The organism is Pseudomonas sp. 3A(2025), assembly GCF_054589175.1.
Genome location: NZ_BAAILM010000001.1, coordinates 1 through 57,280 on the forward strand (window position 1 = coordinate 1; position 57,280 = coordinate 57,280).

General features: G+C 59.4%; 43 protein-coding genes and 4 pseudogenes. 23 read left to right on the plus strand and 24 right to left on the minus strand.

The window, feature by feature from the left end:
- Positions 1-119: 119 nt before the first annotated feature.
- The 3 genes and pseudogenes from ACYP2A_RS00005 to ACYP2A_RS00015 form a co-directional block, all read left to right on the plus strand.
- A pseudogene (locus ACYP2A_RS00005) lies at positions 120-716 on the plus strand (nitrilase-related carbon-nitrogen hydrolase); the annotation flags it as partial.
- A 1-nt stretch (position 717) separates the two neighbouring features.
- A complete protein-coding gene (locus tag ACYP2A_RS00010; protein WP_459741605.1) occupies positions 718-1,752 on the plus strand; it encodes a phenylacetaldoxime dehydratase family protein in 1,035 nt (344 codons plus the stop codon).
- 18 nt (positions 1,753-1,770) lie between these two features.
- Positions 1,771-2,649 carry a transporter gene (locus tag ACYP2A_RS00015; RefSeq protein ID WP_459741607.1) on the plus strand — a complete coding sequence of 293 codons (879 nt, stop codon included), beginning with the start codon at positions 1,771-1,773 and terminating at the stop codon, positions 2,647-2,649.
- 25 nt (positions 2,650-2,674) lie between these two features.
- Here the strand turns inward: ACYP2A_RS00015 and ACYP2A_RS00020 are convergent, their stop codons facing one another.
- The gene (locus ACYP2A_RS00020) at positions 2,675-4,159 is read right to left on the minus strand and encodes an RNA-binding domain-containing protein (RefSeq protein WP_459741608.1); all 1,485 of its coding nucleotides are present in this window, start codon (positions 4,157-4,159) and stop codon (positions 2,675-2,677) included.
- 258 nt (positions 4,160-4,417) lie between these two features.
- Here ACYP2A_RS00020 and hhe point away from each other — a divergent pair, with 258 nt between their 5' ends.
- Complete coding sequence (gene hhe, locus ACYP2A_RS00025) at positions 4,418-10,153, plus strand: DUF4011 domain-containing anti-phage protein Hhe (RefSeq protein WP_459741609.1); 5,736 nt, start codon at positions 4,418-4,420, stop codon at positions 10,151-10,153.
- Between the two features lie 7 nt (positions 10,154-10,160).
- Here the strand turns inward: hhe and ACYP2A_RS00030 are convergent, their stop codons facing one another.
- The 6 genes from ACYP2A_RS00030 to rutR all read right to left on the minus strand — a co-directional run bounded on the left by ACYP2A_RS00030 (position 10,161) and on the right by rutR (position 16,670).
- Positions 10,161-10,934 carry an outer membrane protein OmpK gene (locus ACYP2A_RS00030; protein WP_459741611.1) on the minus strand — a complete coding sequence of 258 codons (774 nt, stop codon included), beginning with the start codon at positions 10,932-10,934 and terminating at the stop codon, positions 10,161-10,163.
- A 134-nt stretch (positions 10,935-11,068) separates the two neighbouring features.
- Complete coding sequence (locus ACYP2A_RS00035) at positions 11,069-11,995, minus strand: ABC transporter permease (protein ID WP_459741613.1); 927 nt, start codon at positions 11,993-11,995, stop codon at positions 11,069-11,071.
- Positions 11,995-13,110, minus strand: a complete 1,116-nt coding sequence (locus ACYP2A_RS00040; protein WP_459741615.1) for an ABC transporter permease — start codon at positions 13,108-13,110, stop codon at positions 11,995-11,997. Before ACYP2A_RS00040 ends, ACYP2A_RS00035 begins: the two co-directional genes overlap by 1 nt.
- Positions 13,103-14,608: an ABC transporter ATP-binding protein gene (locus ACYP2A_RS00045; protein WP_459741617.1), complete on the minus strand. Its 1,506-nt coding sequence runs from the start codon at positions 14,606-14,608 to the stop codon at positions 13,103-13,105. Before ACYP2A_RS00045 ends, ACYP2A_RS00040 begins: the two co-directional genes overlap by 8 nt.
- Positions 14,605-15,699: a BMP family ABC transporter substrate-binding protein gene (locus ACYP2A_RS00050; RefSeq protein WP_459741619.1), complete on the minus strand. Its 1,095-nt coding sequence runs from the start codon at positions 15,697-15,699 to the stop codon at positions 14,605-14,607. The genes ACYP2A_RS00045 and ACYP2A_RS00050 overlap by 4 nt, the downstream gene beginning before the upstream one ends.
- Before the next feature lie 338 nt (positions 15,700-16,037).
- The gene (gene rutR / locus ACYP2A_RS00055) at positions 16,038-16,670 is read right to left on the minus strand and encodes an HTH-type transcriptional regulator RutR (protein WP_459741621.1); all 633 of its coding nucleotides are present in this window, start codon (positions 16,668-16,670) and stop codon (positions 16,038-16,040) included.
- On the opposite strand from rutR, the gene ACYP2A_RS00060 reads away from it, so the two are divergent.
- From ACYP2A_RS00060 to ACYP2A_RS00090, 7 genes are all read left to right on the plus strand, one after another.
- The gene (locus tag ACYP2A_RS00060) at positions 16,669-16,800 is read left to right on the plus strand and encodes a hypothetical protein (protein WP_459741622.1); all 132 of its coding nucleotides are present in this window, start codon (positions 16,669-16,671) and stop codon (positions 16,798-16,800) included. The genes rutR and ACYP2A_RS00060 overlap by 2 nt on opposite strands.
- A gap of 265 nt (positions 16,801-17,065) precedes the next feature.
- The gene (rutA, locus tag ACYP2A_RS00065; protein ID WP_459741624.1) at positions 17,066-18,187 is read left to right on the plus strand and encodes a pyrimidine utilization protein A; all 1,122 of its coding nucleotides are present in this window, start codon (positions 17,066-17,068) and stop codon (positions 18,185-18,187) included.
- A complete protein-coding gene (rutB, locus tag ACYP2A_RS00070; protein WP_459741626.1) occupies positions 18,187-18,936 on the plus strand; it encodes a pyrimidine utilization protein B in 750 nt (249 codons plus the stop codon). Before rutA ends, rutB begins: the two co-directional genes overlap by 1 nt.
- Before the next feature lie 31 nt (positions 18,937-18,967).
- The gene (gene rutC / locus ACYP2A_RS00075; protein ID WP_459741628.1) at positions 18,968-19,360 is read left to right on the plus strand and encodes a pyrimidine utilization protein C; all 393 of its coding nucleotides are present in this window, start codon (positions 18,968-18,970) and stop codon (positions 19,358-19,360) included.
- An 8-nt stretch (positions 19,361-19,368) separates the two neighbouring features.
- Entirely contained in the window at positions 19,369-20,163 is a 795-nt protein-coding gene (gene rutD, locus ACYP2A_RS00080) for a pyrimidine utilization protein D (protein WP_459741673.1), read from the plus strand.
- Positions 20,160-20,657: an NADH-dependent FMN reductase RutF gene (gene rutF, locus ACYP2A_RS00085; RefSeq protein ID WP_459741630.1), complete on the plus strand. Its 498-nt coding sequence runs from the start codon at positions 20,160-20,162 to the stop codon at positions 20,655-20,657. Before rutD ends, rutF begins: the two co-directional genes overlap by 4 nt.
- Positions 20,658-20,675: 18 nt before the next feature.
- A complete protein-coding gene (locus tag ACYP2A_RS00090; protein ID WP_459741631.1) occupies positions 20,676-21,437 on the plus strand; it encodes an SDR family NAD(P)-dependent oxidoreductase in 762 nt (253 codons plus the stop codon).
- Between the two features lie 6 nt (positions 21,438-21,443).
- Here ACYP2A_RS00090 and ACYP2A_RS00095 read toward each other — a convergent pair.
- A pseudogene (locus ACYP2A_RS00095) lies at positions 21,444-22,051 on the minus strand (PDDEXK nuclease domain-containing protein).
- 27 nt (positions 22,052-22,078) lie between these two features.
- A complete protein-coding gene (locus ACYP2A_RS00100) occupies positions 22,079-22,735 on the minus strand; it encodes a hypothetical protein (protein ID WP_459741633.1) in 657 nt (218 codons plus the stop codon).
- A gap of 178 nt (positions 22,736-22,913) precedes the next feature.
- Between ACYP2A_RS00100 and ACYP2A_RS00105 the strand changes: the two genes are divergently transcribed.
- The 3 genes from ACYP2A_RS00105 to ACYP2A_RS00115 all read left to right on the plus strand — a co-directional run bounded on the left by ACYP2A_RS00105 (position 22,914) and on the right by ACYP2A_RS00115 (position 26,919).
- Entirely contained in the window at positions 22,914-23,438 is a 525-nt protein-coding gene (locus tag ACYP2A_RS00105; RefSeq protein WP_459741635.1) for a sigma-70 family RNA polymerase sigma factor, read from the plus strand.
- Positions 23,435-24,376, plus strand: a complete 942-nt coding sequence (locus ACYP2A_RS00110) for a FecR domain-containing protein (protein WP_459741637.1) — start codon at positions 23,435-23,437, stop codon at positions 24,374-24,376. Before ACYP2A_RS00105 ends, ACYP2A_RS00110 begins: the two co-directional genes overlap by 4 nt.
- Before the next feature lie 110 nt (positions 24,377-24,486).
- On the plus strand, positions 24,487-26,919 hold the full coding sequence (locus ACYP2A_RS00115; protein ID WP_459741638.1) for a TonB-dependent siderophore receptor: 2,433 nt from the start codon (positions 24,487-24,489) through the stop codon (positions 26,917-26,919).
- Between the two features lie 15 nt (positions 26,920-26,934).
- Here ACYP2A_RS00115 and ACYP2A_RS00120 read toward each other — a convergent pair whose 3' ends face one another.
- The 10 genes from ACYP2A_RS00120 to ACYP2A_RS00165 form a co-directional block, all read right to left on the minus strand.
- Positions 26,935-27,954 carry an SMP-30/gluconolactonase/LRE family protein gene (locus ACYP2A_RS00120; RefSeq protein ID WP_459741640.1) on the minus strand — a complete coding sequence of 340 codons (1,020 nt, stop codon included), beginning with the start codon at positions 27,952-27,954 and terminating at the stop codon, positions 26,935-26,937.
- Between the two features lie 110 nt (positions 27,955-28,064).
- Positions 28,065-29,153, minus strand: coding sequence for an XAC2610-related protein (locus ACYP2A_RS00125; protein WP_459741642.1), 1,089 nt, complete (start codon positions 29,151-29,153; stop codon positions 28,065-28,067).
- 97 nt (positions 29,154-29,250) lie between these two features.
- Positions 29,251-30,495: a saccharopine dehydrogenase family protein gene (locus ACYP2A_RS00130; RefSeq protein WP_459741643.1), complete on the minus strand. Its 1,245-nt coding sequence runs from the start codon at positions 30,493-30,495 to the stop codon at positions 29,251-29,253.
- A 29-nt stretch (positions 30,496-30,524) separates the two neighbouring features.
- Entirely contained in the window at positions 30,525-31,622 is a 1,098-nt protein-coding gene (locus ACYP2A_RS00135) for a carboxynorspermidine decarboxylase (protein ID WP_459741647.1), read from the minus strand.
- A gap of 261 nt (positions 31,623-31,883) precedes the next feature.
- Positions 31,884-33,131 (minus strand): OprD family porin, encoded by a 1,248-nt coding sequence (locus tag ACYP2A_RS00140; protein ID WP_459741648.1) that lies wholly within the window; start codon positions 33,129-33,131, stop codon positions 31,884-31,886.
- A 72-nt stretch (positions 33,132-33,203) separates the two neighbouring features.
- Complete coding sequence (locus ACYP2A_RS00145; RefSeq protein ID WP_459741650.1) at positions 33,204-34,133, minus strand: dihydrodipicolinate synthase family protein; 930 nt, start codon at positions 34,131-34,133, stop codon at positions 33,204-33,206.
- 138 nt (positions 34,134-34,271) lie between these two features.
- Positions 34,272-35,663: an MFS transporter gene (locus ACYP2A_RS00150; RefSeq protein WP_459741652.1), complete on the minus strand. Its 1,392-nt coding sequence runs from the start codon at positions 35,661-35,663 to the stop codon at positions 34,272-34,274.
- A gap of 130 nt (positions 35,664-35,793) precedes the next feature.
- Positions 35,794-36,639 carry an IclR family transcriptional regulator gene (locus ACYP2A_RS00155; protein WP_459741654.1) on the minus strand — a complete coding sequence of 282 codons (846 nt, stop codon included), beginning with the start codon at positions 36,637-36,639 and terminating at the stop codon, positions 35,794-35,796.
- Between the two features lie 316 nt (positions 36,640-36,955).
- Positions 36,956-39,235, minus strand: coding sequence for a bifunctional acylase PvdQ (pvdQ, locus tag ACYP2A_RS00160; RefSeq protein WP_459741674.1), 2,280 nt, complete (start codon positions 39,233-39,235; stop codon positions 36,956-36,958).
- A gap of 86 nt (positions 39,236-39,321) precedes the next feature.
- Complete coding sequence (locus ACYP2A_RS00165) at positions 39,322-39,804, minus strand: sigma-70 family RNA polymerase sigma factor (protein ID WP_459741656.1); 483 nt, start codon at positions 39,802-39,804, stop codon at positions 39,322-39,324.
- 147 nt (positions 39,805-39,951) lie between these two features.
- Here ACYP2A_RS00165 and ACYP2A_RS00170 point away from each other — a divergent pair, with 147 nt between their 5' ends.
- Entirely contained in the window at positions 39,952-40,956 is a 1,005-nt protein-coding gene (locus tag ACYP2A_RS00170; RefSeq protein ID WP_459741658.1) for a FecR family protein, read from the plus strand.
- Between the two features lie 2 nt (positions 40,957-40,958).
- On the opposite strand, the gene pvdP is transcribed toward ACYP2A_RS00170, so the two are convergent.
- The gene (pvdP, locus tag ACYP2A_RS00175; protein WP_459741659.1) at positions 40,959-42,572 is read right to left on the minus strand and encodes a pyoverdine maturation tyrosinase PvdP; all 1,614 of its coding nucleotides are present in this window, start codon (positions 42,570-42,572) and stop codon (positions 40,959-40,961) included.
- A 161-nt stretch (positions 42,573-42,733) separates the two neighbouring features.
- Between pvdP and azu the strand changes: the two genes are divergently transcribed.
- Positions 42,734-43,183, plus strand: coding sequence for an azurin (gene azu / locus ACYP2A_RS00180; protein ID WP_459741661.1), 450 nt, complete (start codon positions 42,734-42,736; stop codon positions 43,181-43,183).
- Positions 43,184-43,226: 43 nt separating this feature from the next.
- Here azu and ACYP2A_RS00185 read toward each other — a convergent pair whose 3' ends face one another.
- Positions 43,227-44,351, minus strand: coding sequence for a cupin-like domain-containing protein (locus ACYP2A_RS00185; RefSeq protein ID WP_459741663.1), 1,125 nt, complete (start codon positions 44,349-44,351; stop codon positions 43,227-43,229).
- 160 nt (positions 44,352-44,511) lie between these two features.
- On the opposite strand from ACYP2A_RS00185, the gene ACYP2A_RS00190 reads away from it, so the two are divergent.
- The 7 genes from ACYP2A_RS00190 (at position 44,512) to ACYP2A_RS00220 (ending at position 54,791) form a co-directional block, all read left to right on the plus strand.
- On the plus strand, positions 44,512-45,879 hold the full coding sequence (locus tag ACYP2A_RS00190) for a dipeptidase (RefSeq protein ID WP_459741665.1): 1,368 nt from the start codon (positions 44,512-44,514) through the stop codon (positions 45,877-45,879).
- On the plus strand, positions 45,876-47,162 hold the full coding sequence (pvdN, locus tag ACYP2A_RS00195) for a pyoverdine-tailoring periplasmic protein PvdN (protein ID WP_459741666.1): 1,287 nt from the start codon (positions 45,876-45,878) through the stop codon (positions 47,160-47,162). Before ACYP2A_RS00190 ends, pvdN begins: the two co-directional genes overlap by 4 nt.
- 50 nt (positions 47,163-47,212) lie before the next feature.
- On the plus strand, positions 47,213-48,085 hold the full coding sequence (gene pvdO, locus ACYP2A_RS00200) for a dihydropyoverdine dehydrogenase (protein ID WP_459741667.1): 873 nt from the start codon (positions 47,213-47,215) through the stop codon (positions 48,083-48,085).
- 153 nt (positions 48,086-48,238) lie between these two features.
- Positions 48,239-49,309, plus strand: coding sequence for a GNAT family N-acetyltransferase (locus tag ACYP2A_RS00205; RefSeq protein WP_459741668.1), 1,071 nt, complete (start codon positions 48,239-48,241; stop codon positions 49,307-49,309).
- A complete protein-coding gene (locus ACYP2A_RS00210) occupies positions 49,306-50,631 on the plus strand; it encodes a lysine N(6)-hydroxylase/L-ornithine N(5)-oxygenase family protein (protein ID WP_459741669.1) in 1,326 nt (441 codons plus the stop codon). Before ACYP2A_RS00205 ends, ACYP2A_RS00210 begins: the two co-directional genes overlap by 4 nt.
- 18 nt (positions 50,632-50,649) lie before the next feature.
- Complete coding sequence (locus ACYP2A_RS00215) at positions 50,650-52,299, plus strand: cyclic peptide export ABC transporter (protein ID WP_459741670.1); 1,650 nt, start codon at positions 50,650-50,652, stop codon at positions 52,297-52,299.
- A gap of 92 nt (positions 52,300-52,391) precedes the next feature.
- Positions 52,392-54,791: a TonB-dependent siderophore receptor gene (locus ACYP2A_RS00220; protein ID WP_459741671.1), complete on the plus strand. Its 2,400-nt coding sequence runs from the start codon at positions 52,392-52,394 to the stop codon at positions 54,789-54,791.
- 221 nt (positions 54,792-55,012) lie between these two features.
- Here the strand turns inward: ACYP2A_RS00220 and ACYP2A_RS00225 are convergent.
- The 3 genes and pseudogenes from ACYP2A_RS00225 to ACYP2A_RS00235 all read right to left on the minus strand — a co-directional run.
- Positions 55,013-55,176: pseudogene (locus ACYP2A_RS00225) on the minus strand (transposase); the annotation flags it as partial.
- Between the two features lie 45 nt (positions 55,177-55,221).
- Positions 55,222-55,635, minus strand: a pseudogene (locus ACYP2A_RS00230) (transposase domain-containing protein); the annotation flags it as partial.
- A 131-nt stretch (positions 55,636-55,766) separates the two neighbouring features.
- Positions 55,767-57,280, minus strand: a 1,514-nt coding sequence (locus ACYP2A_RS00235) for a thioesterase domain-containing protein (protein WP_459741672.1), incomplete at its 5' end; no start/stop codon positions are given.

Below are 57,280 nucleotides of genomic sequence, written 5' to 3' on the forward strand. Positions count from 1 at the left end.
GAACAAGCTGTGCAGCTTCAAGTCTGAACTCGGGAGAAAAATGACGCTTGGACATCGGACACCTCATCGTTGAGCGGTAGGGTACCGCTCCTTTGGGGATGTCCGGAATCATTAGGCCACATCACACCCCGATCGGCGTACTCGGCGCCCTGTGCTGCTGGGAGCATCTGCAACCGCTGTCCAAGTACGCGCTGTATGCACAGAACGAGCAGATCCACATCGCCGCCTGGCCCAGCTTCAGCCTGTACCAAGGCGCCACCAGCGCCCTGGGCCCTGAGGTGAACGTTGCCGCTTCGCGGGTCTACGCCGCCGAGGGCCAATGTTTTGTAATCGCGCCGTGTGCGGTGGTTTCGCCAGAAATGATCGAGCTGCTCTGCGACACCGACGCCAAGCGCAGACTGTTACAGGCCGGTGGCGGTCATGCGCGAATCTTTGGCCCGGACGGCAGCGAACTGGCGGCGCCACTGGGCGAGCATGAAGAAGGCCTGCTGTACGCCACCCTGGATCCTGCCGCGCTGACCTTCGCCAAAGTGGCCGCAGACCCGGCCGGGCATTACTCGCGTCCCGACGTCACCCGCCTGATGCTCAACACCAACGCCAACCCGTGTGTGGTGCAACTGCCTGGCTTGCCCGCCGCCAGCACCGAGCCTTTCGCGCCGGCCAGTGAGCCCCAGGAACAACCTCAGCAACAACCCGCTGCCTTTGTCGAGGTGTGATATGGATTCTGCAATTGCTGAACATCTGCGCCAGCCCCGGCGTCAGGACAGCAGCACCCCGCCCGGTTATCAGCCACCCTACCCGGCCTGGTCGGCGCGCTTCGACCCGCTGATCGGCCAGGTGGTGATGGCCTGCTTCGGCGTTCAGTCGCAACAGGCTATCGGCCTGAACGACCTGAGCCCGATCACTGCGTACTTCAGCGCCAGCCAGGGCCCCAGGTACTGGGACAGCGCGCGCTGTGTGGACGCGGCAGGCTTTCATACCTGCATCGCCATCGCCTATTGGACCGATGTCACGGCCTTCGATGCGTGGCGCTGCGACTCGGGCTTTGGCCAGTGGTGGCAGGACCCGGCACGTGAAGACGGCCCGCTGGGCTGGTTCATGGAAGTGGTCTGCCCCACCGCCGAGCGTTTCGAAACCGTGTTCTCGGCCGCCGATGTGCCCGAAGGCATCACCCATCTGGCCAGCCACATGAGCGAGCCGATTCTGGAACACGCCTACTGGGGCAGCGCCCGCGACCGCCTGCCGCTGGCGCAAACCGAGGCGCTGACCGGCAATCACGCGCCGATCGCCGCCGAATACCTGCGTCCGGGCCGGGTACGCCTGCCCGGCCGCGACAACCTGTGCCTGATCCGCTCCGGACAAGACTGGAGCAGCACCACAGGCAAAGAGCGCGACCTGTACCTCAACGACGTGCAGCCGGTATTGCGCACCGGCATGACCTTTCTGCGCGATGAGGGCAAGGACATCGGCTGCCTGAACTGCCGCTTCATGCAGGCGCTGGACAGCCAGACCGGGGAACCGGTGGAAAAGACCTTCGGCCTGGCCTGGTTCGATGACCTCGCCAACCTGGAACGCTGGGCCAAGACCCACCCGACCCACGTGGCGATCTTCGGCGGTTTCATGCAGTACGTGCAGACCCTGAACTTCCAGATCCAGTTGCGCCTGTACCACGAAGTCGCGGTCATCCCGGCGGATGCGCAGTACTTCGAATACCTCAACTGCCACGCCGACAGTGGCCTGCTCAGTCGCTAAGCCGCCAGGAGAATCCTCATGCAACGACTCACTCGCCATGCCCTGGCCGGCGCCTGTCTGCTTGGCTGCGCCAGCACCGGCCAGGCACTGGAAATCACCGCCGCCGACTACGAGCCCCTGCCACCGGGCATGGGCGCCCTGCTGCTGTATTTTCAGCACAGCGAAAGCTCGGACTTTTATAGCAATGGCAACAAGGTTTCGGACGACTTCAAACTCAAGACCGATGTCGCGCTGCTGCGCTATATCCAGTCGGTGCCGCTCAGCCCCACGGCCTCATTCGAGCCGCAGTTCATCCTGCCCTATGGCCGCCTGAAAGCCGGCGGCGATGCCCGTGCGCTGGATCAAACCACCGGCACCGGCGACCTGATCCTCGGTGCACCGATCAAGTGGACGCTGGACACCGCCAACAAGGACGTGTTTTCCCTCGGCCCTTACCTGTACCTGCCCACCGGCAGCTACGACAAGAACGACGCCCTCAACCTGGGTGAAAACCGCTGGCGGCTGTTGATGCAAGCGGCCTACATCCACCACTTCAACGCCCAGTGGGCACTGGACACCGCCGCCGACGTGTCGTGGTTCAGCCACAACACCGACGCCGGCCCGACCGGCGCCACGCTCAAGCAAAAACCGCGCTACGAATACCAGGCTTATTTGCGCTACAACCTTTCGCCGCAAACCCACTTTGCTTTCGGCGGCGGCTATATCGACGGCGGCAAGACCCGGATCGACGATGTCGATCAGGACGATGCACTCGGTACCAGCTATGTACGCTTCAGCGCCACCCATTTCGTGACCCCGACCGTGCAAGTGCAGGCAGTACTAGGCAAGGATCTGGAAGTGGAACAGGGCTTCAAGGAAAAGGCCCGGCTGAACCTGCGGTTGGCAAAGTTGTTTTAGGCCGGGCGGTAGCCTGATGACTCATTCACGCCTGACCATGAAGGTGCGACCGCCCCTTATTGGTCAGGCGGTATTGCTGCAGACGGCTATTAGGCTTTTCTGGCAAGGTGAACTCGATCATCCCTCTGGCAAGCAGGCGGCTTACGCTGCGACTCAGTGATCCACTCACTTGTGGTAACCCGAGACGAGAAGCAAGTTGTACCTTGCTTAGCGGCCCTAGATGAAGAGCTTCAAGTACACCCTGCTCCTGTGACTCTACCCCTGACTCTACCCCTGACTCTACCCCTGACTCTACCCCTGACTCTACCCTTGGCTGAACAAGTGTTATGTCTGTCGCCCTTTGCGGCAACATCACCGCGACACGAAAGATGGAATCCTCACTCAGTACGGGGTCCTGCCCACCAAAAGCACGGGCGTACTTGAACAGGTTGCGGACTCCCGACCCCAGTTCCTCAGCCCACTGCATCTCGCGAAAGACTCGAGCAATGGCTGGGTTTTTCGGCGAGGGTGAAAAGTCATCCGGGCGCAGCAAACCAAGACCGTGTGGATTGTTGCTGTTCTCTGTCGTTACCCGGTCGCGCTGAATGATCAGCTTGGCCGGAAAAGGATTGAGGTATTCGCGATGGATCAGCAAATTGGCCACTACCTCACGAAAGATCCGCTCACGCAGGCTGACACGCTCACTGCCTTCAAGATGAAAAGGATCGGCAATATGCTTGTTCACAAAAGCCATTAATCGGTCGTAGCTTTCCAGCAGGTTGGTACGAATATCGTCGCGGTCATCGTAACGATCCAGATCATGAACCCTCACCAAGGCATCGGTGCGATGGTGCGGCACCACCCCAAGCACGACTTCATCACGCCCGAACAGCAAGGCCCCGGCCATCGAAATACCCTCGGCGCCAGTTTGATAGTCTCGCTGATACAGCCGTGCACTTTTCAACAACTCCAGATCGTCCAGCTCAGCCCAAGGGTGACCACTGCGCTGTAATCGTACGCTATGACGTACGCGCTCTATCAAATCGCTGCGCAGGTCGCTCAAGCGAATATGGGCAAAAATCCTGTTTTCGCTATAGCCCACCTGCTTGCGCAGATAAAGTTCGGCCAACAGTTGCCCATGGCCGGTAATGTCGAAATCACCATCTTCATTACGGCTATAAATACGGTTGTTGCAACTGTGCACCTGAGAGCTTTCTGGCACGGTGAGCACGAGCAGCACTTGTCCATCCAGCTCTATCTGCAAAGGCACCAACGGCATGGGTGGATTGATTTTCTGTGGGTTGTGCAAGGTGTTGGCCAGATCCTTGCGCATTTGCGCCAAAGCCTCTGGAGCAATGCCGGTGACCTTGCCATCATCAGCAGCCCCCAGTATCAAGGTGCCGCCACGCTGATTGAGAAAGGCACAGATGGTTTCGTAGATATCACGATTGAGCGCTTCACGGGCTCGCTTGAACTCAACGGTCAGCCCTTCGCCATCGCTCAGCAAGCGCAACAAATACGCTGGGGTCATGCCAGCATGCTCGCCGCATCGGCAGTCAATTCGCCGGATTCATGATTTTGATTGAGAGTCATCAGACACCTTGCAGTACTGTTTCTATCGGCAATCTGGATAGTAATCCCATTCAGATGGCTTTGCTGACGGACATCCGTAAAACAGCGGCCTGAACGGCTCCGTGAAACACCTTGCAAGATTGAGCACAGCCGTTACTGTGTCGAACATTGCAGTTCCGCTTTAGCCCCGCACGCACTTTTCCGGTAGACAAAACACATGACCGCGCACCCTACGGCAGGCAAGCCGTTGACCATGGATGAACGCAACCTGCTCAAGGACCTGCTCCTGGCACTGGTTCCCCGAGACGGCTCGGCCGTGAGCAACACGGCCTTGCAGCAGCGACTTGAGCAAAAGGCTTTGGCGTATGGTGTGGTGGTGGACGTCGATGCCTACGCATCGACCCGCGATGATCTGATCGGCAAGGGCTGGTTGCATCACGCCGGTGAAGACGGCGATTCGGTGTCGCTGATCGACCAGGACTGGCAACCCGCCGCCGAACAGACTGCCCCCGATGTTCTGCCAGCGCCTGCTTTCGAAACCCCGGGCAGCATGGAAAAGCTGCGCGGTCGCCTGCTCGACCTCAGCGCGCGCAATCGCCTGCTCAACTTTTCCCACGCACGTTCCAAGCGCTTCGTGCGCATCGTCGACGAGCTTCCCGATCAGTTGTTCACCGCGCTGATCAACGAGACCGCGCTGCGCTTCACCGCGATACCGGAGCCCACCGAGCGGCAGTTGATCGAGCAGGGTTATTTGAAGCTCGACGCCGAATCGGGCCGTGTCAGCGAGCTTAAAAAGCTGCCGAGCAGCGAGGCCTGGGCGATGAGCCTGGGCATCACCACCGAATATGAATTGCCGCCTGCCCTCGATATCGAGCCTGACAGCGAAGACAAGAAGTACACCGACGCCAACCTGCAAACCCTCTACTACCCCGGCGAGCTGGAGGCGCGGCTGCAAACCCTGCATGCCCAGGCGCGCCTGTCGCTGGATGAAACCGGCGCCAATATTCTGTATCTGGCACTGGGTTTTCTGGAGTGGGACGAGTCGCTGGCCGGCAAGAACAGCCCGCGCCTGGCGCCGCTGATGCTGCTGCCGGTGCGTCTGGAAAAAGGCAAGCTCAACCCCAAGACCGCGACGTTCAGTTATGAGCTGCAGTACAGCGGCGAAGACATCCTGACCAACCTGTCGTTGCAGGAAAAACTGCGCCGCGACTTCGGCCTGGCGCTGCCGGGGATCACCGAAGACCTGCTGCCGGAAACCTATTTCGCGCACGTGCAGAGCACCCTGCTGGAAACCAAACCGGACTGGAAACTGCACCGCTTCGCCTCGCTGGGCCTGTTCGAGTTCGGCAAACTGATGATGTACCTGGACCTGGAGCCGGACAAGAACCCGGCCCTGTTGCAAAACAGACTGGTCCAGCGCCTGACCGGCCTGTCCGCCCCGCAAGATGAGGATGCAGAGGGTTCGTCAGGCTCTGGTGGCGGCAGTTTCAGCAGCGAGCACGCCATCGATGAATTGCCCGATGTACACCAGCAGTTCCCGCTGATCGACGATGCCGACAGCTCGCAGCACAGTGCGCTGATCGATGTGATGCGCGGTGAAAACCTGGTCATCGAAGGCCCGCCCGGTACAGGTAAATCGCAGACCATCACCAACATGATTTCCGCAGCGTTAGCGCAGGGTAAAAAGATCCTGTTCGTCGCCGAGAAACGCGCTGCGCTGGAGGTGGTAAAGAACCGCCTGACCCGCGCAGGCCTTGGCGAATTCTGTCTGGAGCTGCACAGCCACAAGAGCCAGAAAAGCGCGGTGGCCAACAGCATCGGACAACGCATCAGCAGCCTGGGCAGTTATCTGCCGCCGGAGCAATTGAAGGCGCTGATTGCCAACTACGAGCGCCTCAAGCAGCAACTCAACGAGCATGTCAAACAGCTGCACGCCCAGCACGCTGACACCGGTTTGAGCGGGCACCAGATTTTCATGCAGGCCACCCGCTTGCGCGAAGAACTGTCGTTGCGCCCGGCCGATGTGCATCCGATGCCGGGGCTGAGCCAGGATCGCCACGAGATTCATGAGCAGGCCGGCTATTTCAGCCACCTGTACATCAAGACCGCCGCCGAAGCCGGTCCCACGGGTGAGCTGGCCACGCACCCATGGTTCGGCTGCGCGCTGACGCAACTTGGCGGGCTGGAAAGAACCGCGCTGTTGCAACAGTTGCAGCAGGCCATTGCGGCGCTGGGCGAACTCGACAGCGCACGCGCGACAGCCGCCACTCAGCTCGACACCGCCGAGATTGCCAGCGCTTCGCTGAGCACCCTGCAACAGGTGGCCGAAGCGCTGGCCGCCGTGCCGTTGCCCAAGGGCGATGAAGACTGGGCGTTGATCGAGCGCCTTGACGCCAGCAGTTGCGCCACCCTGCAAAACTGGCTGCACACCATGGAGCGTCTGCTGGAGCAACAGCAGATTCTCGCCCGCTCGCTGAACCACGATGTCATTGGCGCGGCCAGTACGGTCGAGACCCTGAAGCAGGCCTGTGCGCAGATCGCTCGGCACAACGACAGCGACACTCTGAAGCTCGATGAGCTGCTCGACCTCACCGAAGCCACCCGCGAACTGATCGGCGGCGCGCCGCAGACCCGGCAATTGCTGCAGACCATCGCTCGCACCAGCGGCCAGCCACTCAAGACCGACAAGACCGGCATCGAGCAACTCGACCTGCTGCTGGATCTGCTGCAACAGTTGCCCATCGGCGTTGTGCACCTGCGCCACAAGCGTTTTGAAAATGCCGTGATGGACACGTTGCTGCCCGAGTTGCAGCAACTCATCGAGGACATCAAACGCCTCGAAGCGCAGAGCGCCAGCACCTTTTCGATCGAGCGCCTGCCCGGCCACACGCGCCTTGAAGACCTGCAACGGATCCTGGCCGATGACTCGCTGCTGCGCTGGCTCAACAGCGACTGGCGCGCGGCCAAGGCCGAAGTGCTGGGCATGGTGCGCCCGGGCATCAAGCTCAATGCCGCCGTGGAGGCGCTGCCGTCGGCCATTGCCTACAAGCGCAACCTGCAACAGCTGAACACCCAGGCGGTGTATCGCGACACGCTTGAAGAGCTGTTCAAGGGTATCGACACCCGTACCGACGACCTGCTCGCCTTGCGTCACTGGTATCGCACGCTGCGTGATCGCTGTGGCCGCGGCTTCGGTGCCACGGTGTGGATCGCGCAGTACCTGCTCGATGAAAGCAATCAGATTCTGGAACAGTTGCAGGCCGATGCGGCGCCGCAACAAACGTACCTGGCCGATGTGCTGAGCCATCGCGAGCGCCTGGAAAACGCGCTGCCGCTCGACGCACACGCCTTGAAGACCGACGACCTGCTGGCCGCCGATGGCTTGTATGTGCGTCTGGTCAACGAGATCGGTGGCGCGCTGAAGGTGCTGTTGTCGCACGTTTTGGAACAGCAACCGACCACCGGCCGGGTACTGAAACTGGCCAAGGTACTGGAGCACTGGCAAGAGCTGGCCCACGCGCAGCAGCACAACGCCACGGTGCTTGAGTGCCTGGGCGAAGAACAGCTGCCGCGCCTGGACAACCTCAACGAAGCGCGCAGCCGCCTGCTGTCGTGGCAGCACACCGTGGCCCTGGCCAGCCCGCTGGTCAACCTGCCGATCCGTGCACACCTGCTCGGCCAACTTGCCAGTGGCACGCCGCGTCAGGCCGAACAACGGGTGCAGGACTGGCACGCACTCAGCCGGCCACTGAGCACGGCACTGGACAACTGGACACGCACACTCGGCGAGTTCGTCAGCACCGCGCACATCGATGAGAACGAATGGTGGGGCGGGCTGGATCGGGATGAGCTGGCCGCACTCGGCCAGCGCCTGAACCTGGCCGCCAGCCATGAAGAACTGCTCGACCACTGGCTGGAATACCGGCGCCTGCGCAAACGCCTGGTCGATCTGGGCTTCGAGGCGGTCATTCGTCTGGTCGAAAACCGTACCCTGCCAGCCGAACACACCCGCGAGGCGTGCCTGCTGGGCCTGACCGACCTGTGGTCGCGGCAGATCCTGGAAAGCAATCCGGCGCTGGGGCAGTTCTCCGGCAAGGACCAGGAAGCGATTCGCGCGCGCTTCGCCGAGATCGACACCCAGCTTACCCGCCTGCAACGCCAGCAAGTGGCGTCGCAGATCGACCAGAACAAGATCCCCGAAGGCAATAACTCCGGCAAGGTCAAAGAGCGCACCCAACTGGCGTTGCTCAAGCACGAAGCCGGCAAGAAGACCCGTCACGAGCCGATCCGGGCGCTGATGCTGCGTGCCAGCGAGGCGCTGCAAGGGCTCAAGCCGTGCTTCATGATGTCGCCCATGGCCGTGGCGCAATACCTGCCGGCCGGCAAGGTGCACTTCGACATCGTGGTCATGGACGAAGCTTCGCAGGTACGTCCCGAAGAAGCCTTGGGCGCGATTTCGCGTGGCAGCCAGTTGGTCGTCGTCGGCGACCCGAAACAATTGCCGCCGACCAGTTTCTTTGCCCGCCAGGGCGACGATGACGACGAGGAAAACCCCGAGCGCTCGGTGGCGCAGGACAGCGAAAGCATTCTGGAAGCGGCCATGCCGTTGTTCCGCCTGCGCCGCCTGCGCTGGCACTACCGCTCGCGCCATGAAAGCCTGATCGCCTTCTCCAACCAGGCGTTCTACGACAGCAACCTGGTGGTTTACCCGTCGCCGCACCGCGAGTCGCCCGAGTTCGGCGTCAAGTTCGCGCGTGTCGAACGCGGCCGCTTTGTCGAGCAACGCAACCGTGAAGAAGCCGAAGTGGTCGCCAAGGCCATCGAGCATCACCTGCTGCACCACCCGGAAGAATCGCTGGGTGTGGTGGCGATGAACATCAAACAGTCCGAGCAGATCGAGCGCGCGCTGGAGCATCTGGCCAAGCAGAACCCGGCCCTGCAAAGCGCCCGCGACCTGAACGAGAAAACCGATGAGCCGCTGTTCATCAAGAACCTCGAAAACGTCCAGGGTGACGAACGCGACGTGATCTATATCTCGGCCACCTATGGCCCGGTCGAAGCTGGCGGCACGGTGCCACAGCGCTTCGGGCCGATCAATGGCAGCGATGGCTGGCGGCGTCTGAACGTATTGTTTACCCGCTCGAAAAAACGCATGCAGGTATTCGCCTCGTTCACCGCCAGCGATGTGCTGATCACCGGTACCTCCAGCCGTGGCGTGCAGGCACTGCGTGATTTCCTGCACTTTGCCGAGTCCGGGCGCATGCCGCATGTGCGCGAAACCGGCAAGGCGCCGGACAGCGATTTTGAAGTGTCGGTGATCGAAGCGCTGGAGCGTCACGGTTATCAATGCGAGGCACAGGTTGGCGTGGCCGGTTTCTTCATTGACCTGGCCGTGCGCGACCCTGGCCAGCCGGGGCGCTACCTGATGGGCATCGAATGCGATGGCGCCGCCTACCACTCGGCCAAATCGGCACGCGACCGTGACCGTTTGCGCCAGAGCGTGCTGGAGCAACTGGGTTGGCGTATCCGCCGTATCTGGTCGGTGGACTGGTTCCGCAACGCGCGCCTGCAACTGGACACGATCCTTCAGGAACTGGCGACGTTGCGTACCGAACCAGCGGCGCCTGAAGCACAGCCCACCACCGAGGAGGAAATGATCCGTCTGGTGGCCGAGGAACAGAACCTGCACACCGACCGCATCACCCTCAAGGGCGGCAGCAGCCTGCAGGAAAAGCTGGCGTACCTGGATGAACACATCATCCGCCCTGCGCTGCCGGACACCCCCGAACACCGCCGCCTGCTACGGCCGGCGATGCTCGACGCACTGCTGGAATTCAAACCGGGTGATCAGAGTGAGTTCCAGCAACAGATACCGGGGTATTTGCGTGAAGGCACGGATGCTGAGGAAACACGCTTTATCGATGATGTATTAACCGTGATTGGCGAAGGCTGATCCAACCTCAAAAGTGCGCTTTCAGCAGCAGGCTGATCGCGCTCTGGTTGGTGGTGAACACCTGGCTGTCGCGGATGCCGTATTTGTCGCTCCAGTAGTCATACTCCACGCCTACATAGAACTTCTTGCCCCAGCCCATGCCCTTGGCCAGGTCGTATTTGATCTGTGGGTTGAAGTGCAGGTTGGCGTGGTAGCTCTTGTCGTTGTCGACCACCCAGTCCATGAAACCATCGATCACCAGGTCGGAGTTGCCCACCGGCACGGTGTAACTCCACACCGGCGTGATCTGCCAGACGCCATCGCCGTCGCGCTTGCCATCGGTCTGGCGCAAGTAGGTGTTGATCTGGAAGTAATCGAAGCCTGGCAGATTCAGGTCAACGGCTGGCCCCAGCAAGTACGAGTCGACATCGTCTTCGCCAAACTCGTAAGTGGCCGAAATCAGCACATCCTTGAGGATGCCGTACGACAGGTCGGTGCCGGTAATCTTGCTCAGCGACAGGCGCGGGCTGATCTCGCCATAGAACGTATGGCCGTCACCTGCGCCGTTGGTGGCTTCGCCGTTGAACTTGATGGTGTCGACGAACAGGAACAGGTCACCGAAACTCCAGCCACTGGCGTGCTCGAAGGTCACGGTCTGCTGTTTGGCCGGGTCGACCTTGAAGTCGATACCATTCAAGTAAGTCAGGCTTTCGTCGTGCCACTGCAACAGGTCGCCCGCCAGGCTTTCACCGGCCACGAGCAGGCCGCCTGCAACTATCAAGGAAGATGCACTGCACTTCATGTAGGTCTTGCTCCGAGGTGTCTGGATCAGGGGTGATAGGCAGATTTCTGGTTTTTTTAATTAAACTGCGGACATGTCGATGCTCTGACGTTGTGACAAGTCACGCCGGTATCAAGTCTCTTGTTATAAATGGACTAACGCCGTTCCTCACGAATGAACGGTTCGCCCAATGCGCCGGGCTGACTGCCGGACTGGCGACTACCAAGCGCCACCCAGATCATCACCAGCAAGGTCACGGCATACGGCGTCATCAACAGGAAGTACTGCGGCAGGCGGATGCCCGCAGCGGCCAGTTGGGGAATCAGTGCTTCGATGCCGCCGAACAGCAAGGCACCGGCCAGCGCACGCCACGGTGACCAGCGGGCGAAGATCACCAGCGACACGGCAATCCAGCCACGGCCACCCATCATGTCGGCGATCCACATCTTGGTGCTCAGCACCGCGACATAACCGCCGGCCAGCCCGATCAAGGCAGCGCCCAGCACAATCGCCGCCAACCGATAGCCGATCACCGAGACGCCGGCGGCATCGGCCGCTTGCGGGTTTTCGCCGACTGCACGCAGGCGCAGGCCGGTCTGGGTGCAGTTCAGCAGCCAGACCACGGCGGCAAAGATCAGCAGCGTCAGAAACACCACAGGGTTCTGCACGAACACCTTGCCCACCAGCGGCAGCTCCGACAGCGGCCACAGCTCCACCGCGTGCAAGCCGCTGACCGGCCGGTTGGTCCAGCCCAGTACAGTGCCCAGCAACCCGGTCAGCCCCTGGCAGAAGAACACCAGCGCCAGCCCCGCGATCACCTGGTTGATGCGCAGCACCAGCACCATCAGGGCAAACAACAGCGACACCACCGCGGCCGCCAGCATCGAGGCGCCCAGCGATAAACCGCTCAGGCCCATCGTCAACTGCATGCCGATGCCGGCCAGCGCGCCGACCAGCATCAGGCCTTCGGCACCCAGCGCCAGTACGCCAGCCCGTTCGGTGATGATCAATCCCAGCGCCGCCAGGGCGAAAGGCACGGCAAAATCAGGCGCATTGCCCAACCAGTGAGTCAAAAGCTCCATCAGCAGTCTCCCGCCTGAATACGCCGCACACGATGGCGAATGAAAAAGTCCGAGCAGGCCACGCAAATCACCAGGATCGCCTGGATCAACTGCACCATGGCAAACGGGATCTGATAGAACACCTGCAAGCTGCGCCCCGCCACGAACAGCAGCGCAATCAACAGCGCCACCACTGTGGCCGCCGCCGGGTTATTGCGCGCCAGGAAGGCGATCAGAATTCCCGAGAAGCCGTAGCCCTGATAGAACGACTGGGTCAGCCGGCCCTCCTGGCCTGCGGTGGCGACAAAGCCTGCCAGGCCCGCCAGGGCGCCGGACAACAACACCGTGCCGATAATCATCTTGCGCACCGGCACACCGACCGCGCCGGCCACCCGCGGGTTGGCATCGACGAAGCGCAGGTACAGGCCGGCCCGCGACACGCCGACGAACCACAGGGTAAAGGCCGCAATCAGCAGCGCCATGAGAATCGCCAGGTTGTAACCGTCAAACAGATCGGGCAGGCGCTCGAAGGCCTTGAACGGCGGCGAGTACGGAAAGTTGTCGCGCGGGTCTTTCCAGCTGTTGTAAACCAGATGCAGCAGGAAGTTGGCGGCAATGTAATTGAGCATCAGCGTCGAGATGATCTCGTTGACCTTGAGGTGCAACTTCAGCAACACCGGCGCCAGGGTCCAGAGCATCGCGCAGAGCATGGCCACCAGCATCATCAGTGGCAGGCGCAGCGCCTCGGGGCCGATTTCGAACAAGGACACCGCCGTGGCGCCGATCGCGCCCCAGATCATTTGTCCTTCCAGGCCCAGGTTCCAGAAGCGCGCACGAAACGCCATGCAGCCGGCCAGCCCGACCATGATCATCGGTGCGGCCTGAAACAGCACGGCGCGCAGGTTCTGCGCATCGAACAGCGTCTGCAGGATGAATTCATTGAACAGCTCGCCCGCCGGTACACCGGCGCCAAGCAGAATCACCGCACAGATCGACAGGCCCAGCAGCAGCGCCAGACCGATGATCAGCGCCTGCCACGGCCAGGCCAGTTGCTGGCGGATTTCAAGGGTGTAACGACGTCCCAACAGCGGTTGCCGCTCGGCAACGGAGGGTTGGCGCAGGGTTGTTTCAGTCATGGCTCACCATTGCTTTCCCGATGGCCTGACGGTCGGCGGGATGGTCGAATTCGGCGACGATGCGCCCGTTGTTCATCACCCCGATGCGGTCGGCCAGGGCCATGACCTCATCCAGGTCTTCACTGATCACCAACACCGCCGCCCCCGCATCACGGGCACCGCGCAATCGCGCATGCACCGCTTGCGTGGCGCGTACATCGAGGCCACGGCTCGGGCTGTGCACCACGACCAGTTGCGGGTCGCGGCTGAACTCGCGGGCGATTACCAGTTTCTGTGCATTGCCGCCGGATAACAGCGCGGCGTTCTGCGCCAGCGAGCGCACGCCCTGCACGTCGAAATCGCGCACTGCCGCGCCGGCATCTTCTTGCAGACGCTTGCCGAATAGACGCAGCCAGGAACCGTAGCGGCCGCTGTGCACATGACCGATGCCGAAGTTCTCGGCCACGCTGAGCGAGCCGGCCAGCGCTGCGCCATAGCGGTCGGCGGGAATCGAGGCGATGCGCAAGTCGCGGCGTTGCTCGGCGCTGGCGGTGCGCAGATCACCAAAGCCCTCCAGGTGAATCTCGCCCTCGGTGGGCTGCTCAAGCCCCATCAGCGCATTGGCCAGCTCACCCTGACCATTGCCGCCGACACCGGCGATGCCATAGATCTGCCCGGCGCGCAGGCTCATGTTTACCCCGCTCAAGACGCCCGGGCTGCGCAGGTCACGCACCTGCAAACGCACCGCGCCGGCCGGCGGACCGGGCTGATACCCGGCCCGGTTCGACTCGCCGACGGTCAGGCGCACCAGCTCTTCGACGCTGACACTCTGTGGCGCAAGCGTCTGAATGGTCTTGCCACCGCGCATGACCGTGACCCGATCGGCAAAGCGCTTCACATCGGTCATCTTGTGGGTCACCAGCACCACCGCCGCACCCTGGCGGGCAAAGGCCTGCACCGTGCCCAGCAGGCGCTCGGCCTCCTGGTCGGTGAGCACCGCCGTGGGCTCGTCGAGAATCAGGATGCGTGCCCCGGCCAGCAACACCTTGAGGATTTCCACGCGCTGCTGCTCGGCCACCGACAGGCGCTCGACCATCTGACGCGGGTCAATCACAAAGCCCAGTTCCTGCGCCTTGGCGCTGATTTGCTGTTCCAGTACCTGCAGGCGCTTGCGGTAGCTGCCCGACTCGGGCTGCGCCGGCAGGCCGAGTAAAATGTTCTGCGCCACGGTAAAGGGCTTCACCAGTTTGAAATGCTGGTGAACCATGCCGATGCGGTAGCGCGCCGCGTCACGCGGCCCGTTGAGCCGCACCGGATTGTCATCCACCAGCAGGCTGCCGGTTTCCGGCGCATACAGGCCGGCAGCGATGTTCATCAACGATGACTTGCCGGCGCCGTTCTCGCCCAGCAATGCGTGCACCTCGCCCCAAGCGGCACTGAAGTGCGCATCGCTCAGGGCCTGAAACCCGTCGAACGATTTGTTGATACCGGTGAGTTGCAGCGCATTGACCTGCTTCATTGCTGGGTCATCACGCCGTTGACGAACCAGTCCATTTTCCACAGGTCCGGGTCAGCCATGACCTGGCCGGCCGCGATGCGCTCCTTGCCGTCGCGGTCACTCATCGGCCCGCTGTAAATGGTCTTTTTACCGGCCAGCAGTTCGGCACGCGCCGCCTGGATTTTCTCGCGATTGGCGGCCGATATGATCGGATCACTGCTCAGGCTGATGTCGGTACCGCCCTGCTCCATCGACAGCAAGGCACCGTTGGCCGCGGGCACCCAGTTGCCGGCCATGACCTTTTTCAGCTCTGGCGCCAGGAAGCGGTCCCAGACCCACATCGACGAACAGACCGTGGCCTTGGGCGCGAACTCGCTGAGGTCGCGGTGATGCCCGGTGCCATGCACGCCACGCTCTTGCGCGACGATTTGCGGGGTCGGGCTGTCGACGTGCTGGCCGATGACATCGGCGCCGTTGTCGATCAGCGCCATGGTCGCGGCGCGCTCCTTGACCGGGTCATTCCAGGCGTCGGTGTAAACCACCGTCACCGTGGCGGCCGGATTGATCTCACGCGCGCCTAGCTCGAAGGCGTTGACCGTCCAGTTGACCTGGCCAAAGGGGTTGGCGGCGACAAAGCCCAGCTTGCCGGATTTGGACGCCGCACCGGCAGCCATGCCGCACAGGTACTGGCTTTCGTAGGTACGGCCGTAAAAGGATTCCAGGTTGGCAGCATTGGTGGTGCCGGAACCGTTGAGGAAGGCGACGTCAGGATACTTTTTCGCCAGCGCCAGGAAGGTGTCGGAATAGCCGAAGGCCGTGCCGATGATGATGTTCGCACCGCGAGCAATCAGCCGGTCCACGACCGGGGTAATAGCCGCCGCATTTTCCGGCACGCTTTCGACGAACTGGATCTTCTGATCGAGTTCTTTCTCCAGTTTCAGTCGCGATTCATCAAAGGCCTGGGTCCAGCCGCCATCGTTGCGCGGGCTGATATAGACCATGGCAATTTTCGCCGGGCCCTTGAGGGTCAGCCCTTCTGCCTGGGCCTGACTGACTGCACCACCGAGCAAAACCGCTGCACACAAAGTCCCCTGCAAAACATTTCTGAACATGAGTCGTTTTCCTGATGGTGGGCGATGCAAGTGGCAATAGCAGCTTCCATGCCATAAAAAATAAGCGTTTAAAAACATGGAGTTGATAAATATCAGGCGATAAAACGGATCAAATGGTCTGATTCAGAGCACTTAGTTTGTGCAGGACGCACGAGAAGCGGGCAGGTCTGGCTACAAGGCAGAACCTGCTCGTAAAGACAGGGTTATGAACACAATCCCGTAGGAGCGGCTTCAGCCGCGAAGGGCACACTGCAAATTTGCGAAGCCTGCTCCCCCGCGTTCCCGGCTAAAGCGGATCGCCGCCCGGCCGGTGATCGGGTGAATGTTGGAGCCATGCTTCACGCCCGCGGTTCAATACCGTGGCAAATCAGGTTGCGCAGGTTCTGCAGCACCTCTTCAAAAAATACCGGATCCGCCAGGGTCTTGCCGGTGATGGCCTGTACCTGGGTACTGAAGTCGGCGTAGTGCTGGGTGATGCTCCAGATCGAGAAGATCAGGTGGTAAGGGTCGAGCTTCGCCAGCTTGCCGGCATCGATCCACGCCTGGATCACCTCGACCTTTCTGTTCACCATCTCACGCAACGGCTGTTCAAGTTGATCCTTGATCAGCGGCGCGCCTTGCATGATTTCCATGCAGAACAACCGCGACTCCGCCGGGTGGTCGCGTGATAGCTCCAGCTTGACCCGAAGGTAATTGCCAATGGCTTCAAGCGGGTCCTGCTGGACATCGAAGCCCTTGAGCGGTGACAGCCAGGTGTCGAGCAGGTGCTGCATCACATTGATGTACAGCTCGTCCTTGCTGGCGAAGTAATAAAGCAGGTTGGTCTTGGACACATCGGCCGCCACCGCGACCTGATCCAGGCTGGTGCCGTGCATGCCGAACTGCGAGAACAGGCCCAGCGCTGCATGAATGATCGACTCACGCTTGGTCTTGATCTGCTGCTGGCGTCGCTGCTCGGATTTGGCGCTCATGGCGCGCGGGGTTTTCGGTTTGACCGCCGCCTTCTTTTTAGCCGGTGTCTTCTTTGTTGCCGGCGCCTTCTTTTTTTCCGGCGTTTGGGAAGCCGATGCGTCTTCGATGGATTTACTGTTCACAGCCTGAACCGTCAGCCCGATGGAGGCGCCAGTGTATCAGGCTGCCCCGTGTCCTGAAGAATGCGCACTAATGCTTCACCGCCGCTTCATACCGCATCAAAACCGGGCAAGCGAACAACATCAAACGATCCAAAGCAGACCATTTGGTCCACATAAAAACTCAATAAACCTATAAGCCTTTGATAAAAAACAATAAAAAATAACTGGCACGACACCTGCAAAACCTCATTCGAGACGCATGCACATGGCTTGCGCAGCGAATGGAGAGGATTATGAAGATTGGTATCTTTATCCCGATTGGCAATAACGGCTGGTTGATTTCCGAAAACGCGCCGCAATACAAACCGACCTTCGAGCTGAACAAGCAGATCACCCTGGCGGCGGAACACTACGGTTTCGACTTCGCGCTCTCGATGATCAAACTGCGTGGTTTTGGCGGCAAAACCGAGTTCTGGGACCACAACCTGGAATCGTTCACGTTGATGGCCGGCCTCGCTGCCGTCACCAGCCGTATCCAGTTGTTCGCCACCGCCGCCTCCCTGGTGTTGCCGCCGGCCATCGTCGCGCGCATGGCCGCCACCGTCGATTCCATCGCCAATGGCCGCTTCGGGGTCAATCTGGTGACCGGTTGGCAGCGGCCTGAGTATTCGCAAATGGGCCTGTGGCCCGGCGATGAATTCTTCAGCAATCGTTACGACTACCTGTCCGAATACATTCAGGTGCTGCGCGATCTGTGGGGCACCGGCCAGTCCGACTTCAAGGGCACGCACTTCCAGATGGATGACTGCCGCGTCAGCCCGCGCCCGCAAGCAGAGATGAAGGTCATCTGCGCCGGACAAAGCGATGCCGGCATGGCGTTCTCGGCCAAGCACGCCGACCACAACTTCTGCTTTGGCAAAGGCGTGAACACGCCCAAGGCCTTTGCGCCCGCTGCACAAAAGCTGATCGAAGCCAGCCGCCTGACGGGGCGCCACGTCAGCACCTTCGTGTTGATGATGGTGATTGCCGACGAAACCGATGAAGCCGCCCGCGCCAAGTGGGAACACTACAAGGCCGGCGTCGACGAAGAAGCGGTGGCCTGGCTTGGTGTGCAGGGCGCGGTGGATAAAACCTCCGGTGCCGACACCAACGTGCGGCAAATGGCCGACCCGACCTCGGCGGTGAATATCAATATGGGCACCCTGGTCGGCTCGTACGAATCCATCGCACGCATGCTCGATGAAGTCGCTGAAGTCGAAGGCACCGAAGGCGTGCTGCTGACCTTCGATAACTTCGTTGAAGGCGTCGAAGCGTTCGGCCAACGCATCCAGCCCTTGATGAAAAGCCGCATCGACGTCGACAGCCCGGTGCAGTCGCTGGTCGGCCAGCCGGCACTGGCAGTGGGAGGCCTGTGATGAGCACTGAAAAGAACGTGACGATTTCTTCGACCACACCAGCCGGGATCAGCGAAATCGCGGGCTCAAGCCAGCCGCGGGTGCTGGCAGCACGTCCGGAGCCGTTGTACCTGCATGCGTCGAACACCGCGCTGATCGTGGTCGACATGCAGAATGCCTATGCTTCGCTGGGCGGTTATGTCGACTCGGCAGGCTTCGATATTTCCGGCGCGCAATCGGTGATCGCCAAGGTCGGTACCGCCCTTGAAGCAGCGCGCGCCGCCGGCATCAGCGTGGTGTACCTGCAAAATGGCTGGGACAGCGACTATGTCGAGGCCGGCGGGCCCGGCTCGCCCAACTGGTACAAATCCAACGCGCTGAAAACCATGCGCAAGTACCCCGAGCTGGCGGGCCGTTTTCTGGCCAAGGGCGGCTGGGATTATGAAATCGTCGACCAACTTACCCCGCAACCGGGCGACATCGTGGTGCCGAAAACCCGCTACAGCGGCTTCTTCAACAGCACGCTCGACAGCACCCTGCGCGCACGCGGCATTCGCAATCTGGTGTTCACCGGCATCGCCACCAATGTCTGCGTCGAGGCGACCCTGCGTGATGCGTTTCACCTCGAATATTTCGGCGTGATGCTCGAAGACGCGACCCATGAACTGGGCGGCGCGGCCATTCAGGCCAGCTCGGTCTACAACATCGAAACCTTCTTTGGCTGGGTGTCCACGGTGGATAACTTCGTCAACGCCGTCACTGCCAACTGATCCGCTCACTTTCATCTGTGGAGATGCACCCATGCCCAAGAAAATCATCACCCCGGCCGGCACCGGTAAACCCTTGGCGCCGTTCGTACCCGGCACGCTGGCGGACAACATTGTCTATGTCTCCGGCACCCTGCCGTTCGACAGCGAGAACAACGTCGTGCATGTCGGCGATGCCGCCGCGCAAACGCGCCATGTGCTCAACACCATCAAGGGCGTGATCGAAACCGCTGGCGGGACCATGGACGACGTCACCTTCAACCATGTGTTCCTGCGCAACTGGGAAGACTACGCGGCCATCAACGCGGTGTACGCCGAGTTCTTTCCCGGCGAAAAACCGGCGCGTTATTGCATTCAGTGCGGGCTGGTCAAGGCCGATGCGCTGATCGAGATCGCCAGCGTGGCGCACCTCGGCAAGGACGCTTGACGGTGGCCCTGTACACCGAGGTACACGGGCCGGCCGACGGCGAGGCGGTGTTGCTGTCGTCGGGCCTGGGCGGTTCCGCCGGCTACTGGTCCTTGCAGATTCCGTTGCTGGTCGGGGCCGGCTACAAGGTGATCGCCTATGACCAGCGCGGCACCGGGCGCAGCCTGCAAGCCCTGCCCGACGCCTACCGCATCGAAGACATGGCCCGTGATGTGATCGAGGTGCTGGACGCCACGCACACGGATCGCTGCCACTTCGTTGGTCATGCCCTCGGCGGCCTGGTGGGTCTGCAACTGGCGCTGGATGCACCTGAACGAGTGCGCAGCCTGACGCTGATCAATGCCTGGTCTGCGCCCAACCCGCATTCGGCACGCTGCTTCGATGCAAGGCTGCATTTGCTGGATGCGCTGGGGCCGCGAGCCTATGTCGAGGCGCAGCCGATCTTTCTGTACCCGGCCAGTTGGTGCGCGGCGAATGCCGAACGTGTGCAGGCCGAAGTCGACCACGCCTTTGCGCACTTTCCGGGTGCCGCGACGATGCACGCACGCATTGCCGCGTTGCGCGCCTTCAACGTCAGCGAGCGGCTGGCCGGCATTCAGGTGCCGACGCTGATTTCGGTCGCCAGGGACGACGTGCTGGTGCCCTGGACCTGCTCGCAGCACCTGGCGCAACACCTGCCTGACGCCGTGCTGCACGCCGTTGCTCAGGGCGCTCACGCCCACAACATCACCGATGCCAGCGCCTTCAACGACACGCTGCTGTCGTTTCTCAACGCTCAGCCCCTTGAGGAGATCACCCGATGATCGGCTCCGAACCCGGCAAGACCGAATTTCGCAATGCCATGGCGCGCCTCGGCGCCGCCGTCAATGTGATCACCACCGACGGCCCCGGCGGTCGTGCAGGCTTTACCGCCTCGGCGGTGTGCAGCGTCACCGATGAACCGCCCAGCCTGCTGGTGTGCCTGAATCGCAGCGCCTCGGTGTATGAAACCTTCAAGACCAACGGCGTGCTGTGCGTCAACGTACTCGGCGCAGGCCATCAGGCCATTTCCAACCTGTTCGGCGGCAAGACCTCGATGGCCGAGCGCTTTGCGGCGGCCGACTGGACACTGGGCGCCTCCGGCTCGCCGGTTCTGCAAGAGGCCAGCGTGTCGTTCGACTGCCGGCTGAGCCAGATCACCGAAGTCGGCACCCACGACGTGCTGGTCTGCGAAGTGCTGGCGATCCATACCAGCGAACAGGCGCAGAGCCTTATCTACTTCAACCGCCAGTACCACGAGCTGCAGGCGGTCAGCTGAATTTTCCACGAGGTTTCCATGAACAAGGTTGTCTTTATCACCGGCGCGACATCCGGTTTTGGTCGCGCCACGGCCCGGCGTTTTGCCGAGGCCGGCTGGTCGCTGATTCTCAGCGGCCGGCGCCTGGAGCGTTTGCAAGCGTTGCAGGACGAACTCTGTGCCAGGGTCGCCGTGCACATCGCCGCCCTGGATGTGCGCAATGCCGAGGCCGTCAAACAGGTGGTCGATGACCTGCCGCACGACTTCAAGCGTATTCACGCGCTGATCAACAACGCCGGCCTTGCGCTGGCGCCAGAGCCGGCCCAGCAGGTCAGCCTGCAAGACTGGCACACCATGATCGACACCAATATCACAGGCCTGGTCAACGTGACCCACGCCGTGCTGCCGCTGCTGCTGGAAACCGGCAAAGGCGCCAGCATCATCAATATCGGCTCGGTGGCCGGCGCCTGGCCGTATCCCGGCGGGCACGTGTACGGCGCCAGCAAAGCCTTCGTCACCCAGTTCAGCTACAACCTGCGCTGCGACCTGATCGCCACCGGCGTGCGGGTCACCGACATCGCACCGGGCATCGCCGAAACCGAGTTCACCCTGGTACGCACCAAAGGCAACCAGGCCGCCTCGGATAACCTGTATGGCAACACCACGCCGCTGCACGCCGAAGACATTGCCGAACAGATTCTGCATGTGTGCAGCCTGCCGGATCACATCAACATCAACCGCCTGGAAATCGTACCGGTGCGCCAGGCGTGGGCGGGGTATGCGATTGATCGGGACCTGTAAGGTGATTTACTGCTCAGGATCGTGCGCCGTGTCCAAGGCGTAGAACTCATGCAGTTTGGCCTGCAATAACGCTTTGTCCGGCAGATACGTCTGGTACTCGGCGATCAAGGCCGGAGAGAGGCTACGGTTGAGCGCATACTCGACCACCTCGTCGTCCTTGCTGGCACATAGCAGCACGCCGATGGCAGGGTTTTCGTGGGGTTTGCGTTCATTGCGGTCCAGTGCTTCGAGGTAGAAATCCAGTTTGCCAAGAACTGTCTCAGCGCAGCAGAAGCTTTGGCCGGCTGTGTGACACTGCGCTCGAACAAAGCCGTTTTGAATTGGCGCTCCAGATCCCGACTCGACCACTTTTCCTGAAAAGCCATTTGCAGATAAAACTCGCGCTCTTGCGGGTGCTTGCTTTGGCTCAGGATGATCAGATTATGGGGTCAGGGCAATTGTCTCACCAGTGGTGAGACTTTCTCATCATGCCTGTAAGCCTCATAAAACTGACGCATCCTGAAAAGATTAGGCCGCGTGAAACCGCGCAGTCCAGGCTGTGTAATTGCCAGATGATCGGCCAGTTGACTGACCACGGCATCGCCCCACTCAGCCTGCGCAAGCTTATGGCTGATATAGGCAGCTCGATCAGTTAATTACCCTCAGCTCTTCTCTACCCGCTCCAGCGCATGCAACCCATGCAGCTGTTCATCCCACAGGTAGCCGCCGAGTTTGGAAATGCTGGTAAACCATTCGCTGCGCTCGCCGTCGATCAGCAAGGTCACCCCGCGATTGCTGACAAAGTCGCCGTCGAAGCTCATTGAATACTCTTCGATCTGCAAGCGCCCACCGGGCGCCAGTTCGGCCGAACGGGCAATGCCGTCGGCGAAGGCATTGCCGGAGCGCTCGTACTCGTCGATGCCGTCATCGGTACTGGCGTAGGCGTAAAGGCGCCGGCCCAGATAGGTGATGCGCTGCTGGCTGCGGTTGACCAGCCACACCGGTTGTTTGTCCGAGCAACGGGAGAAATATGGGATGGCCAGATAAAGACCGGCCGGTGCCTCTTGCTCCCAGGCCTGCAGATTGGCCGCCGCGATCAGGTCGGCGATTTGCGCACGACGCGCCCACAGCACCTCGAAAGCATCGTCATCGATACGAGGGCGCGCGCCCTGGAAGGACTCCAGCGCATCGCACGCACAGTTCAACCGGGCATAGCGGGCCATCTCTGCCGAGTGTTGCTCTGCCACGCGCGGATGGCATTCATCGATCAGGCGGGTGGTCAGGCTTAATACCGCATCGCGGATGGGCTGACGGATCATGAACGCGTCCTTGAAGTCCTGAGTATGTAACGAAATGTACCTGCTTTAGGTCCTCGGCCCAACGGTTGTGTTAACACCGCCAAACCTGCGTTTCCTAAACAACCTGTTCCCTTCCCTCTTGCACCCCTCTACAATTGCGACTCATTCCTATCCACGTCCAGCCCTCAGGGGATTTCAGGTGTCCAACGCATTGCCGCCGTCTTCCCCGCATGATGACCTGCGCAGCCTTTACTGCGACCACGGCGGCTGGTTGCGTGGCTGGCTGAGCAAACGCCTGGGGGACCGGGAGCAGGCAGCCGATCTTGCGCATGACACGTTTGTGCGTCTGATCACCAGCACCGTCGTACAACCGCTGCGTGAGCCGCGCAACTTTCTGGCCACAGTGGCCAAGCGGGTGATGGTCGATCATCTGCGGCGGCGCAAGCTGGAACAGACGTATCTGCAAGCCTTGGCGCAGGAGCCTGAGTTGCATGAGTGTTCGCCTGAAGAACGCGCGCTGATGCTCGAAACGCTGTTGCAGCTCGATGCGATGCTCGACGGCCTGGGCGACAAGGCGCGCCAGGCTTTTTTCTATGCGCAACTGGACGGCATGGGCTACATCGAGATCGCCGAGCGCCTGGATATCTCGGTCAGTTCGGTGACCAAATACATGGCCAAGGCCACCGAGCAATGCCTGTTGTTCGCCCTGGACGCACAGCTGTGAACCCCGTTCAGCAACGCCAGGCCTTGCGCGATGCCGCCCAGTGGCATGCGCGTTTGAGTGCGACGCCGGACTGCGCACACACCCGTGAGCAATGGCAGGCCTGGCACCAACAGAATGATCTGCACCAGTGGGCCTGGCAGCGCCTTGAAGCGTTTCAGACGGATTTGCGCGGCATGTCCGGTTCGCTGGCGCGGCGCACGCTGGCCAGCGGCAATACGCAACCAGGACGCCGTACGCTGCTCAAGGGCCTGATGCTCGGCCTGGGCGTTTCCGGTCTGGCGTGGAGCGGTTATCGACAGGCGCCGATCTGGCTGGCCGACCTGCGCACCGCTACCGGCGAGCGGCGCAGCCTGAACCTGGCCGATGGCTCGGTGCTGACGCTGAACACCGCCAGCGCCGTCGATATTCGCTATGAAGCAGGGCAACGGCTGATCATCTTGCGCGCCGGCGAAATCCTCATCGAAACCGCCAGGGATCCACGGCCGTTCAAGGTGCGCAGCGCCCACGGTGAAATGCAGGCGCTGGGCACCCGCTTCACTGTGCGCGTACACGACACCCACACCGAACTCACGGTGCTGGAGCATGCCGTGGCGGTACGCAACGCAGCCACTGTACAAGCGCTGCGGGTCGAGGCCGGCCAGCGTCTGAACTTCGACGATGGCCCCTTACAGGCACCGCAGGCGGCCGACCAGAACCTGAGTGAATGGCGTCATGGCCGTCTGGTGATCGACAACTGGCGGCTCGATCAAGCGTTGGCCGAACTGCAACGTTACCGTCCGGGCTTTATCGACTGCGCCGCCGAAGTGGCCGGCCTGCGGCTGTCAGGCGCTTATCCGCTGGACGACACCGACCGTGCGCTGGCGGCCATTGCACGGGTATTACCGGTGGCCATCGACAGCCGCACGCGCTTCTGGATACAGGTCAGGTCCCGCGTTTAAACCCTCGAAAAGGCAGGCAATCGAAAATAATTGTGTTTTCGATTGTCGATTTTTCACGGCTCACTCGACCCCTTCTGCAAACCGCCTTATGGCTTTTGAAGGAGCCGTTCATGTCACGCATCGTCACCCTGCCGTCTTACCCGGCCAAGCCGCTTGCCGTCGCCATCCTGGGCGCCACCCTGACGCTGCAGGCAGGACTTTTCCAGCCACTGCTGAGTGCTGCAGGCCAGGCCCATGCCGAAGAATCGATGCGCCGCTATGCCATCGCCCCCGGCACGCTGGGTGCGGTGCTCAGCCGCTTTGCCAGCGAAGCCGGTGTGGTGTTGTCCTTCGATGCAGCGCTGACCAACGGCAAGCAAAGCAAAGGCCTGCAAGGCACCTACAGCGTCCCGCAGGGCTTTGCGCAATTGCTGGCCGGCAGCGCGCTGCAGGTCACGCGCAGCACCTCGGGTGACTATGTGCTGATACCGCGCAGCGGCGGTGACGCCGTCGAACTGGGCGCCACCAGCATCAACGGCAGCGTGCTAGGCGCGACCACCGAAGGCACGCACGCCTATGCCACCGGCGCGACCAACACTGCCACGCGCATGAACCTGTCGATCAAGGACACGCCGCAATCGGTCACGGTCGTCACCCGCCAGCGCATCGAAGACCAGAACCTGAAAAACCTTGATGAGGTGCTGCTCAACACCACCGGCATCACCCTGACCCGCAACGGCAGCGAGCGCTCCAATTACTACGCGCGCGGTCAGCAGATCGACACCCTGCAGATCGACGGCGTGCCCACCAACATCGGCAACAGCTATTCGATGGACGCCCTGTCCAAGCCCGACACCAATCTGTATGACCGTATCGAAGTGGTGCGCGGCGCCAATGGTTTGATGCAGGGCGCCGGCAACCCTTCGGCCGCCGTCAATCTGGTGCGCAAGCGTCCGACCGCTCAGGCGCAGGCTGAACTGAGCAGCTCGCTGGGTTCATGGGACACCTGGCGCAACGCGCTGGATGTCAGCGGCCCGCTGAACGACAGCGGCACCCTGCGCGGTCGCAGCGTGCTGGCCTACACCAAGGGCAACAGCTACCTGGACGAAGCTGGCAAGGAAAATACGCTGGTCTACGCCATTGCCGAAGCCGACCTCAGCGACAGCAGCCTGATGACCCTGGGATTCAGCTACCAGAAAGACCGCAACCCGGGCTACGACTGGAGCGGCCTGCCCAGCCAGGCCAATGGCAACTTCTATCCCCTGTCGCGCTCCACCGCGCTGACCGGCAGTTGGTCGAAGCTGAACAAGGCCAACACCACGGTATTCGCCGACTACCAGCAGCAGTTCGACAACGACTGGAAACTGGTCGTGGCCGCCAACCTGATGTGGGCAAAATCGGACTTTCTGGCCAACTACACCTGGCCGGTGGCAGCCAATGCCGGCAAGTACACCCTAAACCCCCGCGGCTTTCGTTATGACGACACGCAGACCAGCCTGGATGGTTATTTCACCGGGCCGTTCTCGCTGCTGGGTCGGCAGCACGAAGCGGTGTTCGGCTTCAATTTGCGCCATGACGATTTCGATTATCACGGCGGCCGCGATGCCAGCTACAGCTACATTCTCGACGTCAACAACCTGAACGCCTTCAACCCTCCGGCGCCGAACATCAACTACAGCCTGTGGAAATACAACTACACCACCCAGGAGCGCGGCGCCTATGCCGCCACGCGCCTGAACCTGACCGACAGCACGCACCTGATCATCGGCACACGCATGAGCTGGTATGAAAGCGAAAGCGATATCAACGGCGTAAAAACCGAGCTGTCGCGACCACGTGAGATCGTGCCTTACGTCGGCATTGTCCAGGACCTCACCGAGACCCTGTCGGCCTACGCCAGCTACACAGAAATCTTCAAGCCGCAAAGCACTGTCGACTTCAACGGCTCGATGCTCGACCCGGCCACCGGCAGTAACTATGAAATGGGCCTCAAAGCCGAGCGCCTCGACAAGCGTCTCGGCGGCTCGGTCGCGTTGTTCCAGACCGACCTGACCGGTGTTGCGCAGTCCCTCGCCAGTTGCGCCACCGGTATTCAGAGCTGCGCCGAACCCCAGGAAAAGATCCGCACCCGAGGCATCGACCTGGAAGCCTACGGCGAGCCGCTGCCGGGCTGGAACCTGTCGGCCGGCTACACCTACAGCTCACCGCGCTATGACGGCGGCAGCAAAAAAGGCAGTGCCGCCGCCACCGACATCCCACGTCACCTGTTCAAGTTGAATACCGACTACCGCCTGCCCGCGCCGCTGCAACAACTGCGCATCGGTGCCAGCCTGTATGCACAAAGCAGCATGTACAAAAGCGATGCGACCTGGCGCGTGCAGCAAGGCGGTTACGCGATCACCGGCTTCCATGCGGTGTATGAGGTCAGCAAGGATCTGGACGTGCAGTACAACCTCAACAACGCTTTCGATCGCAAGTACTACCAGACCGTGCAATACAACCACTACAACAACTTCTACGGCGAGCCGCGCAACTTCACGGTCGGGGTGCGGATGAAGTTCTAACCGGGTCGGCGCCCATCAGCGCCAATGCACCAACGCCTGGCCGGCCACCGGCGAGCGGAAAAACGGGATGCGCGTACCTTGCAGGCTGCCCAGGTAAACGGTGCGCAGATCCGCCCCGCCAAAGGTCAGGCTGGCCAGCCATGGCGCCAGCGTGCCGTGCGCGGCCTGCATGATTGGCGGGGTCAGGGTGCGGCTATGGTAATGCCGGTTCAGCTCGGCGGTGGCCGCAGGATTGCCGTCGTCGAGCAAGGTCAGCACCTCGCCGTCGGGGGTGATCGCGATGAGCTTGTCGCTCATGATCAGCGTCACCCACAGGTTGCCGAAAGCATCGAAGGCAAAGCCATCGGGAAAGCCTTCCAGTTGCTGCGGACCATAGACCTCACGCGCCCCCAGCGTGGCATTCGGGCCGACGCGCAAGCGCGAGATGCGCCGGGCGTTACTCTCGACCACGTATAGCCATTCTTCGTTGTCGTCGAAGCGAATCTCGTTGGTGCCGCCAAACCCCTCGGCGACGATGCGAATACCGCGTTCGTCGATCACGCCGATATAGCCATCGAGTACGGCTGAATTGATCGACTCGGTCCACGGCTGCATCGTGGTGGTCACCGTGAACCAGATGCGACCCTGCGAATCGCGCAACGGAAAGTTGGTCTTGCCCAGCGGCTTGCCGTCCAGCGAGTCGTACAGCACCTGCAGATTGCCCTGCCGGTCGAGGCGCTCGATGCGGTCCAGGCCCCAGTTACAGATGATGAAATCGCCTTCGGCGGTCAGCGCCAGGCCGTTGGGCAACGAGGCGCCCTGCGATTGCACGTAACGCGACTGAAAATCAGCCGGCTCGCTGGCGGACGTTTGTTGCGGGGCCAGCAGGGTTTGCGTGCCGTCGGGGTCGATGCGCATCACACCGCCGCGCGCATCGGCGCTCCACAACGTGCCGTCGGGCTGGGCGATAAGGCATTCGGGCCGTTGCAGGTCATGACCGACAAAACCGATGCTGTCGCGATCGACCTGCCAGCCCTTGAGCGGGTTGCGTGCCATGAGTAAGCCCTTGAGAAAGATGGGGCTGAACAGAGTGCGCAAGCGCCGGGTGTTCGGGAAATTGTTTGTCGCGATGCGAGGCATCCACGATGCAGATGCCTCGTTCAGGCTCATTGACTGGCCTTCAACGCCTCCCCCACCCTCTCCAGAGAACCCTGGACCGAGCCGGGCTGAAGTTTCAGCTCGGTGCTCTTGCCGCGGATCACCACCTCCATTTTGCTCACCACTCCCTGCGCATCCGCCAGAATCCGGTAGGTCGTGTCGCCGCGCACAAAGCTCAACACCTGCCCTGCGGTGTCATGCTCGAAACGCTCGGCTTCACGCTCGGGGTACAACAAGCCGACTTCGTCCTTACTGTCGACCGCTGCGTAATACACCATTTCATTGAGGCTTGAGCGGAACAGGATGATGCGCTTGCCGGACGGCGCCAGCGTGAACGACAGCAGAATCTGGCGCTGCTCGTCGTCTTCCCAGAGCGTACGCTCGGTGCCGACCATCTTGCCGTTCCTGTTCACCGAATGCGTTTCACGGGCCAGCCCCGAGGCGCTGGTCTGATCGATCATCGTCTCGCTCTGCATCACCGGCTCGCCGTCCTGGATGCTGTAGGTCGCATACCAGTGCGAGCAGCAGCCGTCCTTGGTCATGGTGTTGATCTGGCGAGTCTGTGGATCGAACTGGAACATCCCGCAGTAGTTCTGCGCCAGCTCGGTGAAGGCGTCGCTGTGCTTGAAGCCGTTCGCCGTACCAAGAAAAATCTGGAAGGACGGCCCGTGATAGCAACTGTTCTGGCCATCCATGATCGCCAGGTCCTTGATGCCGTCGAAGTTGAAATCGTCGTGGATCAGTACGCTTTGCTCGCCATAAGGCAATTGCTGGACGTTGGCCTTGACCTTGCCGGTGTCAGGGTTGACGTCCAGCACCAGTTCATCGGACTGCACATAGAACAGTGGAGCCTTACTGTTCTTGCCGTACACGCTAATGATGCCGGGGCGGAACACTTCGTCGCTGTCGACGATTTCCAGCGTGGCCCGGTATTGCGTTGAAAAGTCCTGCAGGTTCCAGGTTTTTTTGGCCGCCTGCTCAAAGCTGGCGCGGTCCATTTCACCGTGGCCCTCCACGGGCATGATCGCGCTGGCGGCTGCCGACAACAGCATGCCGGCCAGTAAAACAGCGACCCGTTGAATTCGTGAAAACGGCATGACGTGACTCCTGTGCATTTGCCGGCGATTGCACCACAACTCGCGCCCAATAAAAAAGGATCGCCGAAGCGATCCTTTTTTGTACAGCAACCCAACCTTACGCAGGCTGGTTCCACGGACGGTCGCCGTGCTCATCCTTGATGCGCGTCGGCAGCCCCATCGCGTCGAGCAGCGTGAGGAACGGCTCGGCCGGCAGTTCCTCGACGTTGGCCATGTGTTTCACATCCCACTCACCACGGGCCACCAGCAAGGCGGCGGCGACAGGCGGTACGCCTGCGGTGTAGGAGATGCCCTGGCTGTCGGTCTCGTCATAGGCTTCTTCGTGGTCGGCCACGTTGTAGATGAAGACCTCGCGGGCCTTGCCATCTTTGGTGCCCTTGACCAGATCGCCGATGCAGGTCTTGCCGGTGTAACCCGGCGCCAGCGAGGACGGATCAGGCAGCACGGCCTTGACCAGCTTGAGCGGCACCACTTCCAGGCCTTCGGCGGTCTTGACCGGTTGTTCCGACAGCAGGCCGAGGTTTTTCAGCACCGTGAAGACGTTGATGTAATGCTCGCCGAAGCTCATCCAGAAGCGCACGTTCGGCACATCCAGGTTCTTCGACAGCGAGTGCACTTCGTCGTGACCGGTCAGGTACAGGTTCTGCGAACCGACCACGGGCAGGTCGTCGGTGCGCTTGACCTCGAACATGGTGTTGCTGGTCCACTGGTTGTTCTGCCAGCTCCACACTTGTCCGGTGAATTCGCGGAAGTTGATTTCCGGGTCGAAATTGGTGGCGAAATATTTGCCATGCGAACCCGCATTGACGTCGAGAATATCGATCGAATCAATGTGGTCGAAATGCTGTTGTTGCGCCAATGCTGCATAGGCGTTGACCACACCCGGGTCAAAACCCACGCCCAGAATGGCGGTGACGTTCTTGTGTTGGCATTCTTCGAGGTGCTTCCACTCGTAGTTGCCGTACCAGGGCGGCGTTTCACAAACCTTGCCCGGTTCTTCGTGAATGGCGGTGTCCAGATAGGCCACGCCGGTATCGATGCAGGCACGCAGCACCGACATGTTGAGGAATGCAGAACCCACGTTGATCACGATCTGCGATTCGGTCTCGCGGATCAGCGCCTTGGTGGCTTCGACATCAAGTGCATTGAGCGAGAAGGCCTGGATGTCGGCGGGCTGCTTGAGGCTGCCCTTGGCCTTGACGCTGTCGATGATGGCCTGGCATTTGGAGATGTTGCGCGACGCGATGGCAATACGACCGAGTTCGTCGTTGTGCTGCGCGCACTTGTGGGCCACCACCTTGGCGACACCTCCTGCACCAATGATAAGAACGTTCTTCTTCAATTTCTTTAAGTCCCCTTTAATACGCCAGCTTACGAGAGGCTGGACAGGTAATCGTCAAAGCCGAACTCACGGACGACTTCGATGCTGCCGTCGAGTTGCTTGACGGCGATGGACGGCATTTTCAGGCCGTTGAACCAGTTTTTCTTGACCATGGTGTACCCCGCCGTGTCGAGGAACGACAAACGGTCACCAATGGCCAATGGACGATCAAATTGGTACTCGCCAAAAATATCCCCGGCCAGGCACGACTTGCCGCACACCATGTAGGTGTGTTCGCCATCGCTGGGCGCCAGCTTGGCGTTGAGGCGGTAGATCAGCAGGTCGAGCAGGTGCGCTTCGATCGAGCTGTCGACCACGGCCAGGTTCTTGCCGTTGTAGAGGGTGTCGAGCACGGTCACTTCCAGCGTGGCGCTGTTGGTGATGGCCGCCTCGCCCGGCTCCAGATACACCTGCACGCCGTACGTCTCGGAGAAGCTTTTCAGGCGCGCGCAGAATTTGTCCAGCGCATAGCCTTCGCCGGTGAAATGGATGCCGCCACCGAGGCTGACCCACTTGACCTGGTGCAGCAGTTCGCCGAAGCGATTTTCAATGGTGGTCAGCATCTGGTCGAACAGGTCGAAATCACCGTTCTCGCAGTTGTTGTGGAACATGAAGCCGGAAATCTTATCCATCACCGCGCCGATCTTTTCCGGGTCCCATTCGCCCAGGCGGCTGAACGGACGCGCAGGATCGGCCAGCAGATAGTCGGAGCTGCTCACTTGCGGATTGACGCGCAGGCCACGGATGGTACCGGTGGTGGCATCCGCGAAGCGTTCGAGCTGGCCGATGGAGTTGAAGATGATCTTGTCGCAGTTGGCGATCATTTCTTCGATTTCATCGTCGGCCCAGGCCACGCTGTAGGCGTGCGTCTCGCCTTCAAACTTCTGCTTGCCCAGCTTCAACTCATACAGCGAGCTGGACGTGGTGCCGTCCATGTACTGCTGCATCAGGTCGAACACCGACCAGGTCGCAAAGCACTTGAGCGCCAGCAACGCCTTGGCACCGGAGTTTTCGCGCACATAGGCGATCTTTTCCAGGTTGCTCAGCAGCTTCTGTTTGTCGATGAGGTAGTACGGGGTTTTGATCATTTCGCTTCCGTATTAAAGGTCGGCCAACAGGAGTCCGCGAACCTCCTGAAAAAAGCGGACGCGAATTGTGCCGATAACCGACGTCGACCGAAAGTCCATTGGGCAAATTTCGTCCATCGCGTGCCATGACAGTAATGGCGCCGAGCATGGCTATCGAACATGACAATAATGTGACAAACGTGTGATTGTCTGGCGTTGGCCCATTGTTTATGGGCCTTGAGGCTGCACAGGACGTGCTGAAAAAGCCGATGGGTGGTCGTGTCAGAGAAACCTGACCGGATAACTCACAATCACGCGATTCTCATCATAATCCGTCGCATTGAAATCCCGGCGCACGCTCGAATTGCGCCAGCGCAGCGACAAATTCTTGAAGCTGCCGCTCTGCACCACATACCCCAGCTCCGACTCTCGCACCCACTCCGAGCCGTCATCGACGTTGCGCAGCTGCACGTCATTGCCCTTCACATACCGCGTCATCAGGCTCAAGCCCGGTACGCCGTAGCCGGCAAAATCCAGGTCGTAACGCAGTTGCCAGGATTTTTCCTTCGGGTTGTCGAAGGCGTGGTTGAAGGTGTTGTTGGCGAGATAAATACCGCCGCTGCCGGTGATTCTCATCCAGCCCGTGTCACCGCCCACCTGTTGCAGGCCGACGCTGAAGGTGTGCTGACGTATGCCCAGCCCCACCAGTAATGAGCCGGTGTGGTTATCGAGTTGCCCGGCCTTGGCGCTGCCGTCGTCCTTGCCACGGAAGTAGCCGAGGTTGGCATTGAGGCTGATGCCTTCGGCCAGTGACCAGCGCTGGATCAGCGCGGCGTATTGTTGCTGGTAGATGTTTTTAAGCTCGCCCGCCCACAGGCGCACGGTGGTGTTCTTTGATTCGCTGCGGTAGTCGCCGCCCAGAAAGCGAAAAGCGTCGCTTTGCGCGCCGGCATAGGCCATGTCTTCCATTGAGGAATCGTTGCGCAGGCTGGTTTTGCTGAATTCGCCGGCGTACAGCGTCCAGTGTTTGATGTCCTGTGACGATAATTGCGCGCCACGAAAGGTTTGCGGCAAGGCGCGAAAATCGTCGGCGGTCACCAGCGGCAAGTTGGGCATCCATTCGCCGACTTTCAATTCAGTGGCCGATACACGGGCTTTAAGCGCCACGCCCAACCGGCCAAAACTGCCGGCCGGGTCGCCATCGCTGTCGCGCGGTAATAACAGCGCGTTGTAACGGCCGGCGCCGCCGTCCAGCTTCACCGCGTACTTGCCCAGTACATCGATACCGAAACCCACGGTGCCGGTGGTAAAGCCTGAGCGTGCATCGAATATGAAACTCTGCGTCCATTCGCGTGCCTCGCTCTGGGCCACGCCGGGCGCGGTGAAGTTACGCTCGAAAAAGAAGTTTCGCAGGTTGAGGCTGGCACTGCTGTCGTCGATGAAACCCTGGGCTTGAACCTGGGTGTGCAGCATCAAGGCAGATACAAGCAATGCGCCGGTTGTTTGGGGTGTACGTGCTTTCAAGACCATGACTCCCTTGTTATTTTTATTGAGGGACACGCCGGCAAGGCCCCATCGAAATGGGGCCTTGTTTAGTTCAGGTCAGATCAGACCGGCAGAGCGCAGCGCATCGGCGATTTCGCGGTCGGCGCCTTCGGCCAGTGGCAGCAGCGGCGAGCGCACGGTGGCGTGCTCCAGAATGCCGCGGGCAACCAGGCCATGTTTTAGGGCCACGGTGCCTTCCATGTGCGAGCCGCGATGGTAGACATTACGGGTCACTGGCAGCAGGCGGTCGTGCAGGGCGCGGGCGGCCGGGTAGTCCTTGCGCTTGCCGGCTTCGATCAGTTCGATCAGCGGCTCAGGCGTCAGGCCGCCGTAGCCGACCAGCGCACCGTCGACGTCGAACATGGTGTGCAGCAGGTATTCGTCGTGGCAGGTGAGGATTTGCAGGTCCGGCACTTCGCGACGTACCACCGGGATCTCGGTGTCCCAACGACGCATGTTGCGCACGCCGTTTTTCATGGCGAACACGCCCGGTTGCTTGGCGATGTCCAGTTGGGTTTCCAGGTCGTAGGTGGCCTTGGTGACATCCGGGTACTGGAACAGAATCAGCGGCAGGCCGCTGTGTTCATAGATGGCTTTGTAGCGGTCTTGCGCCGCGCCTTTCTGGTAGCCGAAACGCAGCCAGCCATGGGACGGATAGACCAGGCCCGCCGAGGCGCCAGCCTCTACAGCGCGCACAGCTTCGTCGGCGGCAACTTGAGTGCCTTCACCGGTGATGCCGGCAATGATCGGCAAGCGGCCACCGACCGATTCCTTGAACGCCTGGATTACTCGCGCCTGCTCGGCCTGGGTCAGGAAGGTGCCTTCACCGGCATGACCGAGTACCACAAGGCCTTTGACGCCGTCGAAACTGCCCAGCCACGCCCCCAGTTTCTGGATAGCGTCGTAATCGACCTGGCCATCACGGGTAAACGGAGTAACAGGGGCAGGAACCAGGCCGCGCAGGTCGATGGTGTTTTTAGTGCTCATGGTATTTCCTCTTTTCGGTTTAAGTGTCCACAACTGACGCGTGCAGGGGCGCAGAGAGTGCATGACGGCACGCTCTGAAGTTAATGGGTAAGTTCGGTGTCACTAACAGCGTATTGCGCGTTCTTAATCGTGTGTTTATTACGGCGACAGTTCTTCGAGAATCCGTCCTTTGGTTTCAATGGCAAACAATGCGGTGATGACACCAGTAATTAATAGAATGATTGCAAACACACCGAAGACGTAGTGCACACCGGCACCGGAAACCGCCACACCGACCACCAGGGGGCCGGTGGCCGAGCCCAGTCGCAGCCAGGCACTGCCCACCCCGGTGCCCAGCGCCCGCAAGCGGGTCGGGTACAGTTCGGCCGAGTACAGGTAGAGCGAGAAGGTCACGGTCTGGATCAGCGCATAGCCCAGCCCGGCCAGCAGCAGGATTTGCAGCGGCGTGGTCGCACCGGTCAGCGCCAGCGCAGCCAGCGGTATCGCGCCCAGAAACAGCGCACCGATGTACCAGCGGCGCCGCCCGACCTTGTCGATCAGCAAGGCACAGATGATCGCCGCCACCACACCGGCCGCCGAGGTCATGAAGCCGTAGGCCAGGCTGGTGTCCAGCGGCAGATTGAAGTGCTGCCGGTACAGCGTCGGCAGCCAGGTGATCAGGCCGTTGGCGACCATGTAGGCACCGAACCACATCGCCCAGATGACCAGCGAACGCTTGAAGTACATGCCGCGAAACAGCTCTTTCCAGCCCTGCCCTGCGCTCGGCTTCTGAATGGGTGGCACTTCAACCGGCGGGGTCAGGGTCTTGCCGGACTTGATAGCACTGTCTTCAAGACGAGTGACGATGCGGTCGGCCTCAACCAGACGGCCCTTGGAGGCCAGCCAGCGCGGTGACTCGAACAGGAAAAAGCGCAGCGGAATCAGCAGCATCGCCGGCACCAGCCCGACCGCGAACATGGCTTTCCAGCCGTAGATCGGCACCAGCAAGTAACCAATAATCCCGGCACCGACCAGCCCAAGCAGGAACATCACCTCATAGAGCAGAAAGAATCGACCGCGTTTTTTCGAGCCGATCAACTCGTTGACATAAGCACTGGCGACCGGCACCTCGCCACCGGTACCAATGCCCTGCAAGAACCTGAACGTCATCATCGCCACCGCACTGGAGGCAAACAGGCAGGCCACGTCCATGGCAACAAACAGCAGAATGGTAAAGGTCAGCACCTTCATGCGCCCGATGCGTTCGGCCAGCCAGCCAAAGAACACCGCGCCAAACAACTGCCCCAGATAACCGGCCGACAGAATCATGCCGATCTGGGTGGCACTCAGGTTCCACTCCTTGGCCAGTACCGGCATGGCATAAGCAATGGCGATTACGGTGTAACCATCAAAAAACGTAGCGGCACCAATAATGTTACGCGCCCAGAACACTTGCCGGGTAATCGGCAAGCGTTCCAGGCGGGCACTGATATTGGCCTGGCTCTTTCCTCCTTCTGTTAAAGGTTCTGTTTCTACTTGCTGCATCAACATGGCACTTCCTCTTCTTGTTGTTCGGATTGTCGGGCGTGCGCGGGCCTGCCGTGCAATACGCACAGTGCTTGAATTTGTCGAGTACGGCCGGCAAGTTGAAGAACCAACTTGCCTCTTACTTATTCAGGTATCAGTTACACGTGGGTCCGATACTGCCGTTGGCTTCCAGTGCTTTACCGATAGCAACTGCCGCTTCCAGTGCAGAAGACAAGGCACGCTCACGCAGCTCTTCAGCCGAGCAACGCACCGTCGGTGCGGCAATGCTGATCGCGCCGACGGGATAACCGTCGATGTCCAGCACCGGTACGGCCAGGATTCGCAAGCCGTCGGTGAACAGCGATTCAGTCAGGATGTAGCCATCGTCGCGAATGCGTGCCAGCAGGTCGGGCAGTTCCAGCTCGCTGGCGTGGGGCTTGATGATGAACGGGGTCAGGGGCGTGAGTTGCTGGACCTTGTCCACTTCCTTTTCAGGCAGAAACGCGAGGATCGACTGGCCGATGGCGGTCTGCGTGGCCGGCACCGTGGTGCCGACGCGGATATCGACACCCAGGCGGGTGATGCCGGCACGGACCCGCTCCAGATACAGCACATCGGCGCCTTGCAGCACCGCAAAGCTGGCGGCCTCGTTGGTTTCACCGACCAGGCCGCGCAGGATCGGTCGCACGATGCTGCGCAGGTCGGTGCGGGCGATGGCGTGAAAACCAAGATCGAGCACTTTGAGGGTCAGGGCAAAACGGCGGCTTTCCGGAATACGGGAGACGTAACCCAGTTCGACCAGGGTGTTGAGCATGCGGAAGGTGGTGCCGGGGTCGAGATCGGCGGCAGCGGCGATCTGGCTCAGGGTCAGTTCTTCATTGTCGGCAGAGAACGCTTCCAGCACCCGGAAACCTTTGGCCAGCGACTGGACGGTACTGCGTAACTTCTTGTCGTCCGGCTCTTGTAGAGAGGCAGTTGCAGTTTTATCGCTCTTCAACATGTTCTTCGCACCTTTTTTGTTTTTTCGGATTGCGAAATATTTTTCTCTTATATAGAATACCAGCTTGCCGCTTTGTGTCCTATTCGATTTATCTTGCTGATTTGGCTTTTTATATTCTTTTTGAATATATGAATGGCTATTGGCAGGATTTTTTGTGAATCGAAACTACGGACAATAACGAACTAACTATTTGATTTATAAGTATTAACTTTCAATGACAGGCTGCTAAAGACAGCCTGAAGACACCTATAAAAAGGCCCGGAATCTTCTGCCATGAAGATTCCGGGCCTTTTCGTTTCCATCACCTGCCGCGCGGTTATTCCTTCAAGCGCACAGCCTCCAGGTTCGGGTCTGCCTTGATCTGCGCGTCAGTGAACGGCAGCACTGGCCACTGCTGGCGAGAGAACAGCTCGGTCTGATCCGCGTAATGCTTCGAGGCCGGATCACTGGATTGCGAGAACGACAACACACCCTGCGCCACCGGCCCTTTGTCGTCGAAGCTCACCAACTGGATATAGCTGCTGCCACTGACGACGTTGAGCGTGCCGTCTTTTTGCGGCGTGCTCTGCATTGCGTTGTACACGCCCAGACGCCCGTCGCCGCCCGGCACCGGGATGCGCTTGCCGTTGCGCTCGGCCACTTGCAGTTGCCCCCAGGTCACGTCGGCAGGCAGCTTCAGCGCATCGACCTGAGTAACGGCTTTGCGCAGCATATCGGCCACGGCGCTGGCGACTTCCGGCTGTTGCCAGGCGATACCGCGCGGGGTGTTTTGCGCATCCTTGGCATCGAACGGCACGCGCCAGCCTTTGCCTTGCGCCTGGAATTCGCGCACGAAGGCCTGGAAGTAGACCCAGCCAATCGAGGCGTCGACCCCGGCGCTGCGGTTCCACGCCTTCATGGCCGAGCAGGCACGCTGGAATTCGCTGCCACCTTTAGGCGCGCCACACCATTGCAGCAGGTCATCGAGCAACAGGTCGGCCGAATGCACATGGTTGCCGGTGACCAGCCCGCGCAGGAACGCTTCGCTGATCGGCGCTTGCCCCAGGCCATTGAGTTGCGTCAGGGCAAAGCGAGCGCGCAGGCCCAGTGGCGAGCCTTCACGGCTGACGAGCGGCGAGAAGCCGGTCAGCGGTTGCGCCGGATTGCTCAGCCAGGCGCTGTCGTTGGAGTTCTGCACGAAGTCCTTGCGCAGCAGCACCGGCAGTTGCGTGCCCGGTACGATACCCGGCTGTACCGCACCCTCGGCGTTCTGCCAGTCACAGGCGCTACGGCTGCCATCCAGGCCCGGCAGGCCATGCGCCTGCAGCGCCGGAACGACGCAGCTTTGCAGTTGCGACAAGGCGACATTGGGCACCACCGAGACATTCATATAGGCGGCCTGGCCCTGCTGGTCGGCGGCCAGGGTGTTGACCCACGGAATGCCCTGAATGCGCTGCACTGCATCGCGCAATTCGGTCACGCTGCCAGCGCGGTTCATGGCGTACCACTGCTCCACCGCGCGGGTGTTGGCCAGGTTCGCGTCCTGGAAGGCGTAGGCATTTTTGCTGTCCCAGTCGGCAACGCCTGGCCACTTGATCAACGGGCCGAAGCGCGATTCATGGATCACCTGCGTCTGGGTGCTCAACTTGCCATCGGCTTCACGAATCTGGATCTGCACCTGCCGCTGTTGCAGTGGATAACTTTTGCCATCGACCACATAACGCTGCGGGTCCTTGGCGTCCAGGGTCAGCTTGCGCAGGGTGAAATGCCCGGAGGTGTCCACCGTGTGGGTCCAGGCCAGTTGCCGGTTAAAGCCGATATTGATCACCGGCAAGCCGGTCAGGGAAGCACCCATCACGTCCAGCTTGCCGGGGATGGTCAGGTGCATCTGATAAAAGCGCAGCGCGCCGAACCACGGGAAATGCGGGTTGGCCAACAGCCGGCCACGGCCGTTCTCGGTGCGCTCGCCGCCCACCGCTACCGCGTTGCTGCCGCGCTCGTAGACAGAACCCAGCACCCGCTCCGGGTCGATGCTTGCGCTTTGCGCAGCCCGCGACGTCGGTGGTGCAGCGGCCAGCAGCGGCTCGGCAAAACGGCCGATGCCGCCTTCGACCATCAGCCTGTGGATAAGCCGCACCATGTCCTTCTCGTGCAGCGGCCGCACCCACTCGGCGCCCTTGCAGGCCTGCGGCGCGCCCTTCTCGCTCAGGTAGCGGTTGAAGCCGGCGACATAGCCGGTCAGCAATTGTTTGACCGGCTCAGGTTGCGCGTTCCAGTAGTCGTCGACCGCCTTGTCGCTGTTCAGCCAGGTGAAGAACAGGTCCGACTGGACATTGCCCAGCCGCGCGGTCGATTGCCCGTCACGCCCCAGAAAGCGCGAGCGCTCGCCGCGGGCGGTCAGCACTTCATCGCTGAGCAGGCACAGGTTATCGCGGGCATAGGCGTAACCCACGCCATAGCCCAGGCCACGTTCGTCGCTGGCCTTGATGTGAGGAATGCCGAAGGATGTCCAGCGGATTTCGGTTTCACCACTGTTCAACACATCGCGGGTACACCCCGCCTGAGACAGCAGCAGCGCGGCCAGGGCACTGACCAGAAGACTTCGACGCACCTGAATACCTCTTGCAGATCATTGAGCGGCCCGGAACGGGCGCAACTCATCGGGATGCATGAGGGACGTGCGAACGCGGGATAAATTTAAGCTTAAGAAAGGCGTTCCATTTCCGAGACCCGGACACGGCAATGCTTCATCGCATTGACGATATGTTTCTCGACCATGGCCTTGGAAATACCCATCGCGCCGGCAATATCGTCGTGGCACAGGCCGTCGAGTTTGCGCAGCAGAAAAGCCTGCTGGCAGTTGGCGGGAAGTTCTTCGAGCGCCTTCATGACCATTTCCGCGCGCTGCATCTGGTACAGCGTGGCATGCGGGCTGTGCGCATGCGGGCTTTCTTCGGCGACGATATCGCCCAGCGATTCACTGTTGCGCACCACACCGCGACGAAATACATCCACACACAGGTTGATTGCGGTGCGATAAAGAAATGCCTTAGGGTATTCAAGCCCCGCCAAGCGCGGGCTTTCCAGTACTTTTATATAAGCGTCATGAGCGACATCGGCGGCCAGATTACGATCGCGTAATCTAATCGTCAGATAGCCCAGCAGACCTTGATAGTACTGTTCCATGTTTGCTCCGTCAGGAAACCGTATATCGGATCCTTGACACTCAGTCGCTATATTAAAAAACGACCAACTGTATAATAATTCTCATCCGCATAAAAAGAATTTCATGCAGTCTGTTACAAGATAATTTCATCCATATCGGTAGTCTCAATGCCCAGCCAAACGCCTACACCTGCGCCCCATGACCGTATCAGCGATGAAGCGGCGCACTGGTGCATGCGCCTGCATGAAGCGGACTTTTCCGGGCAGGAACGTGCCGCACTTGAGGCATGGCTGGAAAGAGACCCGGCCCATCAGCGTGAATTCGACGCCATGCTGGATATCTGGAACATCAGCGAGTTTCTGCCGGCGGCAAACCCCGCAACCACAGCACCTGCGAAAGTCATCCCGCTTGTACGCCCCAAGCCTGAGCGTGCACTGCGACGTCCGATGATGGCCGCTGCGGCGCTGGCCTTCACCCTGCCGCTGGCCGGCTTGATCGGCTGGAACCAGGGCTGGATTCCAGACAGTTACGAGCGCTTCGACAGCGAATCGGCGACGCGCGAAGTGACCCTTGCCGATGGCTCGCAGGTGCAGATGAACATCGGCACCCGCTTGTCCTGGAGCAACTACAAGGACCAGCGCAGCGTGACCCTGAGCCAGGGCGAGGCCTTCTTCAAGGTGCAGCACGACTCGGCGCATCCGTTCATGGTCAACGCGGGTTTTGGCCAGATTCAGGTCACCGGCACGCAGTTCAATGTCTGGACCTACAAGGATTCAGTGGTGGTCACGCTGGCCGAAGGCTCGGTCAGGGTGCTGGGCGACAAGCGCGAGCGCGACCGGGTCGCCTACCTGTCACCGGGCATGCAGGCGCGCTACACCCAGGCAAGCATCGACCCGCAGGTCAGCGCCGCCTCGCTGGACAACACGCTGGCCTGGCGCAACGGCAAGCTGATCCTCGACAACCTGACCCTGGCCGACGCCCTGCCGCAGATCAATCGCTACCTCGACACGCCGGTGCATGTGGCCGATGCGGCGACAGCGCAGTTGCGCATTGGCGGCATCTACAACACCCACGACATCGCCAGCCTGGTGCAGGCGTTGCCGAAGGTGCTGCCGGTGGTACTGAGTCGTAACAACGAGGGTGAGACGGTGATCAAGCGCAAGTCGGGTTGAAATCAGACTTTTCCAGGCCCGGGAGGCAGGTAGCGGCCGTACCAGGGACGGCGCGGGATGCGCCCGGCCAGCCGGTGCACCTCCTCTTCACGGTCATGAATGACATGCAGCGCCAGCTTCATGGTTTCTATATCCAGTTCGCCGCCACCGCCTCCATTACTGCGCCCCCAAGACCCGCACCCCGCTTCCGCCGGGCCCAGCCACGGCTCATCGATCTCGACCCAGCGCCCTTTGGCAAACCATGACACACCATTGATTTCTTTGCGTCGCACCTCACCGGGATGGGCCTGTTCATGGGCGTAGAACCAGTCCTCGATGCGGTCATCGATCCAGCCGTGAAACGCCCAGAACACCGGGTTGACGTGGGATGAGAACGCATCGGCCAGATAGTCGTTTTCTGCACGAAACCAGCGCTCGTGAAAGTCATTTTGCGGACGGTCATACAGCATCGGCATCTTGCTGTTTGGGTCACGGCACACCGCCGCCCAGCACATGTGCAGCCAGTCATGCAGCCCCAGCTCGATGCGGCTACCCAGTTCGCCCAGGCATATCGTGCTCAGGTAATCGGGGTTCTGGTACTGCGCTTCCCAGACCTGGAAGTTGCCGTAGTATCCCTCGCTGCTTTTCACATCCCGCAGCCACTGGTTGAAGGCATCGTCGCCTTGCGATTCCCAGGCAGGCGGCACCGAATAACCATCGTGGTTTTCCATGTAATCCACGAACGGCTGGATGCCATGACCAATAAATGGCCGGGGCGCCGGAAAGCGCTGCCACGATTTCAATTCCTGAAAACTGCGCGCATGCCCGAGCATGCCCCGGTGCATGTACAAAAAGTCCTCACCGGAGCCGTTCTTGTGCCGGTACTTGCCCCGCGCATCACGCTCGTGCCCCAGCGGCCCCGGCTGCCAGCCCAGACCGCGCAATGACTGCTGACGATCACTGTCGAGGCGATGCCAGCGGTCACGGGTCGCATGCCAGAGCTGGTGATAAAGGCGATGCTCATGGGAGATCAGCCAGGCGTGCAACTCGTCGGTATACGGCAGCCGCTCATGCGCCTGGATAAAGGGCCGGCGTACCGCGACGAAACTGGCTTGCACGGTGGACAAACCAACCTGGCTGCCACGCAGGCGCACCTTGCCACTGAGTGTCGCCTCACCACCGCCAGCGCTCCAGACACCCCAGACTTCGTCAAAGATGGCCGCGCACTCATAAGCCCGGCCCTGCTTGCCTGCCAGCTTCCAGCGCAGATTGGGCTCCTTGCCGGTATTGAGATCACCAAAGACCTCAAAGCCGCCCTCCTTGAACGGACGCTGCCCCAGATGGCCACGCAACGCACGCCCGGACGGGCCGACGTCCAGCAACAGCTCCAGCCCCTCACCGGCCAGATCGGCAAACGCCTGTTGCCCATCGAGCAAACGGAAATCCCAGATACCGACCAAACGCCCGGCCAACAGGCTTTGCCCCAGCGTGGGCGGAACGATGGTGGGTTCTTCGACCAGCGCCGCCTCTTCAGCCGCCTGATAGCGCTTGTAGCCCAAAACCGGCAGCCCGATCCCACCTGCCGTTGCAGCCACCGCCGCCGCACCTGCGAGCAACCCACGCCGAGAAAACTTCATCTAGCCCCATCCGCTTGTCCGCTCTCTGGTCAGAGCACCTGCCCCAAGAACGAACGGCCTGCGCCGGAATTTATGCAGGCGCGCGACACATCAACGACTAAAACGATTCGCCGCTTGTTCGTCTGCTTTGCAGAACTTTCGAAATGCAGCTGGAGAATGACATGTACCGCGCTTTAGTTTTGGCTCTTACGTTGGGCCTGCCTGGTTTGGCCTGGTCGGCAGAGAACTGCTCCACCGAAATCCATGGCACCGACATGATGACCTTCGACAAGAACGAGATCGTTGTACCGGCAAGCTGCAAGAGCTTCACCGTCACCCTGAAACACCCCGGCACCATGCCCAAGGAAGTCATGGGCCATAACTGGATTCTCAGCCAGACCAGCGACATGCAGGCGATCCTCGATGAAGGCAGTACGGCCGGGGTCGAAAATGGCTATCTCAAGGCCGATGACGCACGGATCATTGCCCACACCCGATTTCTCAGTGGTGGCGAAGAAGACAGCGTGACCTTCGACACATCGAAGCTGAAAGCCGACGGGGATTATCAGTTCTTCTGCTCGTTTCCTGGCCATGCCGTGCTGATGAAGGGTCGTTTGAAGTTCGGCGCCTGACTATCAAGCAAGGCCGCCACGCGAGGCGGCCTTTTTGTATTTCTTACCAACGCCCGGAATTGACCCAGAAGTTGACCGACAGCGACGTCGACACCGACTCCACCTGATGGAACCAACCCTCGGGCAAGAACAGTAAATCCCCCGCCTCCAGCACGATGCGATGGAACAGCACATCACGGGCAGCCGGGAATTTTTCATAGTCCGGGTTATTGGGATTTACGTCACAGCCCTCAAGCCCACCGCCTTCGGAGGTCGACCAGGTGCCCAGCGCTTCGCGGTGATGAGGCGCTGCGAGAATGAACGACTTCTGGCCCCAGACCTGGGCGAACATATTGTCCGAGTCATCGCGGTGCAACGGCGTGAGTGTGCCTTTGGGGCCAATCCAGATGCGCGGTTTGATGTACAGCGAAGCGTCGAAATAGTCCGGAAAGCGGATCAGTTCCAGCAACTGCGCAGGCACGACGTTGTTGCCCATATACGGCGCAGGCTCCCCCGGTGCGCGCGGCCGTTCCAGCGATTCAATGAACTCGGCGATGGAGGTCGAGCGAAAATCACGGTCTGTGGAAAAGGTCTTTTCCGCGTAATCGCCATGCCGGGTAATGCCCTTCAGCTCGGCAAAGTGGGTGATCGATTCTTCGCGGCTCATGTTGAAAAAAGGCCAGTCTCGCAGGGCATCGGTGAGAATGACCGGCGTACCGAAGGGCAGGTAGTCGCGGCGAAAATCTTCCACCGACAGGCTGTTGAATGGACGCCGCTCGATCTCCTGCACAGGAGGCTGCCCGGCAGAAAGTCGATCGCTGGCACGCTCGCGTGCCGGATAGCGCTGGTTCATCTTGACCGCTGGCTGCTCGACCGTCGTGCCGCGCCGCGCCGCGCTGATCATTTGCGGCAACATGGTCGCCAGCCCCATTTGCCCATCGATCTTCAAGCGACCATTGGCAAACAGCTCCTCGACATCCTGAGTGCCCTGCAAAATGCCGGCAAACTCCTGAGCCCCCACGGCAATGGTGACGTCGGCCGCCGCGTGCCGGCCAGGACGTACGTCCAGCGTGTCGCTCACTGCGGCCCACACGGTATTGTCCTGACCGAAATCGAACTGAAAGACGCCCTGCACACCCACCGCCTGCGCGCCGGAAAATAAACGGGTCAATACCGCGAGCACATCCATACGTCATTTCTCCTGAGCGCCAGATTTATGTCCTGTAAACGAATGGCGCCGCGCTGAAATTATCTCAAGCCACTCAAGGTTAAATTCAGCCGCACCTGACTCGTTATTCCCCCAATCACCGGCAGTCAGCCGGTACACGTCGATAGAGCCCGGGAGTTTGATGAGCATGAGTCGCGCAGCCAGGAAATGGCTAATCTTGAGCATCGTGACAGTGGCCGCACTGGTCGCCGCGGCGGCTCTGGCCTGGTGGTTTTTCATTGGCCGGGTACAACCCTACCCTTCGGAGATCACCCGACGCGCCAACGAGATGCAGGAGCGGATTCTCTCGTTCGACAGCCATATCGATATCCAGCCCAACTTTGGCGCTCCAGGCAACGAAGCCAACAAGGATGGCCGCACCCAGTTCGACCTGGTCAAGGCGGCGCGTGGCCGTCTCAGTGGTGCGGCACTGACCCTCTGGTCCTGGCCGGAATTCTGGAACGGCGCCAATGGTCCCCATCGGCCAACGCCGGGCTTTGTCGAGGCCGCCCGCCACGAGCTGGAAACCCGCTACCGGATCATTACCGGCATCGCCAGGGACTTTCCCAACCAGGCCGGCATCGCCTATACGCCTGCCGACTTCAAACGCCTGGCCCACGAGGGCAAATTCGCCATTGTCATCAGCATGCTCAATGCCTATCCGCTGGGCGACGATGTGTCAAAGCTGGATGACTGGGCGGCACGTGGCATGCGTATCTTCGGCTTCAGCTATGTTGCCAATAATGCATGGGCCGACTCTTCACGACCGATGCCGTTCTTTGGTGACTCGCCGGATGAACATGGCGGCCTTTCACCACTGGGGCGCCAGGCCGTACAACGGCTGAACGACCTGGGCGTGGTCATCGATGTGTCGCAGATGTCCAGCCAGGCACTGGAGCAGGTCACACAGCTAAGCCGCGCGCCCATCATTGCCTCGCACTCAAGCGTCAGGGGCCTGGTCGATTTGCAGCGCAACCTGACGGATAAAGAGCTGCGCCTGATCCGGGATACCGGCGGGGTCGTGCAGATTCCAGGCTTTTCTTCGTATCTGAAACCTTTCTCCAAGGAGACCCTGGAGAAGATCAATGAAATGCGCGCCGGCTTTGGTTTGCCCAATGTGCAGAACCTGTCTCAGGCCAGCATGCCGGCCGACCCGGTGTTCTCGATCTGGCCGGAAAAGAAGTTCGGCGAGTATGCCGGCGCCTTGTACGCCATTCTCGACACCGATCCCAAAGCAACCCTCAAGGATTTCGGTGACGCCATCGACTATGCCGTGAAAAAGATCGGTATCGACCATGTGGGGATCAGTTCCGACTTCAACGATGGCGGCGGGATTATTGGCTGGGAGAATGTGGGGGATACCCGCAACGTTACTGCCGAGTTGATTCAGCGTGGTTACTCGGAAGAGGACATTGCCAAGTTGTGGGGCGGTAACTTTCTGCGGGTGTGGGAGCAGGTACAAACGCTGGCAATCCCGCCCCATACAGGCATCTCGGTGAACAAGCCATGAATACGACCACTCGACGGGCGTTTATCCAGAACACAGGGCTGATCAGCGCCGGGCTGGCATTGGGTGCCCGTTCATTGCCCTCATACGCCGCCACCCAAACAGCCCTCTCAACTACTGCTGACTGGGAAAAATTCCGGCAGCTCTTCCCGCTGGATTTCAACTACGCCCACTTCGCCAACTTTCTGGTCACCTCTCACTGCGCGCCCATCCGCGCGGCGATTGAAGCCCACCGTGAACGCCTGGATCGAAACCCGGCCCTGGTTCTGGACTATGACCGAGAAGAAGTCTGGCAGCACGAACATGAAGTCCGGGTTCAGGCGGCCCGCTACCTGAATGTTGCACCCGGACAAATAGCACTCACAGGTAGCACCACCGAAGGACTGAGCATTGTCTATGGCGGCCTAAAGCTCAAACCCGGACAAGAGATTCTCACCACGGTACATGAGCACTATTCAACCCGATACGCCCTGCAATACCGGACCCAGCGTGATGGCAGCCTCGTGCGCAAGATCAGTCTATTCAAGAGCCCCCGGCAGGCGTCCGAAGACGAAATACTGGATGTGATCTCTCGCAGCATCCGGCCTGAAACCCGCGTACTGGGCATGACCTGGGTTCACTCGGGCAGCGGCGTCAAATTGCCGATTGGCAAGATCGGTGAACTGGTCAAAGAGAAAAACAAAGACCGCGCAGAACAAGACCGAATCATCTATTGCGTCGATGGCGTACATGGCTTTGGTGTCGAGAACCTGAGTTTCCCCGAAATGAACTGTGACTTCTTCATTTCCGGGACACACAAATGGATGTTCGGCCCGCGCGGGACCGGCATCATTTGCGCCGCCTCTGAAAACACAACGGACCTGATTCCTTTCAGCGCAACGTTCTCCGAGGCCAAGAACTTTGCAACGACCTTTACGCCCGGTGGCTACCATTCATTCGAGTATCGCTGGGCAGCCAGCAAAGCGTTCGAACTGCACTTGCAACTTGGCAAGGCCAATGTTCAGCAACGAATACACGAACTGAACAGCTACCTGAAACAGCAGCTGATATCGATCAAAGGCGTTGAACTGGTCACCCCGCAAAGCAGCACTCTGTCTGCCGGCTTCACCTTCTTCCGCATGGCGGGCCTGGACGATGAAGCGCTTGCAACCTACCTCAATCAGAACCGGATCATTGTGGACTCCGTCAGCCGCGATGCGGGGCCTGTCGTGCGCATGGCCCCAGGGCTGCTCAACACCGAAGCCGAGGTGGACAGGGCCATACAGCTGATCGCGAAAAAAGCGTGAACCCATTAGCCCGCGCACATCAAGACACTTCCATCGCTCAGAGGAGCCGTATGAAACGTCCCTATAAATATCTGCTGGCGTCTTTGCTGGCACTGTCTTTCAACGTACCACTGGCTTTCGCGCAAACGCCAACAGATACCAGGCCCGGTACTGTCTTCAAGGACTGCAAAGACTGCCCGGAGATGGTTGTCTTGCCGGCCGGTAGTTATGTCATGGGCGCTCCGGAAGACGAAGCAGGCCGCCAACCCGATGAGGGCCCGCAGCACACCGTGACCTTTGCCAAACCTTTTGCGATCAGCCGATTTCAGGTTACCGCCGGCGAGCTGGATGCTTATATAAAGGCGAGTGGAGTCGTGATCAAAAGCGGTGACAAGCGCCCTGGACGCTGGTGTGAAGCAAGCAAACCGAGCTACAAGCAAGGCCCAAGGCAGCCTGCCGTGTGCATCGACTATCACGAGGTTCAGGCTTACAGCGAATGGCTGGCCAAGCAAACCGGCAAGCCTTACCGGATGATCAGCGAAGCCGAGCGTGAATACGCTGCACGCGCAGGCTCGACAGGCCCCTTCCCTTTTCCGTTCGACAAGGAAGGCGAGTACCAGATCAGCAAGCACGCCAATACCTATGGTCCCGCCGATGGCTATGCCTACAGTTCGCCAGTGGGCAGTTATCCGGCCAATGCCTTCGGCGTGTATGACATGCATGGCAACGTTTACGAGTGGGTTGCCGATTGCTGGCACAAGGATTATGTCGGTGCACCTGCCGATGGCAGTGCCTGGATCGAGGGCGGGGAATGCGAGTCGGCGCATATGCGTGGTAACGACTGGGGCGAACCGCCAATCTTCTCGCGCTCGGCCAATCGCAACGACCGGCTGAAAACCACGCGCGGCGACTTCCTCGGCTTCCGGGTCGCACGCGAACTCTAAGCCAGAGTACGGGAAGCCGCAGCGTGTAAATACAGCCTGCGCTTCCCGTCGAAGCAAACCTGAAAATCCCTTCGCGACGACGTCTGCACCACTAAATCCCCCCGCCGCTGCTTCGTTTTACAGCCATAGTCTTTGAAGCGCGGAACAGCCCCGATGGATACCCAAGCCGGCCTGCCAGTTCTTGGCAGTCTCTACCCTGATCGCCAGCTACACGTTCATTACTCGACAGACAAACTGGCCGTTGCACTGGATACCACGGTGCAGCTCGAAATCGTATTGCACGGTTCTGCGCCTGATCAACTGCAAGGCAGGATCAACTATCTGAACCCGTCTATAGAGCAGCAAGCGTTGCTCGGCGCTTTTGAAGGTGCATTTACAACACGTCCGTCACTGAAGAGCCTGACCATCGTTACGTCTGAAGCATCGACTGCGATTGATGCCTTGCTTGCTGATGGCGTGTTGCGTCAGGTAGACGTGAACACGTATCTCTGTTCCGCGCAGTCTCTGTGGCAAGACCCACGCCCCTGGCTGGGCAAGCACTCGTTTGGGGTCGCGCCCCAGCAGTACGTCATCACCGAGAGCAAGCGCCATCCCCTGCGTCCGGTCGCACCATCAGGCGTGCTCTATAGCCGCTATATCCCCTGGCTGGGCCAGACCCTGACCTTCCAGCAAGCCGATCCCGAACATGACTTGCCCGCCTTCAACCGCTGGATGAATAGCCCGCGCGTGGCGCAATTCTGGGAAGAAGAAGGCAGTCTTGAGCAACATCGTGCGTACCTGCAAAAGCAATTGGCTGATCCACACACCTTGCCCTTGATCGGCCGCTTCGATGGCCAGCCGTTTGGCTATTTCGAAGTCTATTGGGCCAAGGAAGACCGTATCTCGCCCTTCTACGAAGCCGGCGATTACGACCGCGGCCTGCACCTGCTGGTCGGCGAAGAGGCGTTTCGCGGCAAGGCGTTCTACACCGCCTGGTTCTCGTCGATCTGCCATTACCTGTTTCTCGACGACCCGCGCACCCAGCGCATCGTCTGTGAGCCGCGCCACGACAATGAGCGGCAGATCGCCAACTTCGACCGCAGCGGCTTCGCCAAGGTCAAGCATTTCGATTTTCCCCACAAGCGCGCACTGCTGGTGATGTTGACGCGTGAGCGCTTCTTTTCCGAGCGGCTGTACCAACCTCTGGACAGCATCAAACCACCGAAGGAAGGATTCAAGGTATGAGCTCCGCAACCATTCATGATGTCATCGGCGTCGGCTTCGGCCCCTCCAACCTGGCCCTGGCCATTGCGCTGGAGGAGCTTTCGCAACTTAACGGCAAGGCTCTCAATGCCCTGTTTATCGACAAGCAGGCGCATTATCGCTGGCATGGCGATACGCTTTCTTCGCAAAGCGAGTTGCAGATTTCCTTCCTCAAGGACCTGGTCTCCCTGCGTAATCCGACCAGCCCGTACAGCTTCGTCAACTACCTGAAGCAGCAGGATCGCCTGGTCGACTTCGTTAACCTCGGGACCTTCTACCCCTGCCGACTGGAGTTCAATGACTATCTGGGCTGGGTGGCCGAGCAGTTTGCCGGACAGGCGGTATACGGCGAAGAGGTCACGCGCATTGAGCCGCAGTTCGACAACGGCGCCATTCACCACCTCAAGCTGATATCAAAAGCCGGTAATGGCCAGGAGCACGTACGCCATACCCGTTCGGTGGTAATCAGCACCGGCGGCTCGCCGAAAATCCCGGACGCCTTCGCGCCTTACAAGGACGACCCACGGGTTTTCCACCACTCCACCTACCTGACCAGCCTGAGCAAACTGCCTTGCAGCGAAGGCAAACCGATGCGCATTGCGATCATCGGTTCCGGGCAAAGCGCGGCAGAGGCATTCATCGACCTCAACGACAGCTTCCCGTCGGTCAAGGTCGAGATGATTCTGCGCGGCACGGCCCTCAAACCCGCCGACGACAGTGCATTCGTCAACGAAATCTTCGCCCCGCAGTACACCGACCTGGTGTTCAAGCAAACACCACAGGATCGCGAAAAGCTGATCAAGGAATACCACAACACCAACTACTCGGTGGTCGACCCGGAATTGATCGAGCGCATCTACGGCATTCTGTATCGCCAGAAAGTCGCTCATCAATACCGCCACGCCGTGCTGTGCCGGCAACAGGTCGAGGCCGTTCATACAAGCGATCAAGGCATCGAGCTGACCCTGCGCGACCTGGCCACCAACCAGCAACGCACTCATCGTTATGACGCCATCATCCTGGCGACCGGCTATGAACGCCGTACGCATCGCTCGTTGCTGGAACCGCTGGAAAGCCACCTCAACGGCTTTGAAGTGGACCGCGACTATCGAGCCCTGGCATCGCCCGCATTGCTCGCGCCGGTATTTCTGCAAGGCTTCTGTGAAACCTCGCACGGCCTGAGCGACACCCTGCTTTCAGTCCTGCCGATGCGCAGCGAAGAGATCGGCAAGGCGCTGTACAAGGCCCTGAAAATCCAGACCTCCACCCACGAGTCTCAGGCTGCCACGCTGATCAGCGCCTGACCCAGCAGGAAATTGTTTATGTCCCAGCCAACCCGCGGCGCCATTCGCGAACTCATGACGCTGCTCAAACCTTTCTGGCCAATCGTGACGATCTCGATCGTCCTGGGCATGGTGGGGGGGCTGAGCATCACCACCCTGCTGGCTACGATCAACAAGGTGCTGCACTCTGACAGCGGTATGACTCAAGGCATCGTGCTGAGCTTTGCCGGCCTGTGCCTGATCGCGCTGTGCTGTTCAATCGTGTCCGATATCGGCACCAACTATGTCGGGCAAAACATTGTCGTCAGGCTGCGCAAGACGCTCGGCGAAAAAGTCATGTCTGCCCCTATCGAACAAATCGAACGCTACCGCACCCATCGGCTGATTCCGGTATTGACCCATGACGTCGGGACCATCAGCGACTTTGCTTTCGCCTTCGCGCCTCTGGCGATCTCACTGACGGTGACACTCGGCTGTCTGGGTTACCTGGCCATGCTGTCCTGGCAAATGTTCCTGCTGATGGTGGTGGCGATTGCGATAGGTACTACGGTGCAATACTTCGCGCGCAGCCATGGCATCAAAAACTTTCTGGCGGCCCGGGAAACCGAGGACGAACTGCAGAAGTACTACAGCGCTGTCTCCGAGGGCGCCAAAGAACTGCGCATTCATCGCCCGCGCCGGCAGCGGATGTTCGACCAGCGTATCCAGGGCACAGCCAACCGTATTCGTGACTTGCAAATTCGCGCCATCAACATCTTCGTGGTGGCCAAGACCTTTGGCTCGATGCTGTTCTTTGTCGTCATCGGCCTGGCCCTCGCCTTTCAGGCTTACTGGCCCAATGCCGATAAAAGCGTCATGAGCGGCTTCGTGCTGGTGCTGCTTTACATGAAAGGCCCGCTGGAACATCTGATCGGCACACTGCCCATCATCAGCCGTGCGCAGATCGCGTTCCGCCGTATCGCCGAACTGTCGGAAAAGTTCTCCTCACCAGAGCCGCACTTGCTGCTTGAAGACAAGGCCCCTGAAGCGCTGACCCTACAGAGTCTGGAACTGCGTGATGTGCAATATGCCTTTCCTGCGGTACAAGGCAGCGAGCCGTTCCGCCTGGGCCCGGTAAACCTGCGCATCGAACAAGGCGAGATTGTCTTTATTGTTGGCGAGAACGGCTGTGGCAAGACCACGCTGATCAAGCTGCTGCTGGGACTCTACGCGCCACAGAAGGGCGAAATTCTCCTGGACGGCCAGCCCATCGTCGCCCAGAACAGGGACGACTATCGCCAGTTGTTTACCACGGTGTTCGCCGACTATTACCTGTTCGACGAGCTGGTGCAGGGCGGCGGCGATGTACCAAAAGAGGCCGAGCGTTATCTGCAGCGTCTGGAAATCGGCCACAAGGTCACGATTCGCGATGGCGCGTTCAGTACCACCGACCTGTCCACCGGACAGCGCAAACGCCTGGCACTGCTCAGCGCATGGCTGGAAGGCCGTCCGGTGCTGGTATTTGATGAATGGGCGGCCGATCAGGACCCGACCTTCCGGCGTATTTTCTACACCGAGCTGCTGCCTGACCTGAAACGCCTGGGCAAAACCATCATTGTCATCAGCCACGATGACCGGTATTTCGACATCGCTGATCAGTTGGTCCGCATGGAATCGGGCAAGGTTAGAAGCGAAGCTCTGCCTGCCTGAAAAATCTCGACGCAAGCCTTCCGGTTTTTCGGGTTGAAGCGTTGAAGTAATGCGAAAAGAAAAAATTCTCAATTGCAAAAACAGAGAAAACCATGCCCGCACACACTTTGAGCAAACTGACTCCCCTGGCAACAGCATTGCTGATGCGTAACGCTATTCGCCCGAAACTGTCGCTGACCGGTTTGGGCATGGCTCTTTCCATGACCCTGGCTTCTCAGGTTCAGGCTCAGGAATGGAATCTGAACATTCCGGCACAGCCGCTTGACAAGGCCCTGCAGGTCTTTGCAGAACAAGCCAATGTTCAGCTTCTTTATAACCCTGGCGATGTACAAGGCCTGCGCTCTACTGCCGTGAATGGTCACTACGGCCTGGATCAGTCGATCAATCTTCTGTTGCGCGGGACGGGGGTCAGTTATCAGATCACGGGCAATACGCTGACGCTGATAGTGCCATCGCCTGGGGAGGCGATGGAGCTTTCGTCGGTGACGATTTCGGGTAAGGCGCCAGGGTCGATTACCGAGGGAACCGGGTCTTATACAACGGTATCTACCAGCAGTTCAACTCGTTTGAATTTACGGCCTCAAGAAACGCCACAATCAGTGACTGTACTAACACGCCAGCGTCTGGAAGACCAAAAACTGGATAACCTAGCCGACGCACTCGATGCAACAACAGGTGTGACTGTACAAGCGCTTGCCTACGGCGGAGACTCTCCGCAAATTTTCTCTCGCGGCTCAACAATTAATAACTTTCAGATTGATGGCGTACCCACTGCATCGTCGATGGCAAACTATCTGCAAGATACAGCCATGTACGATCGAATTGAAGTAGTGCGCGGCGCCACTGGTATCATGAGTGGCTTTGGCAAGCCATCAGCCACCATCAACATGATCCGTAAGCGTCCTACATTTGCCCCGCAAATATCGCTAACTGCCGAAGCCGGAAATTGGCAGCGTTATGGCAGCGGCATGGATGTGTCAGGCCCGTTGAACGATAACGAAACTATTCGAGGGCGGATGGTCGTTGATTACAAACATCAACATGGCTGGACTGATAACTATGAGCAGGAGAAAACCAGTATTTACGGCATCAGTGAACTCGATCTAAGTGATGATACACTGATCACACTTGGATTTAGCCACATCACTAGAGACACCAACTCTCCAACTTCGATCTTCCCGATGCTTTATAGCAACGGCGAAAAAATTGATACCAATGCATCAGATAACGACACGCCAACCTGGGCCTATTACGATCATGATCTGAGCACAGCCTTTACATCGATTGAGCATAAATTTGCTTCCGGCTGGAGCCTAAAGAGCGAATTGACATATAGCAGATACCATTACAAAGCCCTTAATGGGTCGATCCAAGGCTCCGTCGATAAAGCGACAGGTGCCGGCAGCCGACTGCTAAGTCCCTACTGGGTTAACACTACGGAGCAGGAAAATCTTGACACCTATGTTACAGGCCCTTTCAGCCTGTTCGGGCGCGAGCACGAACTTATTGGGGGCGTTACATTAACTCAGCTTGAAACGAACGGGCCCACCTATACAATGACGCCCTCAACTTACTCTATCCCTAATTACCTTACGTGGGTAGAAGACACGCCAAAACCCACTTATAACAAGACAGCAAAAAGTAACGGTAACGAGTACCAATATAGCGCCTACATCAGCTCACGACTTCATTTGACAGACCGCGCAAGCCTTCTCTTAGGTAGCCGTTTCACCGACTGGAGGAAAAACAATGAGACTGAATCACTAACCACGGGCAGAACAACCAAGACCAGCAGTCGTGAAACTGGAATTTTCACACCTTATGCAGGTATCGTCTATGCACTGGATGATACATGGTCTCTCTACGCAAGTTACACCAGTATTTTTCAGCCACAAGACTCTTTTATAAACCAGTACATTGCAAACCCCGCACCGGAAGAAGGTACCAGCTATGAGGCTGGTATCAAAGCCAGCTTCAACGAAGGTCGTCTGAACTCTAGCCTTTCTGTATTCAAGACTAATCAAGACAATCTAGCGGTATGGGTCAATACCAACGCCGCCTATGAGATGTTCAACAACACCACCACCGAGGGGGTGGAGCTTGAGTTTAACGGTGAGCTAGCCGAAGGCTGGAATCTTAGCAGTGGCTATGTCTACAGCGTCACCCATAACGATGAAGGTGAACGCATCATTACCCGAGCTCCACGGCACAGCTGGAAAACATTCACCACTTATCGTCTTCAAGGTGCACTAAACAAGGTCACGATTGGCGGCGGATTTAACTGGCAAAGTAAAACAAGTGAAAACCTCCAGCTCATTCAAGAGGGAAGTTATGCACTCTTCAACCTGATGGGCCGCTATGACATCAGCCAGAACCTATCTGTCTCCGCCAACATTAACAATCTTTTTGACAAAGAATACGCCTATGTTGGAAGTCGCGGCTCTTATGGTACGCCGCGAAACTTTATGACATCTCTAAAATACACATACTAACATCCCTCTTCGCTGCCAACCAATACAAGCATATTTTGTTGGCACCGAAGACACTCAACATATCGCTACTATCCGCGACCTGGCCAACGACATGAGCTGGCCGATTATTTATCTATTACAGCAACGCGACCGCAGAAACGACTCAGCCACTTTTCATCAAGCGCAAGATCTGAGTTTCAGCGATGCTCTACAATGTCACCAACGATAGCGTTTTTGCTACTTCACATTGGTAACCAGATGAAAGCACACGCCATGACAATCAAGCTTTCGTAATTCTTCTTGAGCTTGTCGTATCGTGTCGCTACTGCTCGGTATTTTTTAACCAGGCAAAGGCGTTCTCGACTAGGTTCCTGCTTCGATAAAGACTTCGGTCCAGCTCGGTATTTCGTAATGCGCTCCATAAACTCCACTGAACTCAAGATAGGCGCGCTCAGCTAGGTGATGCTGGCGAGCAGTTCCACGGCAACAAGGCTTCGTAATCATCAACTGAGAGGCGACCGGCAGGAGCTGCCACGCATAGTTTTTTTGGCCGTTGGCTTTAGCAGTCTCGGCCGGCTGTAAAGTTGAGCACTGACCGTCGCGCCTCTAGGCGTGTCGCTAAACAGCCAGTTCTTTCTTCCTGTCACGAAGGGACGGTCGCGCGTTCAGCGGCGTTGTTGTCGAGCATTAAGTAGCCTTCCTCGATGTATCGTTCCAGTTTTCTCCAGGTGCTTGCGAGGTAACTGATTGCTTTACCCAAGGCGTTCTGAGCGGTGAACTGTGGCTGCGCCTTTCCGATCCAGCTTTTCAACTGAGCAAGTATCGGAAAATTTTTTTCGTGACGACCGACTTTACGTTCAGCGTCACCGTAGCCCTCGGAAAAGGAAAATTATATACACGCAAAAAAACAAGGGCATGCATTCCTTGCACACCCCTATTCATTCATACCCGCCAGTTCTATCGGTATTGAGCAGACATCATTCAACCCCCCTAAAATCAGAGACACTTCCCGATATGATCGGACAGCCCATTGAGAAACTCAGGTACATACACCATTCGCTCGTGGGGAGTGTCGAGCCTCTCAGAGGCCGCCACACCGCACTGCGAACAGGAGGCGATAAACAATGCCTCCAGCTCATCAATATTATTACGAGACACCGAAGACCACCAAAGATGCGGACGGACGTTAAGAGGCCGCAGGGAAAAATCATGAGTCAACGCCGCAATATTTCCGTAGATGTCATACCCCACTGCAAACTCAGCCTCTTTGGCATAGGCATGATAGGCCGCTTTCAATACATCAGCGTTCTCACCTCGACGAGCGCTCAACTCATCCAGCATAAAGTCGACCAACGCGTCATCCTGGAAGCCTGACTTCCTGCCTTCCAGTACTTTCAACAAAATATCCTCATCGCTTTGCTCAGGGAAAAAGCCTCGGATCATGATCATCGCAGCAAGATTACGCTCACCCAGGTCGGCAAGACTTACAGGGGAAACTTGCTCGTCGCTGCCCTCAGGTTTATGAAAGCGCGCCAGCGTCTGGGGCAACATGGTATCGACAAGAGCCAACACATTAACAGTTTCGCCTGAGGCCTCCAGACGATGGGCAATCTCGATTGCCAAAGCGCCACCCGAAGACCACCCTAGCAAGCTATAAGGCCCTGTCGGTTGAGATTGGGTAATTTCGCCAAGGTAATGCGTCACCATTTCATCCCAACTTTCATAGTGGAAACCGTTCTCTATGAATCCCCTGTGAAGCAAGGCATACACCGGACAAATCGCACCGAGTGCCTTGGCCAACGGGTAATAGGGAAAGGTCGTGCCTCCGGCGGGAGGCAAGCAATACAAACCAGGCTTGGTGGCAGGATGGGTATTTATTTTCACCAGGCTCGACTGGCACCCTTCCATTCGATTACGCAGCGCGTCTGCCTGCGCTTCGAGTGTCGAGCTTTTCATGAACTCATGCATGGCAAACTGGCCATCTATGTGTTCGCGTATTTTCCCCAGCGCACTCAACATCAGTATAGAGTTGCCGCCAACTTCAAAGAAGTCATCGCCCAGCCCTACGCCCTCAATACCTAATACGTCTTGCCAGATAGAAGCGAGTTGCCGCTCCAGTCGAGTCCTGAGTAAAGCGTTTGTCCGGCCTTTGAGATGTATATCCGGTGCAGGCAGTCTCTTTTTGTCGAGTTTCCCATTAGGGGTCAATGGAAACATATCGAGCATAACGAAGTGCGCAGGCACCATGTAATCAGTCAAACACGAAACTAGATATTTACGTAATACTGTCCCCAGTTGTGCAGCCTTACCTTCTGCTATCGCAGATGGATCTACAGGTAAGACATAGGCAACCAACTGCTTGCCTGTCGGCCCATCCACATCCAGCACCACCGTCTCACGCACTGCCGGATGCTCCTTGACCCGCGCCTCGATCTCGCCCAACTCAATGCGGAAGCCTCGAATCTTCACCTGATGGTCGATGCGACCGGCGTACTCCACCACGCCGCCGG

Excerpts from the sequence above, each read along its gene's own strand:
- ACYP2A_RS00010 (WP_459741605.1), top strand. The coding sequence starts at position 718 with ATGGATTCTGCAATTGCTGAACATCTGCGCCAGCCCCGGCGTCAGGAC.
- ACYP2A_RS00015 (WP_459741607.1), top strand. The coding sequence starts at position 1,771 with ATGCAACGACTCACTCGCCATGCCCTGGCCGGCGCCTGTCTGCTTGGC.
- ACYP2A_RS00020 (WP_459741608.1), bottom strand. The coding sequence starts at position 4,159 with ATGACCCCAGCGTATTTGTTGCGCTTGCTGAGCGATGGCGAAGGGCTG.
- hhe (WP_459741609.1), top strand. The coding sequence starts at position 4,418 with ATGACCGCGCACCCTACGGCAGGCAAGCCGTTGACCATGGATGAACGC.
- ACYP2A_RS00030 (WP_459741611.1), bottom strand. The coding sequence starts at position 10,934 with ATGAAGTGCAGTGCATCTTCCTTGATAGTTGCAGGCGGCCTGCTCGTG.
- ACYP2A_RS00035 (WP_459741613.1), bottom strand. The coding sequence starts at position 11,995 with ATGGAGCTTTTGACTCACTGGTTGGGCAATGCGCCTGATTTTGCCGTG.
- ACYP2A_RS00040 (WP_459741615.1), bottom strand. The coding sequence starts at position 13,110 with ATGACTGAAACAACCCTGCGCCAACCCTCCGTTGCCGAGCGGCAACCG.
- ACYP2A_RS00045 (WP_459741617.1), bottom strand. The coding sequence starts at position 14,608 with ATGAAGCAGGTCAATGCGCTGCAACTCACCGGTATCAACAAATCGTTC.
- ACYP2A_RS00050 (WP_459741619.1), bottom strand. The coding sequence starts at position 15,699 with ATGTTCAGAAATGTTTTGCAGGGGACTTTGTGTGCAGCGGTTTTGCTC.
- ACYP2A_RS00060 (WP_459741622.1), top strand. The coding sequence starts at position 16,669 with ATGGCGCGCGGGGTTTTCGGTTTGACCGCCGCCTTCTTTTTAGCCGGT.
- rutR (WP_459741621.1), bottom strand. The coding sequence starts at position 16,670 with ATGAGCGCCAAATCCGAGCAGCGACGCCAGCAGCAGATCAAGACCAAG.
- rutA (WP_459741624.1), top strand. The coding sequence starts at position 17,066 with ATGAAGATTGGTATCTTTATCCCGATTGGCAATAACGGCTGGTTGATT.
- rutB (WP_459741626.1), top strand. The coding sequence starts at position 18,187 with ATGAGCACTGAAAAGAACGTGACGATTTCTTCGACCACACCAGCCGGG.
- rutC (WP_459741628.1), top strand. The coding sequence starts at position 18,968 with ATGCCCAAGAAAATCATCACCCCGGCCGGCACCGGTAAACCCTTGGCG.
- rutF (WP_459741630.1), top strand. The coding sequence starts at position 20,160 with ATGATCGGCTCCGAACCCGGCAAGACCGAATTTCGCAATGCCATGGCG.
- ACYP2A_RS00090 (WP_459741631.1), top strand. The coding sequence starts at position 20,676 with ATGAACAAGGTTGTCTTTATCACCGGCGCGACATCCGGTTTTGGTCGC.
- ACYP2A_RS00100 (WP_459741633.1), bottom strand. The coding sequence starts at position 22,735 with ATGATCCGTCAGCCCATCCGCGATGCGGTATTAAGCCTGACCACCCGC.
- ACYP2A_RS00115 (WP_459741638.1), top strand. The coding sequence starts at position 24,487 with ATGTCACGCATCGTCACCCTGCCGTCTTACCCGGCCAAGCCGCTTGCC.
- ACYP2A_RS00120 (WP_459741640.1), bottom strand. The coding sequence starts at position 27,954 with ATGGCACGCAACCCGCTCAAGGGCTGGCAGGTCGATCGCGACAGCATC.
- ACYP2A_RS00125 (WP_459741642.1), bottom strand. The coding sequence starts at position 29,153 with ATGCCGTTTTCACGAATTCAACGGGTCGCTGTTTTACTGGCCGGCATG.
- ACYP2A_RS00135 (WP_459741647.1), bottom strand. The coding sequence starts at position 31,622 with ATGATCAAAACCCCGTACTACCTCATCGACAAACAGAAGCTGCTGAGC.
- ACYP2A_RS00140 (WP_459741648.1), bottom strand. The coding sequence starts at position 33,131 with ATGGTCTTGAAAGCACGTACACCCCAAACAACCGGCGCATTGCTTGTA.
- ACYP2A_RS00145 (WP_459741650.1), bottom strand. The coding sequence starts at position 34,133 with ATGAGCACTAAAAACACCATCGACCTGCGCGGCCTGGTTCCTGCCCCT.
- ACYP2A_RS00150 (WP_459741652.1), bottom strand. The coding sequence starts at position 35,663 with ATGTTGATGCAGCAAGTAGAAACAGAACCTTTAACAGAAGGAGGAAAG.
- ACYP2A_RS00155 (WP_459741654.1), bottom strand. The coding sequence starts at position 36,639 with ATGTTGAAGAGCGATAAAACTGCAACTGCCTCTCTACAAGAGCCGGAC.
- ACYP2A_RS00165 (WP_459741656.1), bottom strand. The coding sequence starts at position 39,804 with ATGGAACAGTACTATCAAGGTCTGCTGGGCTATCTGACGATTAGATTA.
- ACYP2A_RS00170 (WP_459741658.1), top strand. The coding sequence starts at position 39,952 with ATGCCCAGCCAAACGCCTACACCTGCGCCCCATGACCGTATCAGCGAT.
- pvdP (WP_459741659.1), bottom strand. The coding sequence starts at position 42,572 with ATGAAGTTTTCTCGGCGTGGGTTGCTCGCAGGTGCGGCGGCGGTGGCT.
- azu (WP_459741661.1), top strand. The coding sequence starts at position 42,734 with ATGTACCGCGCTTTAGTTTTGGCTCTTACGTTGGGCCTGCCTGGTTTG.
- ACYP2A_RS00185 (WP_459741663.1), bottom strand. The coding sequence starts at position 44,351 with ATGGATGTGCTCGCGGTATTGACCCGTTTATTTTCCGGCGCGCAGGCG.
- ACYP2A_RS00190 (WP_459741665.1), top strand. The coding sequence starts at position 44,512 with ATGAGCATGAGTCGCGCAGCCAGGAAATGGCTAATCTTGAGCATCGTG.
- pvdN (WP_459741666.1), top strand. The coding sequence starts at position 45,876 with ATGAATACGACCACTCGACGGGCGTTTATCCAGAACACAGGGCTGATC.
- pvdO (WP_459741667.1), top strand. The coding sequence starts at position 47,213 with ATGAAACGTCCCTATAAATATCTGCTGGCGTCTTTGCTGGCACTGTCT.
- ACYP2A_RS00205 (WP_459741668.1), top strand. The coding sequence starts at position 48,239 with ATGGATACCCAAGCCGGCCTGCCAGTTCTTGGCAGTCTCTACCCTGAT.
- ACYP2A_RS00210 (WP_459741669.1), top strand. The coding sequence starts at position 49,306 with ATGAGCTCCGCAACCATTCATGATGTCATCGGCGTCGGCTTCGGCCCC.
- ACYP2A_RS00215 (WP_459741670.1), top strand. The coding sequence starts at position 50,650 with ATGTCCCAGCCAACCCGCGGCGCCATTCGCGAACTCATGACGCTGCTC.
- ACYP2A_RS00220 (WP_459741671.1), top strand. The coding sequence starts at position 52,392 with ATGCCCGCACACACTTTGAGCAAACTGACTCCCCTGGCAACAGCATTG.